This window comes from Microbacterium sp. NRRL B-14842, assembly GCF_050470785.1.
In genome coordinates this window covers 445,818-499,698 of the sequence record NZ_JBFLUM010000001.1, presented here as the reverse complement: position 1 = coordinate 499,698, position 53,881 = coordinate 445,818, and the positions used below count along the sequence as shown (strand labels likewise).

Here is a 53,881-nt window from a genome sequence, read left to right as displayed (position 1 = left end):
CTTCTACCGGGTCCGCCCCGGCATCGAGTCGGTCATCAGCCGCGGCCTCGCCTTCGCCCCGTACGCCGACCTGCTCTGGGTCGAGACCGGAGAGCCGGACATCGAGCTGGCCCGGGAGTTCGCCACAGCAATCCACGCGCAGTTCCCCGGTAAGCTCCTGGCCTACAACTGCTCCCCGAGCTTCAACTGGAAGCGCCACCTGTCGGACGCCGAGATCGCGACGTTCCAGCAGGAGCTGGCAGACCTGGGCTACAAGTTCCAGTTCATCACCCTGGCCGGGTTCCACGCCCTGAACCACTCCATGTTCGACCTCGCCCGCGGTTACGCCGAGCGCGCCATGAGCGCCTACGTCGAGCTGCAGGAGGCGGAGTTCGCCGCCGAAGCCGACGGGTACACCGCCACCAAGCACCAGCGCGAGGCGGGCACCGGCTACTTCGACGTCATCTCCACCGCGCTCAACCCCGACAGCGCCACCCTCGCCCTCGCCGGCTCCACCGAGACCGCCCAGTTCCACTGATCCCCGTTTTCTCCCCCCACTTCCCCCGAGACCCCAGGTTCTCGTCGAGACCCCGCCCCGCACACGCCGGGAGCCCGGGGTCTCGACGACAACCCGGGGGCTCGGCATAAGGCAAAGGACACCATCATGACCACCGCACCGATGCAGACGACCCGACAGGGCCCCGCGATCGAGATCGCCGGGCCCATGCGCGACCGCTACGACGAGATCCTGACCCCGGAGGCGATCGCCTTCCTCACCGAACTCCACCACCGGTTCGCCTCCCGCCGCCACGACCGGCTGGCCGACCGGATGCGTCGCCGCTTCGAGATCGGCAACGGACACGACCCGCAGTTCCGAGAGGACACCGCGCACATCCGCCAGGACACCACCTGGCGGGTCGCCGGCGCCGGACCGGGGCTCGAGGACCGCCGCGTCGAGATCACCGGGCCCACCGATCCGAAGATGACCGTCAACGCCCTGAACTCCGGGGCGCGGGTGTGGCTCGCCGATCAGGAGGACGCCACGAGCCCCACCTGGAAGAACGTCATCGAGGGGCAGCTGTCCCTCCGCGACGCGATCCGCGACGAGCTCTCCTTCACCTCCCCCGAGGGCAAGGAGTACCGGGTCACCGCCGAGCGCACCCCCACGATCGTGATGCGCCCCCGTGGCTGGCATCTGCCGGAGAAACACCTCACCTTCATCGACCGCGCCGGCCGGCCCACGTCGGCATCCGGCTCCCTGGTCGACTTCGGTCTCTACTTCCTGCACAACGCGCAGGCGCTGATCGAGGCCGGCCGCGGACCGTACTTCTACATCGCCAAGCTCGAGTCCAGCGAAGAGGCGAAGCTGTGGGACGACGTCTTCTCCTTCAGCGAGGAGTACATCGGCATCCCGCACGGCACCATCCGCGCGACCGTGCTGATCGAGACCCTGCCGGCCGCGTTCGAGATGGATGAGATCCTGTACGAGCTGCGCGACCACTGCGCGGGCCTCAACGCCGGACGCTGGGACTACATCTTCTCCATCATCAAGAACTACCGCGGCCGCGGCGCCCGCTTCGTGCTCCCCGACCGCAGCGAGGTCACGATGACGGTGCCCTTCATGCGGGCGTACACCGAGCTCCTCGTGCAGACCTGCCACAAGCGCGGAGCCTTCGCGATCGGCGGCATGAGCGCGTTCATCCCGAACCGCCGCGACCCCGAGGTGACGGCGCGCGCGGTCGAGAAGGTGTCGGCTGACAAGAAGCGCGAGGCCGGCGACGGCTTCGACGGCACCTGGGTCGCCCACCCCGACCTGATCCCGACGGCGCAGGCCGAGTTCGACGCCGTGCTCGGCGACCGCCCGAACCAGGTCGACCGTCAGCGCGACGACGTGCACGTGGAGGCGCGCGACCTGCTCGACCTGCACATCGGTCGTCCGATCACCGCGCAGGGCGTGCGGGACAACGTGTCCGTCGCCATCCGCTACCTGGAGGCGTGGCTGCGCGGACTCGGCGCCGTGGCCATCGACAACCTCATGGAGGACGCCGCGACCGCGGAGATCAGCCGCTCGCAGGTGTGGCAGTGGATCCATCAGGACCGCACCACGCAGGACGGCACGGCCATCACGGTCGAGTACGTCGAGGGGCTGATCGCGGACGTGCTCAGCGAGGTCGACAGGCGCGAGGGCGACCGCTTCGACGACGCCGCCGAGATCTTCCGCGAGGTCGCGCTCCGCGAGGAGTTCCCCACCTTCCTCACCCTGGGCGCCTACAGCCGGTTCCTGGTCGACGAGGACTGACGACGCGAGGATGCCGCAGGCCGTGGGGTCTGCGGCATCCCCGCGTCGTGCCCGGCCCGCTCCCTCCCTGCCGGGCGTAGCCTGGAGCCATGAGCGACGTATGGAGCAGCATCGCCGAGGAGTTCCTGCACCTCTATCCGCGCGGACGACGACTGCTCGCGGTCGCTGGCGCGGATGCCGAGCGCTCCCGCGCAGCCGCGGACGACCTCGCGACAGCCTTGACCACGGCGGGCCAGACCGTCGAGCGTGCGCACACCGTTGACGGGGACGAAGCCGCCCTCCGCGCCGACGTGGTGGGCCCCTTCCGGGCCACGGACAGCGGAGCTGTGCTCCTCGTGTCCGGCCCGGGCCCGATCGTGGCTCCGAGTACGCGCGGGATGTGGAACTACGTCCTCTGGCAGCTCGCGGGAGACGAGCCCCCGCACACCGCGGCGAACGCCCTGGTCGACGTGACCGATCCGGCCCATCCCACCCGGCGTTTCGCCGACTACTGCGCAGTCCCCTCCTCGTTCGAGACCTGAGTCGCCGCCCGCCGACTCAGTGGAACGACGCGGCGACCGAGTTGCGGTGGTAATCGAACACGATGCTCGTGCGGGTCGACGCCACGCTGCTCTGCGCGGACAGGTGCTCGAGCACGAACTCGCGCATCTCCGAGGAGTCGGCGACGGCGATGTGCAGGAGGAAGTCGTCGTCACCGCCGAGGAAGAACACCTGGATCACCTGCGGCAGCGCGCGCACCCGATCGGCGAACTCGACGATGCTCTCCCGTCGGGCGGCCGGACGCAGGCTGACGCCGATGATCGCCTGGAGTCCGGCGCCGAGCTCGCGTTCGTCGACGCTCGCATGGAAGCCGGTGATGACCCCGCGCTCGATCAGCCCGCGCAGCCGCGCGTGCGCGGTCGACGGCGCGACTCCCAGTCGCCCGGCGAGCTCCGCGTTCGTCATCCTCCCGTCGGCGGTGAGGAGCTGCACGATCCGCGCGTCGATGGGGTCGAGGGCGGGCGCCCGAACGCTGTTCGGCTCGGACGACGCGGAGGCGGTGGTCATACGAAGCATTATTCAGGATTCGACCCGTCGCCGAAGACTCTTCACTGATTCTGTCCATCTCGCGACGTTTCTGCGATCCTTGTCTGCACCCTGCGCCCCGACACCTGGAGGATCGATGAAGATCGGCGTCCCGACCGAAGTCAAGAACAACGAGAACCGCGTCGCCCTCACCCCGGCCGGCGCCGATCGGCTCGTGCGGGAGGGACACCGCGTGCTCGTGCAGTCGGGTGCCGGCATCGGATCGAGCATCGACGACGACGCGTACCGCGCGGCTGGTGCGGAGATCGTGGACACCGCCGCCGACGCCTGGGGAGAGGCCGACCTGCTCATCAAGGTCAAGGAACCCGTCGCCGAGGAATACGGCTTCCTCCGACCCGACCTCACGCTCTTCACCTACCTCCACCTCGCGGCGGACCGTCCGCTGACCGAGGCCCTCGTCGCAGCCGGCACGACCGCCGTCGCCTACGAGACCGTGCAGCTGCCCGACCGCACGCTGCCCCTGCTCGTGCCGATGAGCGAGATCGCCGGTCGCCTGTCCGTCATCATGGGCTCCCACTCGCTGCTGCGCTCGCAGGGCGGCCGCGGCATGCTGCTGGGCGGCATCGCCGGCACTCCCCGGGCCAAGACCGTGGTCATCGGCGGTGGCGTCGCCGGAGAGCACGCGGCCGCGAACGCGCTCGGACTCGGATCGAAGGTCACCGTCGTCGACGTGGCGCTCCCCCGGCTGCGCGAGCTCGAGCACCGCTACGGCGGCGCTCTGGAGACCCGGGCATCGAGCCGCTACGACATCGCCGAGGAGCTGACGTCGGCGGATCTCGTCATCGGCTCGGTCCTCATCCCCGGTGCCGCGGCCCCCAAGCTGGTGACCGACGACATGGTCGCCGCCATGAAGCCGGGGTCCGTGCTCGTCGACATCGCGATCGACCAGGGCGGCTGCTTCGAGGGCTCCCGTCCGACCACGCACGACGACCCGACCTTCGCGGTGCACGACTCGATCTACTACTGCGTCGCGAACATGCCGGGAGCCGTTCCGACGACCGCGACCCGGGCGCTGACGAACGCCACTCTCCCCTACGTCTCGGCCATCGCCGCCAAGGGCTGGGAGCGGGCGGCCTCCGACGACGCTGCCCTCGCGAAGGGGCTCAACGTGCAGGGCGGGCGCATCACGCTGGACGCCGTCGCGCAGGCCCACGGCCTCTCCACCGACTGACCTGTCGAACCCGAAAGAACCTCGGATCTTGGCGGCATCCCACACCTCACGCGCCGCATCGACCCGAGTACGCTCGTAACCGTGACCGAACGCGCTCCTCTCTCCCGCAAGCTGTCCGCCATCGCCGAGTCCGCGACCCTCAAGGTCGACGCCAAGGCCAAGGCCCTCAAGGCCGAGGGCAAGCCCGTCATCTCGTATGCCGCGGGCGAGCCCGACTTCGCCACCCCCCAGTTCATCGTGGACGCGGCGGCTGAGGCACTGGCCGACCCGGCGAGCTATCGCTACACCCCTGCTCCCGGCCTCCCGGCGCTGCGCGAGGCGATCGCCGCAAAGACGCTCCGCGACTCCGGACTCGAGGTCTCCCCCGCACAGGTCATCGTGACCAACGGCGGCAAGCAGTCGGTCTACCAGGCCTTCCAAGCCGTGGTGAACCCGGGCGACGAGGTGCTGCTGCCCGCGCCGTACTGGACCACGTACCCCGAGGCCATCCGTCTCGCCGACGGCACCCCGGTCGAGGTCTTCGCGGGCGCCGATCAGGAGTACAAGGTCACCGTCGAGCAGCTCGAGGCCGCCCGGACCGACCGCACGACCGTTCTCGTCTTCGTGTCGCCGTCGAACCCCACCGGCTCCGTGTACACGGCCGAGGAGACGAAGGCCATCGGCGAGTGGGCCGTGGAGCACGGCATCTGGATCATCAGCGACGAGATCTACCAGAACCTCACCTACCCTTCGACGGGCTCAGGGACCGCGGTGACGGCGACCTCGATCGTGGATGCCGTGCCGGAGGCCGCGAACCAGACGATCCTCGTCAACGGCGTCGCCAAGACCTACGCCATGACGGGCTGGCGCGTGGGCTGGATGGTGGGTCCCGTCGACGCGATCAAGATCGCCGGCAACCTGCAGTCTCACCTCACGAGCAACGTGAACAACGTCGCACAGAAGGCCGCGATCGCGGCGCTCAACGGTCCGCAGGACGAGGCCGAGAAGATGCGCGAGGCCTTCGACCGCCGTCGCCAGCTCATCGTGTCGGAGCTGTCGAAGATCGACGGGCTCGTGGTGCCGAACCCGCTCGGCGCGTTCTACGTCTACCCCGATGTGCAGGGCCTGCTCGGCCGCACCTGGGGCGGCGTGACCCCGACGACGTCGCTGGAGCTCGCCGACCTCATCCTCGACCAGGCCGAGGTCGCGGTCGTCCCCGGAGAGGCGTTCGGTCCGTCCGGCTACATCCGCATGTCGTACGCGCTCGGCGACGACCAGCTCCTCGAGGGCGTGCAGCGCCTCCAGCGCCTGTTCTCCTCCTCTTCCTCCTGACCCCGAGACCCCGCTTTACCGCCGAGACCCCCTCGTACCTGCGCAGGTAGGAGGGGGTCTCGGCGGTAACCCGGGGTCTCGGGTCAGTGTTCGGGGTGGAAGCCGATCAGCCAGCGGATGCCGTAGCGGTCGACGAGCGTACCGTCGACATCTCCCCACGGGCGCTGCTGCAGCGGATCGATGACGCGGCCGCCGCCGGAAAGCTCGTCGTACCAGCGGGTCAGCGTTCCGGGATCGGCTGTGCCGAGGAGCGAGAGGAACATCCCGCTCATCTGGACGGCGTCGTCATCGGCTCCCGCGTCCGCTCCGGCGAGCTCGACCGGGCCGCCGAGCTGCCCGTGCGCGACCGCGTCGCCCGGGCCGTCGTGGCGGCCGGCGCTCGCGTAGTCCATCAACTGGAGCTCACCGCCGAACACATCGCGGTAATGGCCGAGGGCTTCGGCCGCGTTGCCGGGGAACAGCAGGTACGGGATCAGTCCGCTCATCCCGCGAGCGTAGTCCGCGGCGGCTCCGGTCACCACCTGCCGAGAACGACGGACGGCCGCCACCCGGAGGTGACGGCCGTCCGTGCGAGCGCGGTCAGGAGACCGGGATCACCGCGTACAGCACCCAGGTCAGCACGAATCCGGAGACCCCGAGCACCGTCGTCAGAGGCGTCCACGTGCGCAGGCCGTCCTTGACCGAGAGACCCAGGTACCGCGTGACCACCCAGAAGCCGGAGTCGTTCACGTGGCTGAGGCCGAGGCCGCCGTACCCGATGGCGACCGCGAGCAGCGCGGTGTGCACGGTGTCGAGTCCCATCGCGGAGACCGAGGGCAGGAGGAGGCCCGCGGTCGTCGCGATCGCGACGGTGGCCGACCCCTGAGCCGCACGCATGATGAGCGAGATGAGGAAGGCCGCGAGCAGCAGGGGCATCCCGCTGGAGGCGAGCACCTCGGCGACCGCGCTGCCGATCCCGGTCTCGGTGAGGACGCGGCCGAAGGCGCCACCGGCACCGGTGACGAGGATGATGACCGCAGCGGCCGGCAGCGCCGACTCCATGACCTCGCCGAGGTGCGCAGCCGACCAGCCGCGGCGCACGCCGAGCAGGTACATCGCGGCGGCGATCGCGACCATGAGCGCGAAGATCGGCTGGCCGACCATGCTGAGGAATCCGTTCCAGAACGTGCCCGCCTCGAACAGCGGCGCCACGGCGGTGCCGAGCATGATGAGCACGAGCGGCAGGAGGATGAGGCCGAGGACCGTGCCGGCGCCCGGCGCCTTCTCGCCCTCGCCGAGTCCGCCGGTGAGCGTCGACTTCTCCGTGCCGAAGTTGTCGTACATCTCCTTGGTGGCGGCGAGCATCGCGAACTCACGGGTGTTGATCCACTTCGCCACGAGGTAGGACAGGACCGCGAGCGGCACGGAGATCGCGAGCGCGAAGATCGTCACCCAGCCGATGTCGGCGCCGAGGATCGCGGACCCGCCGACGATGCCCGGGTGCGGGGGCACCGCGACGTGCACGGCGAGCATGATGCCGGCGACCGGGAGACCGAACTTGATCGGGTTGAGACCGGCCACCTTCGAGAAGGCGAACACGATGGGGATGAGGATGATGAAGCCGGCGTCGAAGAACACCGGGATCGCCAGGATGCCGGCGGCGATGACGAGCGCGATGCCGACGCGCTTCGGGCCCAGCCAGCCGGTGAAGCGCCCCGCGAGCGACTCGGCACCGCCGGACAGCTCGATGATCTTGCCGAGCATCGACCCGAGGGCGACGAGTACCGCGACCGAACCGAGGGTGCCGCCGACACCGGCGATGATCGCCTGGATGACGCCGAGCTGCTCGGGGGTGTCGCCGTCGGCGGGGATCGTGGTCAGCGGCAGGCCTGCCGCGATGCCGACGATGATCGATACGAGGATGAGGGCGTAGAACGCCTGCATCTTGAACCGGATGATGAGCAGGAGCAGCAGGCCGAGGCCCGCCAGGCCGATCAGGATGAGGATCGGAAGAGGAAGCATCTCTGGATCTCTTCTTTCAGTGAGGGCGCGACGTCGCGCTCAGGACAGTCGTTCGGGTGCGACGACGCGGATGACGGCGGAGTCGTCCAGGGCGCCGAGGCCCTGCGCTTCGCCGAGGAGGAACAGCTGCTCGGCCGCGGCGGCGACCGGCGTGGACAGGTGCGCACGGCGCGCGGCGTCGCCGACGATGCCGAGGTCCTTGACGAAGATGTCGAGGCGGCTGAGCACCTCCGCGCCGTCCTCGTCGTACGCCTGCAGGGCGCGCGGGCCGCGGTTGCCGAGCATGAAGGAGTTGGCGGCACCGGCGGTCAGCGCGTCGAGTGTGCGGGCGCGGTCCAGGCCGAGGGCGTCCGCGAGGGCGAGCGCCTCCGCGGCCGCGGCGATGTGCACGCCGCAGAGGAGCTGGTTGACGGTCTTCAGCGCCTGGCCGTCGCCGGGCTTGTCGCCGACGATGGACAGCGTGGAGGCGAGCTGGTCGAGCACCGGGCGCGCCGTCTCCAGAGCGCTCGGGGTGGCGCCGACGACGATGAGGAGGTCGCCCTCCCCCGCCCGGACCGGACCGCCGGAGAGCGGGGCGTCCACGAGCTGCGCACCGTGCGCGGCGAGCTGGGTGGCGATCGCGTCGATGCCGTCCGTCCCCACCGTGCTGGTGAGGATCACGACCGCACCCTCGGCGAGGTGCGGGGCGAGCCCGTCCTCACCGAAGAGCAGCGCCTCGAGCTGCGCACCGGTCCGGACGGCGACGAGCACCGCGTCCGCACCGTCCACGGCGTCGGCTGCGGACGATGCCGGCGTCACGCCCGCCTCCGCCGCGAGAGCGATGCGTTCGGCGGCGATGTCGAAGCCGCGCACGGCGAAGCGCTCGGCGAGGCGGGTGGCCATCGGCAGCCCCATGGCGCCGAGTCCGATGACAGCGACGGTGGATGTCATGAGTGTCCTTCCGGGTTGTGTCCATCGTCGCCTGCGAGAGTGGCGACGACGGTGACGAGGGAGTCCGCGTCGCCGACGTTGCCGGCGAACACGACGTACGGGATGCCGACCGCGGGGCCGGTCTCCGGCTGCCACAGCGACACGAGGCCGGGCAGCATGGGGCCGAGCACGGTGGCCCGGCGGATCTCGAGCGCTTCACTGGCGACGTCGCTCGACGTGATGCCGCCCTTCGCGATGACGAAGCGGGGCGGCGCGATGGCGAGCACTCGACGCACGAGGTCGACCACTCCGCTGGAGATGCGGCGGGCGATCGCGAGGCTCTCGTCGCCGTCGGCGCCGGTGACGAGTTCGCGGGTGGTGTGCACGATCACGGTACCCGTGGCGAGGGCGTCGGCGACCGCGTGCGCCTGCGTCTCGAGGTGGGTCTCGCGCTCGGGGCCGATGAGGGCGCGCACGTCGAGCTCGATCGTGCGGGTGTTCGGTCGAGCTGCCGTGAGGGCCTCGAGCTGGGCGGTGGTGAGCGGCACGTGGCTGCCGACGACCACGAGGCCGCCGCGGTCGTGCGCGAAGGGGATGTCCTCCGCGCGTACCGGATCGGCGATCTCCTGCCCGATGTGCGCACGCACGTAGGGCGGGCCGACCCGGAGGAGCACGTCGCGGTCCCGCAGGCGGTGCAGCGCCAGAGCGACGACGCGCATATCGGATTCCTCGACCACGTCGACCGCGACGACCGTGCCGTCGGTCAGGGTTGCGAGGAAGCCGGCCACGGCGTCCACGCCCGCGCGGATGGTGCGGATGTCGAGGCCCGCGACCGCGGACGCCGGGATGCGGCCACCCGTCTTCTCGGCGACCCATTCGCGCAGGTCTGAGGACGCGTAGCCGAAGGTCGCGTCGGCCGCGAAGGGGGTCTCGCCCACCGGGGTCGCCTCGCCGTCGGTCACCCAGTAGTGCACGGAGTCGACCGTGATCCGGCCGGCGTCGGGGAAGGCGGGGACGAGCAGGGTCAGCGCGGGGGCGCGACCGGAGCGGGAGCCGATCTCCGCGGAGAGGACGTCGGTCTCGAGCGGGAAGTGCCCGCGCAGCGTCGAGTCGCCGCGCGAGACGAACGTGACGCGCCGCCCCTGGGCCTCGGCGGCGGCGAGAGCCACGTCGACGATCTCGCGGTTGCGGATGGCCGCGGCGTCTTCGTCGAGCGACCGGGTGTTCGTGAGCACGTATACCGCGGCGGCGCCGGTGGCGAGCGCCTCGTCCAGGTCGGCACGCTCCCACCGGGTGAGGACGGGGAGGTTCGCGACCGACTGCGTGCCGGTGGGGTCGTCGTCCAGGACGACCAGCACATCCGTGGGATCGACCTCTGCACGGACGTCGGCGGCGGTGACGGCGACAGGTGCAGGCAGGGGGGCCAGCAGGGCGTCGATGTGCACACGAACTCCTTCGTTCCGGGAGATGGTCCGTGGTGGGGGCCACAGACCAGGGGAATCTGCATCGTTATCCGATATCAGATAACGACGAGCGTACCTCACGATCATCGCGGCTCCAAACCGACGGGGAGCGCGCGGATCAGCGACCGTGGACGAAGTGCAGCAGGTCGTCGCGGGTCTGGCGCATGTGACTGCGCATGGCCTGACGAGCGGCCGCGCCGGAGCCGGTTCGCATCGCCTCCAGCACCGCCGCATGCTCGGCCAGCGCGTGCTCGCGGATCTCCGGGATGGCGCTCGTCTCACTGCGGGTCGCCTGGAGCATCGTCGTGAGGGGACGCATCGAGGCGACGAGGATGCGGTTCTCCGCCGCGCGGATGATCACGTCGTGGAAGGCGAGGTCCGCCGCGACGAACGCATCCACGTCGGCCCGCTCGTGGGCCGCCTGCATCTCCTCGAGGAGTGCGGCCATCTCGGCGAGGTGCTCCTCGGTGCGCCGACCCGCCGCGAACTCCGCTGCTCCGGTCTCGAACATCATGCGCATCTCGAGCATCTCCAGCGACGAGCGCTCACGAGCGCCCGCGCTCTGGGCGTGCCGGACGACCGCGTCGAGGCCCGTCCACTCGTCGGTCGGCGCGATGCGGTGCCGGGTGCCCGGAACGGCGACGATCACGCCCTGCGCCTGCAGGAGACGGACACCCTCGCGCATCGTGAGACGGGAGACCCCGAACTGCTCCGCCAGCTCCCCCTCGGGAGGCAGCGGCTGCCCGGCCTCGAGCCGGCCCGCGATGATGGCGTCGAGCAGTCCGTCCACGACCGCCTGCGTCCGCGACACCCGCTCGACCTTCGTCACAGGTCGACGCCCACCAGCACGGGCTCCGGCTGCAGCACGAGGCCGAACTCGGCGTGCACGCGGTTCTGGATGAAACGGGCGAGCTCGGCGACCTCGGCCGCCGTGGCACCACCCCGGTTGGTGAGCGCCAGGGCGTGCTTGGTCGAGACGGACGCCCGCGAGCGGGGCAGCTTGAACCCCTTGCGGATGCCCGCCTGCTCGATGAGCCAGGCGGCGCTCACCTTCACGTCGGGGGCCTCGGTCTTCGTCGGCGGCACGTGCCCGTCGTACGAGGCGAGGGGGATGACGGTGACCGCGTCGAGGTCGGGGGCCACCGGCCACCGCGGGCACTCCGGCGGGAGGGACCGGGCCTGAGCGGCCGTGACGATCGCGTTCTGGAAGAAGGAGCCGACGCCATGCGTGTCCGGGTCGTCCGCATCGAGCAGCATGCCCTTCGATGCGCGGGTGGCGAGGATGCGCTCGCGCACCCAGGTCAGCGGCACCGGGGTGTCGTCGGTCAGGCCGAGGGCGCGACGCAGCTGCTCCCCGCGCACCACGCGCTCGCGGGCGACCAGCAGATCGACCGTGACGGACAGGATCACGGCACGACGCTGCGGCTCGCTGCCGTGGTGATGCTTGAGCACCGAGGTGCGGAATCCGAGCCCGAGCTCCGTCGCCGGCACGGTGGAGATCTCGTCGGAGCCCTCATCGATCAGCTCGACCTCGACGAGGGTCTCCTGGATCTCCTGGCCGTAGGCGCCGATGTTCTGCACGGGTGACGCGCCGACCGTGCCGGGGATGCCGCTCATCGCCTCCAGCCCGGCGTACCCGCGCTCGACCGCGTACGACACCAGGTCGTCCCAGCTGTGTCCGGCCTGCACACGCAGACGGACGCGACCGGGATGCGGCGACGGGAGCTCCTCGACGCCCCGGGTCCGGATGCGGATGACGGTGCCCTCGAACGGCTCGTCGCCGACGAAGAGGTTCGAGCCCCCTCCGAGCACCAGCCAGGGGTCGCCCTCCGCCCAGGTCTCGCGGAGGACCGAGACGAGCTCCGCCGTCGTCGTCGCCTCGCGCATGTGCGCAGGCGCAGCGCCGGTGCGGAGCGTGGTGAGCTCGGCCAGGCGGATCGGCTCGACCTCGCTCATCGGACGGCGACGCGCAGCTGCGCCTTGACGAGCACGGTGGTGTCGCCGGTCGTGACCTTGAGGTCGATGCGCGCGGACTCCTCGTCCACGGCGCCGACCGTCGCGACGACGTGCACATCGGCGCCGGTCTCGGGGTCGACCACCACCGGCTTCGTGAAGCGCACGCCGTAATCGAGGATCCGGGTCTGCGGGTCGAGCGCGGCCACGACCACCGACGAGGCGATGCCCATGGTCAGCATGCCGTGCGCGAGCACGCCGGGAAGGCCCACCGCGGCGGCGACGTCGTCGCGGTAGTGGATCGGGTTGAAGTCGCCGGAGGCTCCGGCGTAGCGGACGAGCGACTCCCTCGTCAGGTGCACGGTGCGCTCGGCGAGCACGTCTCCCACGGTGAACGCGCTCATGCGGTCTCCTCCTCGGCGCCGACGAGCAGGACGCTGGTGGCGGTCACCACGTGCGCGCCCGCTTCGTCGGTGATCTCGGCCTCGCTCGTGATCATGGCGTTCCCGCCCATCATGCGGATGCCGGTGACGCGCAGCTGCGCCGTCAGCTCGTCTCCCGCGACGATCGGCCTGGTGTAGCGGAATCGCTGCTCCGCGTGGATCGTGCGCGCCAGCACGATGCCGGAGTCCGGCTCGGCCAGCAGCTGCTGGAGCGTGAGGTCCTGCAGGACCATCGCGAAGGTCGGCGGCGCGACGACGTCGGCGAAGCCGGCTGTACGGGCGGCCTCGACGTCGGTGTGCTGGGGGGCGTCGGCGAAGACGGCGCGCGCGAACTCGCGCACCTTCTCCCGCCCGACGAGGTAGGGGGCGGTCGGCGGGAACTCCCGGCCGACGAGTTCTTGGTTCACTGCCACCCGTCGATCCTACCGAGGCCCGCCGACGGCCCGCCGTGCGCGGGCCGTCCGAAACCCGGATGATATGCCACATCGCGGGGACCGGCGGGCCTCACCCCTGGGAGCGGACCACCATGTTCAACGTCATCCGACTCGGAACGACCTTCACCCGTGAGGTGTGAACGACCTCGCCGGCCCGGTCCAGCGCGCGCTTGCGGACGACGATGAGCGGATCGTGCTCCGGGCGGGCCAGCCACTCCGCGGTCTGGGCGGTGGTGAAGCCGACGTCGATCTCCCGGTACATCTCCGAGAACTCCACGCCGTACACGTCGCGAAGCACCTGATATGTGGAGGTGTCGTGGTCGATGTGCCGGTCGAAATCAGGGAAGCGCGTCAGTGAATACCGGCTGTCGTCGATGGAGAGGGGGATGCCGTCGAGAGCGAAGACGCGTACCAACCGGAAGACCGGGTCGCCGACCGGGACGCCGAGGCGCCGGGCGCGCTTCTCGTCGGCGGGGGTCGTCTCGGCGCGCATGATCCGTCGGGATTTGACCCCGTCCGCCACCACGGTGTCTGCGAAGCCACCCAGGGTCATGGCACCGATCACCTCGCGTCGCGGAGCGACGAAGGTCCCGCGGCCCTGCTGTCGGCGCACGATGCCGAGTCCTTCCAGATCGGCCACCGCCCGCCGCACGGTGATGCGGCTGACGCCGAAGCGCTCACACAACTCGGGTTCGGACGGAAGCCGTTCGCCTTCGGCATAGGTCCCGGCGTCGATCTCCCGCATCAGCAGGCTTCGCACCTGCTCGTGCAGCGGGGTCGAGCCGACGGCGGACGACAGCTGAGTCACGTCGGAGCCCTCCTCTACGTCGCCGGGTATCGCCGCAGCATCTGCGCGCGTGCGTCGTCCCCCGCATGCACAGGGTATCCGAACGCCCCGCGCAACGTGCAGGCGAGCGCTCCGCTGACGGCGGCCACATCGAGGCATCCGGCGAGATCGGCCCCACCCGCCCGTGCCGCGAGGAACCCGGTGAGGAAGGCGTCCCCGGCCCCGAGCGCATCGACGGCGTCGACCTCCCGGATACCGGTGCGCCGCACGGAAGTGGCGTCGAAGCCCACGGAGCCGCGGGCACCCCGCGTCACCACGGCCGATCCCATGCCGCAGGCCACGGCGAAGCGGCCGAGGTCGTCGATCTCGGAATCGCTGCGGTCCCCTCCCGAGAAGAACCCCACGTCGACGTGCGGAGCGGTCGCCCGGATCACGTCCGGCGACGCGTCGTCGGAATAGTCGTACGACACGCGGCTCCCCCGTTCCGCGATGGCCGGGAGCTCCGGCTCCAACGACGAATAGACCGAGGTGTGCACCCGGTCGAAGCCGGAGAGGTATTCATGATCGGCCTCGCTCAGCCGCAGCCTCAGCTCGGCCTGGACTCCCCCGCGATTCGAGGCGACGAAGCGCCGGTCGCCGTCCTCGTCCAGCGCGACGAAAGCCATGCCGTTCGCGCCGCGCACGCGTCTGACGCGGGCGCCGTCCACTCCGATCTCGTCGAGGACGCCCCGCACGTGTTCTGCGAAGCGGTCGTCCCCCATGATCCCGACGAATCCGGCGGTGCCGCCGAAGAAGAGCCTGCTGTACGCGGCGACGTTCAGTGCGTTACCCCCGGGATAGGCCAGGTCCTCATGCAGATAGCAGTCGAGCACGTTGTCCCCGACGCCGACGAGCGAGGGGGGCGGCACCGCGGCGAGTGCGTCCCTGAGCTGACCCGTATCCATCGTCATCCCTTCACACTCCCCGCCGCGACTCCGGCGACGAAGTACCGCTGCAGCGCGAGGAACACGACCACGATGGGCAGGGCCGCGATGGTCAATCCTGCCAGGAGCACACCCCACTCGGTGGAGAGCGAGTCGCGGAACGACATCAGTCCCGCGGGGATGGTGCGCAGCGCATCGGCGTCGATGTAGACGATCGCGAACAGGAACTCGTTCCAGGCGAAGTAACCGGTGAGGACGGCAGCGGTCGTCAGCACGGACGCGCTCAACGGCAGGTAGACGTGCCGGAAGACTCCGAACGAGCGGCAGCCGTCGATGGTCGCCGCGTCCTCGAGCTCACGGGGGATGCCGAGGAACACCGAACGGATCAGCAGGATCGCCATGGGCAGACGGAAGGCCACGTAAGGGAGGATCATCGCCCAGTACGTGTTCAGCAGCCCCATCGTGTCGAGAAGCCGGTAGAGCGGGATGAGGCTCACCTGGGGCGCCACCACCAGCCCGCCCATCGCCACGATCAGCACGATGTTCGCGACCCGGCTCGACAGCCTCACCATGCCGTAGGCGCACAGGGCCGCGATCGCGACGGTCGCGACGGTGGAGATGATCGTGACGATGACGGAGTTGACGAAGTAGTCGGAGATCCCGCGGTCCCAGGCGGCGGCGTAGTTCTGGACGAGCCAGACCGACGGCAGGCCCCACGGATCGGCGAAGATCTCGGACGAGGATTTGAAAGAGGAGATCACCATCCAGAGCAGGGGGTAGGCGATCACGACGGCGTAGACGGCCAGGATCACCTGGACCGGGGCACGGCGGACACGTTCCGCTGGACGAAGCCGGGTACTGCTCATGTCATTGCCTCCCGCTTCGGAACGAGACCATCTGCACGACGGACAGCACGAGGGTGATCACGAAGATCAGGCTCGCGATGGCTGAGGCGTAGCCCATCTCGTTCTGGAAGAAACCCTGGTTGTACATATAGGTCGCGAGGACCTGGGTGGTGTTTCCCGGACCGCCCTTGGTCAGGATGTAAGGCTCGTTGAACACCGTGAAAGCGCCGGAGACGGTGAGGATCATCGCGACGAAGATCATCTCCTTGGCCTGCGGGACGGTGATGCTGAAGAACTGGCGAACCCGTCCGGCGCCGTCCAGCGACGCGGCTTCGTAGTATTCCTCCGGGATCTGCTGCAGTGCGACGACGTAGAGCATGCAGACGTAGCCGATGCTCTGCCACTGGGAGACGCCGATGACCGCTCCCATCGCCGTGTCGACATCAGCCAGCCACGCCGTCTGCAGGCTGCCGAGTCCGATCGCCTCCAGCAGAGCGTTGAGGAGTCCGCCGCGGGCGTTGTACACGAACGTGAACAGCAGCGCGATCACGGTCATCGAGATCACGGCGGGAAGGAAGTACACGCTGCGCAGGAACGCGCCCATGCGCGGTCCGAGCAGCCGGGTCAGCCAGGCGGCGATCACGAGGGAGCCACCCACCTGGCAGACGATCGAGACGACCGCGTACAGGATGTTGTTGCCCAGGGCCGTCGCGATGATCGGATCGCCGAAGAGCCGCGCGAAGTTGTCGAGGCCGACGAAGCGCATCTCCCCGCTGCCGGCGCTGAAGGAGAAGAAGCCGAAGGCCGCATTGGCGACCAGCGGGTAGTACACGAACACCCCGATCAGGATGATCGCGGGAAGCACGTAGAGCAGGTTCGACCAGGCTCGGGAGCGTGTTCTCATCACGGTGTCTCTTCCGAAGGTGGGAGGGGCTGCCGGCCACGGGTGCCGGCAGCCCCGGTGCGGATCAGGAGGCGTCGCGCACGCGCTTCGCCGCTTCCTGCACGGCGGCCATGACCCCCTCGGGGGTCTGCTGGCCGCTGAGCATCAGCTGGGTCTCGGACAGATACGCCTGCACGATCTGCGGATCGTAGGCGTTGTCGAGCCAGGTCGTCATCGCCGAGGCGCCGACGATCCCCTGGGCGAGCTCCCGTGAGATCTCGGGCACATCCGCCTCTTCCACGGCCCCCTTGACCGGGCTCAGCTCGCCCGCTCGTTCCGCGTAGGCGATACCGCTCTGCTTGCTGAGCAGGAACTCGAGGAACCGCTGGGCCTCCTCGGGATGCTCCGTGGTCTTCGAGATCGCGAAGCCCTCCGGCGCTCCGGTCAGTTCCGCCGGATCACCCTTGCCACCCGTGACGGCGGGGAAGTTGAACGTGCCGTACTCGAACTGCGCGTCGCCGAAGTACCCCACCTCGGCGCTCTGCATGTACATGATCGGCGCCTCCCCCGCGATCCAGGCGTTGCGCGCGATCTCATGCCCGACGGCCGTGAGGTCGTCGTTCATGTACTCGGCGAGTTCCTGGAAGCGCTCCAGTGCCCGGACATATCCCTCGTCCGTGAACTCGCCGGTCGCCGGATCCTGATCCGCTGCGAACACCTCCGGATCGACGACACGCTGATTCAGCGTGCCGACGTAGTGCGCGATCGTCCACTGCTCCTGCGCACCGTACTCGATCGGGGTCATACCGGCGTCCTGGATCGTCTCCAGGACGTCGATAAACTCGTCCCACGTCGCCGGCGCCTCGAGTCCCAGCTCCTCGAAGACGTCCCTGTTGTAGAAGAACAGCTTCGACTGCATCCCCACCGGCAGGCCGTAGGAGGTGCCGTCGACCTCGAAGGCCTCCAGCTGACTCGGGTAGAAGCTGTCCCGGAAGTCCGCGTCCTCCTCGAGCCACGGCCCGAGGTCGAGCAGAGCGTCATTGGAGACGAGCTCGTCCACGAACGAACCGCTCCAGGTGAACAGGACGTCAGGAGCATTGGCGGAGCCCGCGACGACCTTCACCTTGTCCTTGTAGGCGTCGTTGAGCACGCTCTCGACGGAGACCTTGATGTCGGGGTTCTCCTTCTCGAACTCCGCCACCATGTCGTTGTAGTACGAGTTCTTCGGCTCGTTGGGCCAGCGGTGGAAGAAGCTGATCTCCACCTGGCCGTCCGACGCCTCGCTCTCGCCTCCGGCGCACGAGGCCAGGGGTAGGACGAGGGCTGCGGCGGCCGCAGCCGCCAGGCCGATCCGGGCTGATGTTCGCATCGTTGCGATCCTTTCGTTCCTAGTACTCCATGCGCCACATGTAGCGGCGCACGCTGAGGGGGTGTCCTCGGTGGTCGGCGAGTGCATCCGCGTACGCGCGGAGCACGACGTTGAAGAGGAGGTGGGCGAAGACGCCGCGCACCTCCGGAGCGACGACGTCCAGGCCGAACTCCTGGGCGTCGAGGACGAGCACCCGATCCGAGTGCTTCGTGACGAAGTCCACCGCTCGCTGCTCGACGGCCCGCGTCTCGTCGAGTCCGAGGAGGGCGATGAACGGCACGTCCTCCTCGGTGATCTCGAAGGGGCCGTGGAAGTACTCGCCGGCATGGATGGCGGCGGAGTGCACCCACTGCATCTCCTGCAGCAGGCAGATGGCGAACGAGTAGGCGGAGCCGTAGTTGGAGCCTGCCGCCATCGTGTAGATCAGGGGCGCGCGACGGTGGCGGTACCCCCAGGCATCGGCGGCAGCGGAGTGCGCTTCGCGCGCTGCCGGCACGAGGGCCGGCAGCTGGGCGACGGCCTCGTCGACTGCGCCGGCGATGCCGGCCTGTTCGCGGTCGTCCAGAATGCCGGCCGCCAGGCGCAGCAGCAGCGCGGGACCGACGTGGGCCTCGCTCTTCCCCTCGCCGTGCTGATACGCCACCACGTGCTCCGATGCCTCGGCGAGCGGCGACGTCGGGTCGAACGTGAAGGCGACCGTGAGCGCACCGCGCTCGCGTGCGTGCTTCGCCGCGGCCACCGTCTCCGGCGTGGTTCCGGAGTGCGAGCAGAGCAGGACGAGGGTGTCGGCGTCGACGCGCGACGAGGCGCGGCTGGTGAACTCGGCCGCATTGAGCGCGGTCGCCTCGAGCGACACCGCCTTGGTGCCGAACAGGTACTCGATGGGCTGCATGACGGCAAAGGAGCCGCCGCAGGCGGTGAGCACGACGCGCGAGATGGTGTCCCGGGTCGCGATCGCCTGGCGGGCCGCAGCGAGCTGGTTCTCGATAGCGGCGGAGTCGACGAACAGAGCGGTGGCAGACAAGATGGTCCCTTCTGATGACCTTCGATCAAACATCATGACTCGTTATATAACGTCATGTGATGACTGACGATAGCGAGCACGAAGACGCCTGTAAAGAGGTACGGCGAAAATCGTTCGCCGGAGTCACCGAAAGAGCGGGCCTCGCGCGCTTCTTCCGGCGGCGCACACCGGGTGTCCGGCGCCGCGGGATCAGCCGCGCCGGCGGCCGCGGATGGCCTTGAGGGCCATCTGCACGGCGATCACCATGAGATACGCGGCGAAGAGGAGGTTCCCGACGGTCGGGTCGACGATGGTCGCCAGCCACGCGCCGAGGGCCGTGGTGGTGCACGCCGAGACGCCGATGAGAAGTGCGGCCAGGAGGTCGACGTTGCGGTTGCGGAGGTTGCCGACTGTGCCGGAGAGAGCCGTCGGGATCATCATGAGCAGCGAGGTGCCCTTCGCGACGAGGTCGCTCGTCCCGAACGCGAGCATGAGCACCGGGACGACGATGACGCCGCCGCCGACGCCGATGAGGCCGGCCAGGACGCCGGTGCCGATTCCGACGACCACCAGGGCGATCCCGGTCAGCCAGGTGAGCTCGAAGACGGCGTCGCGCGACGGGATCACGAGGAAGAGGCTCACGATCACGACGACGAGGAAGCCGACGAAGCCCCAGCGGAGGGCGGTCTGCGAGATCCGCGGGAGCAGGCGGGTGCCGATCTGCGCGCCGACCACGGCCCCGGCGGCGAGGATCAGCGCCGGGATCCAGGCGACGGAGCCCGATGCGGCGTAGGAGATGACGCCGACGGTCGCCGTCGGGACGATCGCCGCCAGCGAGGTTCCGGCTGCCAGCCGCTGGTCGAACGCGAGCAGGAGCACCAGCAGCGGGACGATGACCGTGCCGCCGCCGACGCCGAAGAGACCGGAGAGGAGGCCGGCGAGGAGGCCGATGCCGATGAATGCCGCGTAGGCGCGAGGCCCGCGTTCCAGGACCGTCGCATCGTTCACCGGATCAGCCTACTCCCGGCCTCTCCCCCGCTCGAATCGTGCCGGGTCAGACCTCCGAGTCCGCTGTGACGGGCACCGCGATGGACTCCGTGAGCGCCTGCTCGTAGCGTCGCTGCCGGCGCCGCAGCCACAGCCCGCCGGCGATGAGCAGCGCGAGGATGACGTAGGCGACCGCGGAGAACGGCTGCGCGATGAGCGTCGTCAGGTCGCCCTGGCTGAGCTGCAGCGCACGACGGAGCTGCTCCTCCCCCATCGGCCCCAGGATCATGCCCACCACCAGCGGCGCCACCGGGAATCCGTACCGCCGCAGGAAGTAGCCCAGGACGCCGATGATGAGCAGGATGAGGATGTCGACGACCGCGAAGTTCAGCGCGTACGCCCCGAAGGCGGCGAACAGGAGGATGCCGGCGTACAGGTACGGCCGCGGGATCTGCAGGAGCTTCACCCACATGCCCACCAGGGGCAGATTCAGCACGAGCAGGATCACGTTGCCGATGTAGAGGCTCGCCACCAGCGCCCAGACGAGGTCCGCCTGTCCGGTGAACAGCTGCGGCCCGGGCTGCAGGCCGTAGGTCTGGAACGCGGTGAGGATGATCGCCGCCGTCGCCGTCGTCGGCAGGCCCAGCGTCAGCAGCGGCACGAGCACGCCCGCGGCGGCCGCGTTGTTCGCCGACTCCGGGCCCGCGACACCCTCGATGGCCCCGCGGCCGAACTCGTCCTTACGGCGCGAGAGCTTGCGCTCGGCGGCGTAGGACAGGAAGGTCGCCACGTCGGCCCCGCCGGCCGGGATCGTGCCGATCGGGAAGCCGATGGCGGTGCCGCGGAGCCAGGGCTTCCACGACCGACGCCAGTCGTCCTTCGTCATCCAGCTGCGCCACCCACGGGAGACGGGGATCACGTCGATCGTGCCGTGACGCAGCCGGGCCGCGACGTAGAGCGTCTCGCCGACGGCGAAGAGCCCGACCGCCACGAGCACCACGTCGATGCCGTCGGCCAGCGAAAGCAGGCCGAGGGTGTACCGCTGCTGCCCCGAGAGCCAGTCGGTGCCGACGAGGCCGAGGAACAGGCCGACGCCGAGAGACAGCAGGCCCCGCGAGACGGAGGAGCCCATGAGCGCGCCGACCGTCACGAAGGCCACGACGATGAGAGCCACGTAGTCGGCCGGCCCGAGGTTCACGGCGAACTGCGCGAGTACCGGGGCGAGCAGCGTCAGGCCGACGGTCGCCAGGGTGCCCGCGACGAACGACCCGAGCGCGGCGGTGGCGAGGGCTGCCGCACCGCGACCGAGCTTGGCCATCTTGTTGCCCTCGATCGCCGTCACGATCGACGACGACTCCCCCGGCGTGTTCAGGAGGATGCTCGTGGTCGACCCGCCGTACATTCCGCCGTAGTAGATCCCGGCGAAGGTGATCAGGGCGGCGGCCGGTTCCAGCGTGTAGGTGAGCGGCAGGAGCAGGGCGACGGTCATCGCCGGCCCGATGCCCGGGAGGACGCCCACGGCGGTGCCGATCAGCACGCCGAAGAAGGCGAAGACGAGGTATTGGGGCTGCAGCGCGGTCGCGAACCCCTCGAGGAGCAGACTCCAGCTGTCCATCAGAACATCCTTCCCAGCCAGCCGAGCGCCGGTCCCCACGGGAGCGACAGCCCGAGCAGACCGCCGAACACGACCTGCACGACCAGCGCGATGATCGCGCCGATGAGGAGCGCCATCCACCAGCGCCGCGCGCCGAGCGCCCAGGCGACGCCGCCGAACAGCAGGGCCGCGGCGGGTGCCCAGCCGAGCGGTTCGATGAGGAGCAGGTGCGCGACCACCAGCGCCACGATCTTCACGAGCGTCAGCCAGTCGGTCGGGAGGCTCTGATCGACGTCCTCTCCGTCCTCCGGCACACCGCGGTGTCCGCGGAAGATGCTCACGACGACGGCGAGCGACGAACCGAGCAGCAGCACGGAGACGAACAGCGGGAAGACCGTGGGCCCCACCTGGCCGCCTGCGGGCACATGGATGGTGAAGACCCCGGCGAACGCGAACACGCCGAGGGCCACCATGAGCAGGGCGAAGACGAGCTCCCCCCGCGGGAGGGACGCGACGAGGCGTGCGGACCGACGGGCGTCGGTCCGCACCTCCTCGCCGGGTCCGGAAGACCCGGTCGTCATCTCAGCCGACCAGCCCGATGTTCTGCAGCGTCGTGGTGACCTCGGCGATGTTGCCGTCCAGGAACTCGTCGAACTCCGCGCCCGTGAGGAACGCGTCCGCCCACCCCCGCGTCTCCAGCTCGTCCTTCCACGCGTCGGACGCCTCCAGCTCGGTGACGAGGCGCTCGAGCTCCGCGCGCTCGGCGTCGCTGATCCCGCCCGGGGCGATCACACCGCGCCAGTTGGTGAGCACGACGTCGTATCCGGAGTCGGTGATCGTGTCGACGTCCGGCAGCTGTGTGACCGGCTCCTCCGACGAGACGGCGAGGGCCTTCATGGTCCCGGCCTCGATGTGCTGCAGGAACTCGCCGACACCGGAGATGCCCGCCGAGACCTTGCCGCCGAGGATCAGCGACGTCGCCTCGCCGCCGCCCGAGTTGGGCGTGTAGTTCAGCTTCTCGGCGATCTCCGCGCCGTCGAGCCCTGCCTCCTCGAGCAGCAGCCCGGCGAGGATGTGATCGGCTCCTCCCGCGGAACCGCCGGTGATCGTGACCTCCTGGCCCTTGTCCACGACATCCTCGACGAGGTCTTCCAGAGTGTCGTACTCCGAGTCGGCGGGCACGACCACGACGAGCGGTTCATCCGTGAGCCGGGCGATCGGTGTCATGTCCTCGATGCGCACGGCGGAGGCGTTGGTCTCCACCGCTCCCACCATCACGAGGCCCATGACCATGAGCGTGGCCGGGTCCTTCTCGTTGGCGAGCTGTGCGAGGCCGACCGTGCCGCCCGCGCCGCCGACGTTGGTGACGGGCGCCGAGCCGACGATGTCCTCCTGCGTGAGCAGCTGCGACAGGGCCCGGCCCGTCTGGTCCCACCCTCCGCCCGGGTCGGCGGGGACGACGATGTTCACGTCGGTGATGGCGACCGCCTCATCGCCGCCGTCCGAGCCGGCGGCTCCGCCGTCGGTCGTCGAGCACGAGGTGAGGACGAGGGCGGTCGCGGCGACGGCCGCGGCGAGAGTCCCGGTGCGGGCATGATTCATGGCGCTCCTCCTTGAGCGTTCGGATGCAATCCGTCCACTGTCGAGGCGCAGATGCGCACGCTCAACCTTCGGAAACCATTGGTCGCGTTCCGTAACTATTGGTCGCGAACACCTCTGCCGGCGGCTCGCGGCCCGGGAACCCAGCCGGGAGAATGGACCCGTGGCCTCGAAGATGACGCTCCGCGTGCAGCTGCTCGCGCTGCAGGCGCTGATCGTGTTCCTGGTGACCCTCGGCACCGGCATCGCCGCCGGAGCGTTCCAGGAGAACGCGCTCCGCGAGGCCTACAAGGACCGCATGCAGGCGGTCGCCCAGTCCGTCGCCGCACTCCCCGTCGTCCTCGATGCGTTCGACGACGAGGATCCGGCCGCCGCCATCCAGCCGGTCGCCGAGGTCATCCGCGAGGCCTCCGACCTCGCCTACGTGGTGGTCGCCAACGACGAGGGCATCCGATACTCGCATCCGAACACCGACCGCATCGGGGAGCGGGTGTCCACCGACCCGTCGATCCCGCTGGGCGGGGAGATCTTCGTGGGCACGCAGACCGGCACGCTCGGGACGTCGTGGCGGGTGAAGGTGCCCATCCGCGACGAGGACGGCGCGGTGATCGGCACAGCCTCGGTCGGCATCCTGGAGTCGGAGCTGAACGAGGAGTTCACCAGCAACCTCGTGGGACTCATCTCCGCCATGCTCGCTGCGGCGGTGCTCGGGGTCTTCGGCGCCGCGTGGGTGACGTCGTTCATCCGTCGCCGCATCTACCGTCTCGAGCCGCACCAGATCGCGGCGCTCGTCAAGAACCAGGAGACGACCCTGCACGGGCTGAGCGAAGGCGTCGTGACGGTGGACGGGGCCGGGCGGATCACCCTGGTCAACGACGCGGCCGCACGATTCCTCGGTCGCGATGCCGCCGACCTCGACGGCGCTGCCGCGGACGAGGTCCTCGGCACCGAGCTCGCCACGGTGCTCCGCGAGGGCGAGGCCGCGGGACGCCCCGTGATCGTCGGCTCGCATGTGCTCGTCGCCCGGAGCACGGCGTCCGGGAACGGCTCCGCCGATGTGGGGGCGACGCTCCTGCTCCGCGACCACACCGAGCTGCACGACGTCGTTCGCCGGGTCGAGGCGGCCGACGCCATCATCGCCTTCCGGGAGCGCTACGGCCTCCCGAAGGGTCTGAGCGCGGAGACGCTGGAGCGGGTCTCTGCGGCCCTCGCGGCCCGGCCCGACGCCTCGGCGACCGAGATCGGCGACGACCTGGCCATCTCCCGCGTCAGTGCCCGCCGCTACCTGGAGCACCTCGCGGCGACCGGACAGGCGGTGCGCTCGCTGGACTACTCCACGAAGGGACGGCCGGGGGCACGCTACCGGATCACCGCCCCTCGATGAACGACGAAGCCCGCCACCCCGGAAGGGGCGGCGGGCTTCGTGGGGAGAGAGGTCCTTACTCGGACTTCTTCTCGACAGCGTCCTCGGCGGCGGCCTCAGCGGCCTCGCCCTCGGCCTGCGACTCGGCGCCGGCCTCGGCAGCCGTGTCGTCGGCAGGGGTCTCGTCCGCGGGAGCCTCGACGGTCTCCTCGGCGGGAGCCTCCTCGGCGGCGGGCTTCTCGTCCTTCGGAGCCGCGGCGGCCTTCTTGGTCGACTTCGCCTTCGGGGTGACGGGCTCGAGGACGAGCTCGATCACGGCCATGGGAGCGTTGTCGCCCTTGCGGTTGCCGACCTTGGTGATGCGCGTGTAGCCACCCTCGCGGTCCGCGACGAGCGGAGCGATCTCGTTGAACAGGACGTGCACGACTTCCTTGTCACCGATGACCGACAGCACGCGACGGCGGGCGTGCAGGTCGCCGCGCTTGGCGAAGGTGATGAGGCGCTCGGCGAGCGGACGCAGGCGCTTGGCCTTCGTCTCGGTCGTCTTGATCGACTTGTGGGTGTACAGCGCAGCGGCGAGGTTGGCAAGCAGCAGGCGCTCGTGGGCGGGGCCGCCTCCGAGGCGGGGACCCTTGGTGGGCTTGGGCATAATCGTCTAACTCCTGGTCAGAAAGGGTCGGGTATCAGAAGGACTCGTCTTCGCTGCCGCCGTAGAAGTGGGCGCCGTCGAAACCGGGCACCGAATCCTTGAGCGACAGACCGAGCGAGATGAGCTTGTCGCGCACCTCGTCGACCGACTTCTGGCCGAAATTGCGGATGTTCATGAGCTGCGTCTCCGACAGGGCGACGAGCTCAGAAACGGTGTTGATGCCCTCACGCTTCAGGCAGTTGTACGAGCGGACCGACAGGTCGAGGTCCTCGATCGGCATCGACAGCTCGCTGGAGTTCACAGCCTCCACCGGCGCCGGGCCGATCTCGATGCCCTCGGCCTCGACGTTCAGCTCGCGGGCGAGACCGAACAGCTCGGTGAGCGTCTTGGCAGCCGAGGCGACGGCGTCGCGCGGGCTGATCGCCGACTTGGTCTCGACGTCGAGGATGAGCTTGTCGAAGTCGGTGCGCTCACCGGCACGGGTGGCGTCGACGCGGTAGCTGACCTTGAGCACGGGCGAGTAGATCGAGTCGATCGGGATCTGACCGGCCTCGGCGTACTCGTTGCGGTTCTGCGTTGCGGAGACGTAGCCACGGCCGCGCTCGATGGTGAGCTCGAGCTCGAACTTGGCGGTGTCGTTCAGCGTCGCGATGACGAGCTCGGGGTTGTGCACCTCGACACCGGCCGGAGCCGAGATGTCGGCGGCGGTCACTTCACCGGCACCGGTCTTGCGGAGGTACGCGGTGATGGGCTCGTCGCGCTCGCTGGAGACGACCAGCTGCTTGATGTTGAGGATGATCTCGGTGACATCCTCCTTCACGCCGGGGATCGTGCTGAACTCGTGCAGCACACCGTCGATGCGGACGCTGGTGACAGCGGCACCGGGGATCGACGACAGCAGGCTGCGGCGCAGCGCGTTGCCGATCGTGTAGCCGAAGCCGGGCTCCAGAGGCTCGATGATGAACCGGCTCCGGTTCTCGACGATCTTTTCCTCGGTCAGTGTGGGACGCTGTGCAATAAGCACTCTGTGTTCCTTTCGATCACATGCCCGCTATATGACATGTGGTGGGGTGAGGTCTTGAGTTGTGGAAGTCGATGCCCCACGCGGGGCGCCGAGCCGCTCGACCCGAAGGACGAGCGGCTCGGCACACGCATCAGACGCGGCGGCGCTTCGGCGGGCGGCAGCCGTTGTGCGCCTGCGGGGTGACGTCCTGGATCGAACCCACCTCGAGGCCGGCGGCCTGCAGCGAGCGGATCGCGGTCTCGCGGCCGGAGCCCGGACCCTTCACGAGGACGTCGACCTTCTTCACGCCGTGCTCCGCAGCCTGGCGGGCAGCGGACTCCGCTGCCATGCCGGCGGCGTACGGGGTCGACTTGCGGGAGCCCTTGAAGCCCACGCCACCCGACGAGGCCCAGGCGATGACGGCGCCGGACGGGTCGGTGATCGAAACGATGGTGTTGTTGAACGTCGACTTGATGTGGGCCTGGCCCAGCGCGATGTTCTTCTTTTCCTTGCGGCGCGGCTTGCGCGCGGCGGCCTTGGGTGCAGCCATGAAAGTGTTCTCCTAGTCCCTGGCCGCTGCTTAGCGGGCCTTCTTCTTGCCGGCGACGGTGCGCTTCGGGCCCTTGCGGGTACGGGCGTTGGTCTTGGTGCGCTGACCGCGGACCGGGAGACCACGACGGTGGCGGATGCCCTCGTAGGAGCCGATCTCGACCTTGCGGCGGATGTCTGCGGCGACCTCGCGGCGCAGGTCACCCTCCACCTTGTAGTTGCCTTCGATGTAGTCGCGGAGGGCGACGAGCTGGTCGTCGCTGAGGTCCTTCACGCGGATGCTCTCGTCGATGTCGGTCGCCTTGAGGATCTCAACCGAGCGGGTACGGCCGACGCCGTAGATGTAGGTAAGGGCGATCACCACGCGCTTGTCGCGCGGGATGTCAACGCCGGCAAGACGTGCCATGCGGTTCTCCTGGGTGTTGTGGAGGTGTGGAGCAGGATCGGTGCCCGGGCCTCCGCCCCGAGGTGTCAGCTCCGCGTCGTCCGACAGGCGGGAACCTGGGTTCCTGAGCCTGTCGAAGGATCGAAGCGTCTGATCCTGCCGTTTCGTATTGAGTTATGAGATTGCGAGAGCGGCGCTCACGCAGCGGGGGCGCTCAGCCCTGGCGCTGCTTGTGACGCGGGTTGCTCTTGCAGATCACCATGACGCGGCCGTGGCGGCGGATCACCTTGCAGTGGTCGCAGATCGGCTTGACGCTGGGGTTGACCTTCATGATGTTTCCTGTTCGCTGTCTTCACCGGGCAGGCGCGAAGCCTGGGGTGTTACTTCTCGACCGATCAGCGGTAGCGGTAGACGATGCGGCCGCGTGTCAGGTCGTAGGGGCTGAGCTCCACGACCACACGGTCCTCGGGGATGATGCGGATGTAGTTCTGCCGCATCTTTCCGGAGATCGTTGCCAGGACCTTGTGTCCGTTGCTGAGCTCAACGCGGAACATCGCGTTGGGGAGAGCCTCGGAGATCACTCCCTCGATCTCGATGACACCGTCTTTCTTAGCCATAGCCTCGCTGACGCTTCTGCAGATCGGTCGATCTGCGGTGGGTGGGTGGTGTGCGGTACCGGGCCGGATCGGACACGCCGAACGCATGGCACAAGGCACCAAAGATCTATGTTATCCGACGACGCCCCATCCGGCAACTTGGCCGGACGGGGCGTCGAGCGGATGGGCGGGTGTCAGCCGAGCAGGTCGGTGAACCGCTTCATGTCTTCCTGGTTCTGCAGGTCGAGGCGCTCTCCGTCGATCTCGACGGTCGGCGTGCCCTGGATGTCGTTGCTCTTCGCCTGTGCGGCGCCGAACTTGCGGTACGTCTCGTCCGTGATGCAGGACACGACGTCGTCGCCCGCGCCGACCTGCGTGGCGAACTCGGCGAGCTGTTCGTTCGTCAGGCCGGGGGTGTTCTCCGCCGGCTGGTTCTCGAACAGGACCTTGGCGTAGTCGAAGTACAGGTCGGAGTCCGACTCGGCGACGCAGAACGCCGCGCCGGCCGAACGGGAGGAGAACTCGGTGCCCTGCGAGAAGCGGTCGAGGATCGCGATGGGGTGCTGCTCGAGCGTGATCTCCCCGCTCTGGGCCTTCGCCTCGAGCGCCGCACCGAACTGGTCCTCGAAGGACTTGCAGACCGGGCACTGGAAGTCGAGGAAGACCGACACGGTCGTGTCTCCGTCGCCCATGGAGACGGAGCCGGCCTCGGCGTCGAAGTTGTCGCTGGCGGACGGGGTGGCGCCGGGAGACGTCGCCTGGTTGTTGAGGAACACCACGAGTCCGCCGAGGGCCACCAGGACCACGACGACGGCGATGGAGACGCCGATCGCGAACCAGTTGGTGTTGCTCTTCGCCGCTGCCATTACTTTCCGATCTCTCGAGGCTCGATCCCGAACGGGGCGAGTCCGGCTCTTCCACCATCGGGCGCGGTGAGCACCCAGATGCCCCCATCATGCAGGGCGACGCTATGTTCCCAATGTGAGCCGTCGGTGCCGTCGACCGTGGTGACCGTCCAGTCGTCGTCCTCCACGAACGTCGCCTCACCCCCGGCGGTGACCATCGGCTCGATGGCGAGCACGAGACCGGGCTTCACGTCCGCGCCGCGGTCCGGCGTCCGGTAGTTGAAGACGCTGGGCGCCTCGTGCATCTTCCGACCGATGCCGTGACCGACGTACTCGCGGAGGATGCCGTAGGGCTCGCCGCTCACGGCGGACGGCCCCTGCGCCTCGATGTAGTCCTGGATCGCGGCGCCGATCTCGTCGATCGAGGACGCCGAGGCCATCGCGGCGATCCCCGCCCACATCGACCCCTCCGTCACACGCGAGAGCTCCTCACGGCGGGCCACGAGCTCAGGGTGTTCGGGGTCCGGGACGACGACGGTGATCGCGCTGTCACCGTTCCAGCCCTCGAACTGGGCTCCGCAGTCGACCGAGACGATGTCGCCGGGCTGGAGGACCCGCTCCCCCGGGATGCCGTGCACGACCTGCTCGTTGACCGAGACGCAGATCGTGTGGTGATAGCCCTTGACGAGCTGGAAGTTCGACTCCGCACCCCGCTGCAGGATGGCGCGGTTCGCGGCGGCGTCGAGCTCGATCGTCTTCACCCCCGGCTTGATGAGGGCGCGGACGGCGTCCAGGGCCTCGGCGGTGATGAGGCCGGGTTCGACCATGGCTCGTAGCTGAGCCGGGGTCTTGTAGATCGAGCGGCGGAACATCTCAGGCGGCGGAGGCGGGGGAACGCAGCCCGCGAGCGGCCAGAGCGGCGGCGATGCGCTCCGTGATCTCCTCGAGCGAGCCCACACCGTCGATGCGGTCGACGATGCCCCGGCTGCTGTAGACCTCGATGATCGGCGCCGTCTCCTTCTCGTAGATGTCGAGTCGGTGCGCGATGGCCTCGTCGGTGTCGTCGGAACGCCCCTGCTCCGCGGCGCGAAGGGCGAGGCGGGCGATGCTCTCCTCCCGCGGGACGTCGAGGAGGATCACCGCGTCCAGCGCCTCGCCGCGTCCTTCGAGGAACGCATCGAGGTGCGCCACCTGCGCGGTGTTGCGGGGGTAGCCGTCGAGGAGGAAGCCGTTCTCCGCGTCCTCCTGGCTCAGCCGGTCGCGCACGATCTCGCTGGTCAGCTCGTCCGGCACCAGGTCGCCCTTGTCGAGGATCGCGGTGACCTGCTGGCCGAGCGGCGTCCCCTCCTTGATGTTCGCGCGGAAGATGTCGCCGGTCGAGACGACGGGGATGCCGTAGGACTCGGCGATGCGCACACCCTGGGTGCCCTTGCCGGAACCCTGGGGGCCGACGATGAGCAAACGGGCAGTGGGTCGGTGCCCTTCGACGGGCTCAGGGACCAGGTGGGGCACTGTCATCGGAGAAGTCCTTCGTAGTGTCGCTGCTGCAGCTGGGCGTCGATCTGCTTGACCGTCTCGAGACCCACGCCGACGATGATGAGGATCGACGCGCCACCGAACGGGAAGTTCTGGTTGGCACCGACCGTCGCGAGCGCGATGAGCGGGATCAGGGCGATCAGGCCCAGGTAGAGGGAACCGGGGAGCGTGATGCGGGTGAGCACGTAATCCAGGTACTCCGCGGTCGGACGGCCGGCCCGGATCCCGGGGATGAAGCCGCCGTACTTCTTCATGTTGTCGGCGACCTCGACCGGGTTGAACGTGATCGCGACGTAGAAGTAGGTGAACCCGATGATCAGCAGGAAGTATGCCGCCATGTAGATCGGGCTGTTGCCGGTGGTGAAGTTCGCGCTGACCCAGCTGACCCACGCGGGCGGGGTGGAGCCGTCCTGCGGGGTGTTGAACTGGGCGATGAGCGCGGGGATGTACAGCAGCGACGAGGCGAAGATGACGGGGATCACACCGGCCATGTTCACCTTGATCGGGATGTACGTGTTCGTGCCGCCGTAGGTGCGACGGCCCACCATGCGCTTCGCGTACTGCACGGGGATGCGCCGCTGCGACTGCTCGACGAACACCACGAGTCCCATCACGATGATGCCGACGAGCAGCACGAGGAGGAAGACCTCGAAGCCCCGGGTCTGCCAGATGATCGACATCGCGCCGGGGAACGTCGCGGCGATCGAGGTGAAGATCAGCAGCGACATGCCGTTGCCGATGCCGCGCTCGGTGACGAGTTCGGCGAACCACATGATCAGACCGGTACCGGCCGTCATCGCCATGATGATGAGCACCTGCGCCCACCAGACGTCGTTCGTGAGGAGCTGGGTGCACGCGCCGATGTCGGTCGTACCGAAGAGCTGGCCGGTGCGGGCCACGGTGACGAGCGTCGTGGACTGCAGGAGCGCGAGGGCAATCGTGAGGTACCGCGTGTACTGGGTCAGCTTGGCCTGCCCGGCCTGGCCTTCCTTGTGCAGCGCCTCGAAGTGCGGGATGACGACGCGCAGGAGCTGGGTGATGATCGTCGCGGTGATGTACGGCATGACGCCGAGCGCGAAGATCGACAGCTGCAGCAGCGCGCCTCCGGAGAAGAGGTTGACGAGTCCGAGCAGACCCTCGGTGCCGGCGTTGGCCGCGAGACACTGCTCGACGTTCGGGAAGTTGACGAACGGCGCGGGGACGTTCGAGCCGAGGCGGTAGATCGCGATGATCGCGAGAGTGAAACCGATCTTCCGACGCAGGTCGGGCGTGCGGAAGATCCGCGCGATGGCGCTAAACAAGAACGTTCCTCCTGAAAAGGTGGCCGAACCCCCGAGGGGCGGCTGAAACACCAGGGTAACCCACTCCGAGGCCGGGGGAATGCGTGCGGTCGGCTTCTCCCCCGCCGAACCAGAAGAGGGGCCGGAGAATCTCCGACCCCTCTTCCGCAGTGGTTACTTGACGGATCCGCCTGCAGCCACGATCTTCTGCTCGGCAGAACCCGAGACCTTGTCGACCGCGACGGTGAGCTTCACGGCGATGTCGCCGTTGCCGAGAACCTTGACCTTCTCGTTCTTGCGAACCGCACCCTTGGCGACCAGGTCGCTGACGGTGACGTCGCCACCCTGGGGGTAGAGCTCCGCGAGCTTCTCCAGGTTCACGACCTGGTACTCGACGCGGAACGGGTTCTTGAAGCCACGCAGCTTCGGCGTGCGCATGTGCAGCGGCATCTGGCCACCCTCGAAGCCGACGCGCACGGTGTTGCGGGCCTTGGTGCCCTTCGTGCCGCGACCGGCCGTCTTGCCCTTCGAGCCCTCACCGCGACCGACACGGGTCTTCGCGGTGTTGGACCCGGGGACGGGACGCAGGTGGTGGACCTTCAGCACACCGGGGCGGGACGCCGGGGCGTCCTTCTTCGGCGCAGCCTTCGCGGAGCCGTCAGCCTTGGCGTCGGCGGCACTGGTCTTGGCCGGTGCCTTCTTCGCGGCGGGCTTCTTGGCAGCGTCGGCCTTGGGAGCCGCCGCCTTCTTGGTGGCCTTCTCGGCCTCGACGGCCTCGTTCTTCTCAGCCATTAGTCGATCTCCTCAACCTTGACGAGGTGGGCGACGGTCTTGACGTAGCCGCGCGTCTGCGCGTCGTCGGGGCGGACGGTGGTGTCACCGATCCGCTTGAGACCGAGGCTGCGCAGCGTGTCGCGCTGGTTCTGCTTCTCGCTCACCTTGGACTTGATCTGCGTGACCTTGAGTCGCGCGGCCATCAGGCACCTACCTTCTGTGCGGCGATGGCCTCGGCCTCGGCGCGGACGAGCCGGGCCGGGGCGACCTGGTCGAACTCGAGACCACGGCGTGCGGCGACGGCGCGGGGCTCCTCGAGCTCCTTCAGGGCGGTGACCGTCGCGTGCACGATGTTGATCGTGTTCGACGAGCCGAGCGACTTGGACAGCACGTCGTGGATGCCGGCGCACTCGAGCACGGCGCGGACCGGACCACCGGCGATGACACCGGTACCGGCAGCGGCGGGGCGCAGGAGCACCACACCGGCGGCCGACTCACCCTGCACGGGGTGCGGGATGGTGCTGCCTACGCGCGGGACGCGGAAGAAGTTGCGCTTGGCCTCTTCGACACCCTTCGAGATCGCCAGGGGGACCTCACGGGCCTTGCCGTAGCCGACGCCCACCAGACCGTTGCCGTCACCGACGACCACGAGAGCGGTGAAGCTGAAGCGACGACCACCCTTCACGACCTTCGAGACGCGGTTGATGGTGACGACGCGCTCCAGGAACTGGTTGTCGCCGCGGTCGCGCGAGTTGCGGTCGCGGCCGCCCTGGTTGCGGTCACGTCCGCCGCGGCGGCCGTCCCGCTGGTCGCGAGAGGGCTCAGCCTGCGTGGTGCCGGCGGCCGTCTCGGAAGTGGCAGCAGCCGCTTCGGTCACTTCGTTCTCCTTGTTGTCACTCACAGTGCCAGACCCCCTTCACGGGCGCCGTCGGCGATGGCGGCGACACGACCCGCGTAGCGGTTGCCGCCACGGTCGAACACTGCCTCGGAAACGCCTGCGGCCTTCGCGCGCTCGGCGAGGAGCTCGCCGACCTTGCGAGCCTTGGCGGTCTTGTCGCCATCCAGCGAACGCAGGTCGGTCTCGAGCGTCGAGGCCGAGGCGACCGTGTGGCCCTTGCTGTCGTCGACGAGCTGCACGAAGACGTGACGCGCCGAACGGTTGACGACGAGGCGCGGACGCACCTCGGTGCCCACGATCTTCTTGCGAAGACGGGCGTGACGACGCGCGCGGGCGTCAGACTTTGACTTGAGAGCCATGGTTACTTACCACTCTTTCCGGCCTTGCGACGCACGTTCTCGCCGGCGTAGCGCACACCCTTGCCCTTGTACGGTTCGGGCTTGCGGATCTTGCGGATGTTCGCAGCCGCCTCACCGACGGCCTGCTTGTCGATCCCGCTGACGGTGAGCTTGTTCGTGCCCTCGACCGTGAGCGTGATGCCGGCGGGCGGGTCGATCAGGACCGGGTGCGAGAAGCCGAGGGCGAACTCGACCGAGTTCCCCTTCTGCTGCACGCGGTAACCGGTGCCGACGACCTCGAGACCCTTGGTGTAGCCCTGGGTCACGCCGATGATGTTGTTGTTGATGAGCGTGCGGGTCAGGCCGTGGAGAGACCGGGACTCGCGCTCGTCGTCGGGGCGGGTGACGAGAACCTGGTTCTCCTCGACCGACACCTCGATGGGGCTGGCCACCGTGAGGGTGAGCTCACCCTTGGGGCCCTTCACCGCGACCTCACGGCCGTCGACCGAAACGGTCACGCCCGCGGGAACGTCGATGGGAAGTCGTCCAATACGCGACATTTCGGATTACCACACGTAGGCGAGAACTTCTCCGCCCACGCCCTTCTGCTCAGCCTGGCGGTCCGTGAGGAGACCGGAGGAGGTGGACAGGATGGCCACGCCGAGGCCGCCGAGGACCGTGGGGATCTCGGTCGACTTCGCGTACACGCGCAGGCCGGGCTTCGACACGCGCTTGATGCCCGCGATCGAGCGCTCGCGGTTCGGACCGTACTTCAGCGTCAGCGTGAGGTTCTTGCCCACGCGAGCGTCGGAGGTCTCCCAACCGGCGATGTAGCCCTCCTGCTGGAGGATCTCTGCGATGTGCGTCTTGAGCTTGCTCGACGGCAGCGTCACGGTGTCGTGGTGCGCCGAGTTCGCGTTGCGCAGACGGGTCAGCATGTCTGCGACCGGGTCTGTCATTGTCATTGTTGTCTACTTTCGATCATGAGGTTCCGGCTGCCGTTACACGACAGACGGCCTGCGATGAGCACGCAATCTTCAATTGTACGTGCACATCGACGGGCTCAGTGACACGGAGACCACTGAGCCCGTCGAAGGGTCACGCCTGGGCGTCGTCCGCGCGGAACGGGAAGCCGAGGTGACGCAGCAGCGCGCGTCCCTCGTCGTCCGTCTTCGCCGAGGTCACGACGGTGATGTCGAAACCACGGACGCGGTCGATCTTGTCCTGATCGATCTCGTGGAACACGCTCTGCTCCTGGAGACCGAAGGTGTAGTTGCCGTTGCCGTCGAACTGCTTGCCCGACAGACCGCGGAAGTCGCGGATGCGGGGCAGCGCGAGCGACACCAGGCGGTCCACGAACTCCCACGCACGGTCGCCACGGAGGGTGACGTGCGCGCCGATGGCCTGGCCCTCACGCAGCTTGAACTGCGCGATGGACTTGCGGGCCTTGGTGACGATCGGCTTCTGGCCGGTGATCTTGGTGAGGTCGTCGACCGCCCCATCGATCACCTTGCTGTCGCGAGCAGCCTCGCCGACACCGGTGTTCACGACGACCTTGACCAGGCCGGGGATCTGCATGACGTTCTCGTAGCCGAACTCGTCCTGCAGAGCCTTCTTGATCTCGGCGTTGTACTTCGCCTTCAGGCGGGGCTGGATCTTGCCAGCCACCGCAGCGTCGGTCGTTGCCATCAGAGGTCCTTACCGCTCTTCTTCGCGAAGCGCACGCGGACGGTGCGCTTCACGCCGTCCTTGGTCTGCTCCTCGACCCGGTGGCCGACCTTGGTCGGCTTCTTGGTCGAGGGGTCGACGAGTGCGACGTTCGAGATGTGGATGGGCGCCTCGACGGTCTCGAGGCCACCCGTCTTGGTGCCACGCTGCGTCTGACCGACGCGCGTGTGCTTGGTGACGTAGTTGACGCCTTCGACGACGACACGGTTCTGCCCGACGAGGACGTCGAGGACCTTGCCCTGCTTGCCGCGGTCGCCACCACGCTCGGGCTTGGCGCCCGAGATGACCTGAACCAGGTCGCCCTTCTTGATCTTCGCCATGATCAGATGACCTCCGGTGCCAGCGAGACGATCTTCATGAACTTCTTGTCGCGAAGCTCACGGCCGACCGGCCCGAAGATACGGGTGCCGCGGGGCTCCCCGTCGTTCTTCAGGATGACGGCGGCGTTCTCGTCGAACTTGATGTAGGAGCCGTCGGGACGACGGGTCTCCTTCTTGGTGCGGACGATGACCGCCTTGACGACGTCGCCCTTCTTGACGTTGCCACCGGGGATCGCGTCCTTGACGGTCGCGACGATGGTGTCGCCCAGACCGGCGTAGCGGCGGCGCGAGCCACCGAGGACGCGGATCGTGAGCAGCTCCTTGGCGCCGGTGTTGTCGGCGACCTTGAGGCGGGACTCCTGCTGAATCACTTGGCCTTCTCCAGAATCTCCACCAGACGCCAGCGCTTGGTGGCGCTCAGCGGGCGGGTCTCGTTGATCAGGACCAGGTCGCCGATGCCGGCGGAGTTCGCCTCATCGTGCGCCTTGACCTTCGACGTCCGGCGGATGACCTTGCCGTAAAGCGGGTGCTTCACGCGGTCCTCGACCTCGACGACGATCGTCTTGTCCATCTTGTCGCTGACGACATAGCCACGGCGGGCCTTGCGGTAGCCGCGGGCAGCGGAGTCGCGGACGTCGTGCTCGGACGACTCGTGTCCTGCGGCCTGCGTCTCCACAGTCGCTTCCTTCTTGGTGGCCATCACTCAGCCTCTTCCTTCGGGGCGTCCTCGGCGGCGTCCGCCTTCTTCGCCTTCGACTTGGTCGCCTTCTTCGCGGGAGCCTCGACCGGAGCGGGCGTCGCACGGATGCCCAGCTCGCGCTCGCGGATCACCGTGTAGAGGCGCGCGATGTCGCGCTTGACGGCGCGGATGCGGCCGTGGCTCTCCAGCTGGCCGGTGGCCGACTGGAAACGGAGGTTGAACAGCTCCTCCTTGGCCTTGCGCAGCTCCTCAACGAGGCGCTGGTCTTCGAACGTGTCGAGCTCTGCCGGAGCGAGCTCCTTGGTGCCGATCGCCATTACGCGTCGCCCTCCTCGCGCTTGATGATGCGTGCCTTGAGCGGCAGCTTGTGGATTGCACGGGTCAGTGCCTCGCGAGCGAGCTGCTCGTCGACACCCGCGACCTCGAAGAGGACGCGGCCCGGCTTGACGTTGGCGACCCACCACTCGGGGGAACCCTTACCGGAACCCATGCGGGTCTCGGCCGGCTTCTTCGTGAGCGGACGGTCCGGGTAGATGTTGATCCACACCTTGCCGCCACGCTTGATGTGACGGGTCATCGCGATACGAGCGGACTCGATCTGACGGTTCGTCACGTACGCGGGGGTGAGGGCCTGGATACCGTACTCGCCGAAGGAGACCTTCGTGCCGCCGGTGGCCTGACCCGAGCGCCCCGGGTGGTGCTGCTTGCGGTACTTGACCTTACGGGGGATGAGCATTATGCCGACGCTCCTTCTGCAACAGGTGCCTCGTTGCGCGGGGCACGGCGGCGGTCACCACGGTCGTCACGGCGCGACTTCGGCGCGTTGGCCTGCTCGCGCGCGAGCTCCTTGGCGGTGAGGTCGCCCTTGTAGATCCACACCTTCACGCCGATGCGGCCGAAGGTGGTCTTGGCCTCGTAGAAGCCGTAGTCGATGTTCGCGCGCAGCGTGTGCAGCGGCACACGACCCTCGCGGTAGAACTCCGACCGGCTCATCTCCGCGCCGCCGAGACGGCCCGAGACCTGGATGCGGATGCCCTTGGCGCCGGCGCGCTGCGCGCCCTGCAGACCCTTGCGCATCGCGCGGCGGAACGCCACACGAGCCGAGAGCTGCTCGGCGATGCCCTGGGCGACCAGCTGAGCGTCGGCCTCGGGGTTCTTGACCTCGAGGATGTTCAGCTGGATCTGCTTGCCCGTGAGCTTCTCGAGGTCGCCGCGGATGCGCTCGGCCTCTGCACCACGACGACCGATCACGATGCCCGGACGGGCGGTGTGGATGTCGACGCGGACGCGGTCACGGGTGCGCTCGATCTCGATGTTCGAGACGCCGGCACGGTCGAGCTGCGTCTGCAGCAGGCGACGGATCTTGATGTCCTCGGCCACGTAGTCGGCGTAACGCTGACCCGGCTTCGTCGAGTCGGAGAACCAGCGCGACACGTGGTCCGTGGTGATGCCGAGGCGGAAGCCGTACGGGTTGACCTTCTGTCCCATTACTTGCTCGCCTTCTTGTTGCTGTCGCCGGCCGCGGCAGGAGCCGCCTCCGGCGTCGAGAGCACGACCGTGATGTGGCTCGTGCGCTTCTTGATCTGGAAAGCGCGACCCTGTGCACGGGGCTGGAAACGCTTGAGCGTCGTGCCCTCGTCGACGTAGGCGTTAGCCACGTACAGGTCCTGCTCGTCGAGGTACTCGCCGTCACGATCCGCCTTGACCTGCGCGTTGGCCATGGCCGACGCGACAAGCTTGTAGATCGGCTCACTGGCGGACTGCTGAGCGAACTTCAGGATCGCCAGAGCCTCCTGGGCCTGCTTGCCCTTGATGAGCGCGACGACACGACGAGCCTTCTGAGGGGTCACGCGGATGTGTCGCACGCGTGCGATGGACTCCACCATTTCTCTCTCCTCTATCGCCACCGCGTCAGCGGCGGCGGCCCTTCTTGTCGTCCTTCTCGTGGCCGCGGAAGGTGCGGGTGGGCGCGAACTCGCCCAGCTTGTGACCGACCATGGTCTCGGAGACAAACACGGGGATGTGCTTGCGACCGTCGTGGACCGCGATCGTGTGACCCAGCATGGCCGGGATGATCATGGACCGGCGGGACCAGGTCTTGATGACGTTCTTCGTGCCGGCTTCGTTCTGCACGACCACCTTGCGAAGCAGGTGCTCGTCGACGAAGGGGCCCTTCTTGAGACTGCGAGGCATCTTCTCTTACTCCTACTTGCGCTTCTTGCCGGCGTTGCGACGACGCACGATGTACTTGTCGCTTTCCTTGTTGGCGTGGCGGGTGCGGCCCTCGGCCTGACCCCACGGGGAGACGGGGTGACGTCCACCGGACGTCTTGCCCTCACCACCACCGTGCGGGTGGTCGACCGGGTTCATCGCGACACCGCGGACGGTCGGGCGGACGCCCTTCCAGCGCATGCGGCCGGCCTTGCCCCAGTTGATGTTCGACTGCTCGGCGTTGCCGACCTCGCCGATGGTCGCGCGGCAGCGCGCATCGACGTTGCGGATCTCACCGGAGGGCAGACGCAGCTGGGCGTAGGGGCCGTCCTTGGCGACGAGGCGGACCGATGCACCCGCCGAGCGCGCCATCTTCGCGCCGCCGCCGGGGCGGAGCTCGATGGCGTGGATGACGGTACCCGTGGGGATGTTCTTCAGCGGGAGGTTGTTTCCCGGCTTGATGTCCGCCGCGGGGCCCGACTCGACGATGTCGCCCTGCTTCAGCTTCGCCGGCGCGAGGATGTAGCGCTTCTCGCCGTCGAAGTAGTGCAGCAGCGCGATGCGCGCGGTGCGGTTGGGGTCGTACTCGATGTGAGCGACCTTGGCGTTCACGCCGTCCTTGTCATTGCGACGGAAGTCGATGACGCGGTACTGGCGCTTGTGGCCACCACCGATGTGACGGGTCGTGATGCGGCCCTGGTTGTTGCGACCACCGGTCTTCGAGATCGGGCGCAGCAGCGACTTCTCCGGCGTCGATCGGGTGATCTCGGCGAAGTCAGCCACCGACGAGCCGCGACGGCCCGGGGTCGTGGGCTTGTACTTGCGAATAGCCATGATTGTCCTTTATCCCCCGGATCAGCCGATTGCCGTGAAGATGTCGATGGTGCCCGACTTCAGGCTCACGATGGCGCGCTTGGTGTCCTTGCGCTTACCGGTGCCGAAGCGGGTGCGACGGGCCTTGCCGACGCGGTTGATCGTGTTGACGGACGCGACCTTGACGCCGAAGATCTTCTCGATGGCGAGCTTGATCTCGGTCTTCGAAGCGCGCGGGTCGACGAGGAAGGTGTACTTGCCCTCGTCGATCAGGCCGTAGCTCTTCTCGGACACGACCGGCTTCAGGATGATGTCGCGCGGGTCCTTGTTCAGGGCCGTCTGGAGAACAGATGCCTGCTCGCTCATGCGGAGACCTCCTGGTTGGCGCCGGACTTGGAGGCGATGAAGCCCTCGAGCGCGGCCTGGGTGAAGACGATGTCGTCGGAGACGAGCACGTCGTAGGCGTTGAGCTGGTCGTACGACAGCAGGTGCACGTTGCCGAGGTTGCGCAGGCTCTTGAGCGCGAGCTCGTCGCCGCGCTCGATGACCACGAGGACGTTCTTCGACGTGGCGACCTGGGCGAGGAAGCCCGCAGCAGCCTTGGTCGACGGCGCGCCGTCGGTGCCGAACGTGTCGATCGCGTGCAGGCGGTCGCCGCGGAAGCGGTCGCTGAGCGCGCCCAGCAGGGCGGCCGCGATCATCTTCTTGGGGGTGCGCTGCGAGTAGTCGCGCGGCTTCGGGCCGTGCACGATGCCACCGCCGGTCATGTGCGGCGCGCGGATCGAGCCCTGACGGGCGTTACCCGTGCCCTTCTGCTTGAAGGGCTTGCGGCCGGCACCGGAGACCTCACCACGACGCTTGGTCGAGTGCGTGCCCTGGCGAGCCGCCGCGAGCTGCGCGACGACGACCTGGTGGATGAGCGGGATGTTCGTCTTGACGTCGAACAGAGCGGCGGGAAGCTCGACGGAGCCTGCCTTCTTGCCGTCTGCCTTGAGGACGTCGAGCGCGAGAGTGGAGTCAGCCATGATCAGGCACCCTTCACTGCGTTGCGGACGTAGACGATGCGGCCGCGAGCACCGGGGACGGCGCCCTTGACGAGCATGAGTCCCTTCTCGATGTCGATGGCGTGCACCGTGAGGTTGAGGACGGTCACGCGCTCGCCACCCATACGGCCGGCCATGCGCATGCCCTTGAAGACGCGGCTCGGGGTCGACGATGCGCCGATGGAGCCGGGCTTGCGGTGGTTGCGGTGTGCACCGTGCGATGCCGAGACGCCCTTGAAGTTGTGGCGCTTCATGACACCGGCGGTGCCCTTGCCCTTGCTCGTGCCGACGACGTCGACGAGCTGGCCGGCCTCGAACGTGCCGTCCACCGTGAGCTCCTGGCCCAGGGTGTAGTCGGCGGCGTCGGCCGTGCGGACCTCGGTCACGTGGCGACGCGGCGTGACGCCGGCAGCCTCGAAGTGAGCCGAGAGGGGCTTGTTCACCTTGCGGGGGTCGATCTGGCCGTACGCGATCTGCACGGCGTTGTAGCCGTCCTTCTCGGGGGTACGGATCTGGGTGACCACGTTCGGGGCGAGCTCGATGACGGTGACGGGAACGAGCTTGCCGTTCTCGTTCCAGACCTGGGTCATGCCGAGCTTGGTGCCGAGCATGCCCTTGGAAACCTTGGAGTTGATGTCAACCATGGCGGACCTCAGAGCTTGATCTCGATGTTGACGTCAGCCGGCAGGTCGAGACGCATCAGCGAGTCGACGGCCTTGGGCGTCGGGTCGACGATGTCGATCAGACGCTTGTGGGTGCGCATCTCGAAGTGCTCGCGGCTGTCCTTGTACTTGTGGGGCGACCGGATGACGCACACGACGTTCTTCTCGGTCGGAAGGGGCACGGGGCCGACGACGGTCGCGCCCGCACGGGTCACGGTGTCGACGATCTTGCGTGCGGACGTGTCGATGACCTCGTGGTCATACGACTTCAGGCGAATGCGGATCTTCTGTCCCGCCATTGTCTGCTCTCTCTCTTTCAGCGTCTTACCGTCCTGGACCGGGTGGCCCTGGGGCATTGGACGCACGTCGGCGCTGTTCGCGCCTCGGCACTCGTCTTCTCGGACTCCTCGACCTCGCGGCCCGGGAGCCTGTCGAAGAGGCTGCACCACTGTTCTGCTGTCAGCCGCCCACCCGAAGGTGAACGGATGTCCGACCCCCGCCGCGCACGGCAGTGCCCTCGATGATGAAGGTGTCGGGATTGTGTTCTGCTACCCGCGGCCTAGAACCCTGCAGCCTCCCGGAGGAGGCGCCGTCTATGCACTGCCCTGGCAGTGATCCGGCGCACGCACAGCGGCGACGGAATATCGAACCTGTCTATTCTGCCACGGCGGATTTCACTTCTGCAAACCCGGGCGTGTCGCGCTCACCGGACTCCCAGCGAACCTCGTCGCCGCGGGAGCTCAGCGCGCAGAGGAGCGCGGGGCGAGGCATCCCCATGCCTCGCCCCGCTTGGGGAGGGCGTCCGGTGCGAGGGGGCACACCGAACGCGAGGAATCCGGCGTGAAGGGACGCCGGACGCCTCGACCGAGGGCACGGCGGAAGACCCGCCGCGCAGGCGGGGAGACGCTCAGGCGCACGGAGTGCGCGCGTCGCACGATGATCCCCAAGATCGCTTTCCCCAGTGTGAACGCGGATGACCCGCGTGATTCGGGAGCCGAACCCCTTCGGCGCCCCGACCGCAAGATCCCCAGGCGGTCGAGACGATCCTACTCGATCCCTCGGAGAATCCGCCACGTCCGAGGGCGCCGCGCTTATCCCCGACGCGGAAGAGCGGCGGTCCCGGGTGCGGGGACCGCCGCTCTTCGCGGAGACGTCCGGCTCTACTCGTTGCCGATGCTCTTGTCAGCGCTCTCGCGGATCTCGTCGATCTTGTCGGCGGCGCCGGGTGCGATCTTCTTCGCGAAGTCGGCGACGCCGTCGAGGACCTTGTCGCTGATGTCCTCGGCCTGCTCGCTCTTGACCGCTTCGGCGAGCTTGTCCTTGTTCTGCTCGTACAGGTCCTTGCCCTTGTTGACGGCGTCCTCGATACCCATGTGAATCCCCTTCGAAGGTGTGTGCGTCCGGCGATCCCGCCGGACCACCTCATTGTGCAGGGCAGAGCCGAGCGACGGAACCCTCGATGCGGAAAACGACAGAGGGGCCGAGCCCGAAGGCTCGACCCCTCTGCGAGGAAGCGGATGCTTACTTGATGATCTTCGTCACCGTACCGGCGCCGACCGTACGACCACCCTCACGGATGGCGAAGCCGAGGCCCTCCTCCATGGCGATCGGCTGGATCAGCTCGACCGTCATGTCGGTGGTGTCGCCGGGCATGACCATCTCGGTGCCCTCGGGCAGCGAGATGACGCCGGTGACGTCCGTGGTGCGGAAGTAGAACTGCGGACGGTAGTTCGTGTAGAAGGGGTTGTGGCGGCCACCCTCGTCCTTGGACAGGATGTAGGCCGTGCCCTCGAAGTTGGTGTGCGGCGTGACCGAACCCGGCTTCACGATGACCTGACCGCGCTCCACGTCCTCGCGCTTGGTGCCGCGGAGGAGCAGACCACAGTTCTCGCCGGCCCATGCCTCGTCGAGCTGCTTGTGGAACATCTCGATACCGGTGACGGTCGTCTTCTGCGTCGGGCGCAGACCCACGATCTCGACCTCGGAGTTGATGGCCAGGGTGCCACGCTCGGCGCGACCCGTGACGACGGTGCCACGACCGGTGATCGTGAAGACGTCCTCGACGGGCATGAGGAACGGCTTGTCGCGGTCACGCTCCGGGTCCGGAACGCTGTCGTCGACAGCCTGCATGAGCTCGAGGATCGCGTCGACCCACTTCTCGTCGCCCTCGAGGGCCTTGAGAGCGGAGACACGGACGACGGGAGCGTTGTCGCCGTCGAAGCCCTGGCTCGAGAGCAGCTCGCGGACCTCGAGCTCGACGAGCTCCAGGATCTCCTCGTCGTCGACCGCGTCGGACTTGTTCAGCGCGACGAGCAGGTAGGGGACGCCGACCTGCTTGGCGAGCAGAACGTGCTCGCGCGTCTGCGCCATCGGGCCGTCGGTGGCCGCGACGACGAGGATCGCGCCGTCCATCTGCGCCGCACCCGTGATCATGTTCTTGACGTAGTCGGCGTGGCCGGGGGCGTCAACGTGTGCGTAGTGGCGCTTCGGGGTCTCGTACTCGATGTGCGAGATGTTGATCGTGATACCGCGCTGGCGCTCTTCCGGCGCCGAGTCGATGGAAGCGAAGTCGCGCTGCACGTTCGTGTCGGACGGGTACTTGTCGGCAAGCACCTTCGAGATCGCTGCGGAGAGCGTGGTCTTGCCGTGGTCGACGTGACCGATCGTTCCGATGTTGACGTGCGGCTTGGTCCGCTCGAACTTGGCCTTAGCCACTGGGTCCTCCTCAGGACGTCGTTGTAGAGGTGCCGGGCACTGGTTTGCGACCGGTTCTCTACGGGTTAGGTTCTCAGTTTAGTAGAGAGGGAATGTGAAGTTGTAGGTGACCTGGGAACCCCGGGTGCGTCGACAGGCTCAGCGACCCAGGGCTCCCAGAAGAATTACTCGCCCTTGGCCTTCTGGACGATCTCGTCGGCCACCGCGCGCGGGACCTCGGCGTAGCTGTCGAACTCCATGGAGTAGACGGCACGGCCCGAGGTCTTCGAGCGCAGGTCGCCGATGTAGCCGAACATCTCGGACAGCGGCACCGCGGCGCGCACGACCTTGACGCCGGCGGCGTCCTCCATCGACTGGATCTGGCCACGACGCGAGTTCAGGTCGCCGATGACGTCGCCCATGTACTCCTCCGGAGTACGGACCTCGACGGCCATCAGCGGCTCGAGCAGCACGGGGTTGGCACGGCGAGCGGCCTCCTTGAAGCCCATGGAGCCCGCGATCTTGAACGCCATCTCCGAGGAGTCGACGTCGTGCGCCGCACCGTCGACGATGGTCGCCTTGACGCCCACCATCGGGTAGCCCGCGAGGACACCGACGTTCATGGCGTCCTGGAAACCGGCGTCGATCGAGCCGATGTACTCGCGCGGGATACGGCCACCGGTGACCGCGTTCACGAACTCGTACGTCTTCTCGCCGTCGAGCTCGAGCGGCTCGATGTTGAACTGGATCTTGGCGAACTGGCCCGATCCACCGGTCTGCTTCTTGTGCGTGTAGTCGTGCTTCTCGACGGCCTTGCGGATCGTCTCGCGGTACGCGACCTGCGGCTTGCCGACGTTCGCCTCGACGCGGAACTCGCGCTTCATGCGGTCCACGAGGATGTCGAGGTGCAGCTCGCCCATGCCCTTGATGGTCGTCTGACCGGTCTCGGGGTTGAGCTCCGTGCGGAAGGTCGGGTCCTCCTCAGCGAGCTTCTGGATCGCGAGACCCAGCTTCTCCTGGTCGGCCTTGGTCTTCGGCTCGATGGCGACCTCGATCACCGGCTCCGGGAACGTCATCGACTCGAGGACGACCGGCTGCGCGATGTCGGCGAGGGTGTCACCGGTGGTGGTGTCCTTCAGGCCGATGACGGCGTAGATGTTGCCGGCGGTCAGCTTGTCGACCGGGTTCTCCTTGTTGGCGTGCATCTGGAAGATCTTCCCGATGCGCTCCTTCTTGCCCTTGGTCGAGTTGATGACCTGGGCACCCGACTCGAGCTCGCCCGAGTAGACGCGCACGTACGTCAGACGACCGAAGAACGGGTGCACGGCGACCTTGAAGGCCAGGGCCGCGAACGGGTCCTTCGCGTCGGGGTGACGCTCGATGATCTTCTCCTCGTCCTTCGGGTCGTGCGCCTCGATGGCGGGCACGTCCAGCGGGGACGGGAGGTAGTCGACGACGGCGTCCAGCATCGGCTGCACACCGCGGTTCTTGAAGGCGGAGCCGCAGAGGACCGGGTAGATCTCGCTGGCGACGACCATCTTGCGGATGGCGCCCTTGATCTCCGCGACGGTGAGCTCCTCGCCGCCGAAGAACTTCTCGAGAAGCTCCTCGTCGGTCTCGGCGACCGTCTCCAGCAGCTGCTGGCGGTAGTCCTCGGCCTTGTCCTTGAGGTCGGCCGGGATCTCCTGCACCTCGTAGGAGGCGCCCATGGTCACGTCACCCTTGGCGTCGCCGGGCCAGACCAGAGCACGCATCTCGACGAGGTCGATGACGCCGACGAAGTCGTTCTCGGCACCGATCGGGAGCTGCAGCACCAGCGGCTTCGCGCCGAGGCGGTTGATGATCGTGTCGACCGTGAAGTAGAAGTCCGCGCCGAGCTTGTCCATCTTGTTGACGAAGCAGATGCGGGGGACGTTGTACTTGTCGGCCTGACGCCACACGGTCTCGGACTGGGGCTCGACGCCCTCCTTGCCGTCGAACACGGCGACCGCGCCGTCGAGGACGCGGAGCGAGCGCTCCACCTCGACCGTGAAGTCCACGTGACCGGGGGTGTCGATGATGTTGATCTGGTTCTTGTTCCAGAAGCAGGTCACGGCGGCAGACGTGATCGTGATGCCGCGCTCCTTCTCCTGCTCCATCCAGTCGGTGGTCGACGCGCCGTCGTGCGTCTCGCCGAGCTTGTGGTTGACGCCCGTGTAGAACAGGATGCGCTCGGTCGTCGTGGTCTTGCCGGCATCGATGTGCGCCATGATGCCGATGTTGCGGACCTTGCTCAGGTCCGTGAGCACGTCTTGTGCCACAGGAGTGTCCTTATCTATTGGAGCAGCAGGTGTACTGCGAAGAGGGGGTGCGACGGGCCCAGGAACGCGGAAGGGTCCCTGAGCCCGTCGAAGGGGTTACCAGCGGTAGTGAGCGAACGCGCGGTTCGACTCGGCCATCTTGTGGGTGTCCTCACGGCGCTTGACCGCGGCACCCAGGCCGTTCGACGCGTCCAGGATCTCGTTCTGGAGACGCTCGGTCATCGTCTTCTCACGACGACCCTTGGCGTAGCTCACGAGCCAGCGCAGCGCGAGGGTGTTCGCACGGTGCGGCTTGACCTCGACCGGAACCTGGTAGGTCGAGCCACCGACACGGCGGCTGCGGACCTCGAGCGTGGGGCGCACGTTGTCGAGCGCCTTCTTCAGGGTGGCGACGGCGTCCTGGCCGTTCTTCGCCTCGACGCCGCGGAGGGCGCCGTAGACGATCGACTCGGCCAGCGACTTCTTGCCGTCGACGAGGATCTTGTTCACCAGCGAGGTGACGATCGGTGCGCCGTAGACCGGGTCGTTGACGACGGGGCGCTTGGGGGCGGGACCCTTACGAGGCATCTAACTCAACCCTTCTTCGCGCCGTAGCGGGAACGAGCCTGCTTACGGTTCTTGACGGCCTGGGTGTCCAGGGCACCACGGACGATCTTGTAACGCACACCGGGGAGGTCCTTCACACGACCGCCGCGGACGAGCACCAGGGAGTGCTCCTGCAGGTTGTGGCCCTCACCGGGGATGTACGCGGTGACCTCGGTCCCGTTGCGGAGCTTCACACGAGCGACCTTGCGCATCGCCGAGTTCGGCTTCTTCGGGGTGGTGGTGTAGACGCGGGTGCAGACCCCGGCCTGCTGCGGGTTCGCCTTGAGCGCGGGTGCCTTGGTCTTCGTGACCTTGGGCGAGCGACCCTTGCGAACCAACTGCTGAATGGTTGGCACGTTCTCTCCTCATAGTGCTGCACGGTGACAGCGTGATGGGTTTCACATCATGACCCACCGGCACGCCGGAACCGACGAGCTTTTGGTGTGGTGGGTATGCCGTGGGGGCGGACCGGCGAGGTGCCGACGCCCAGCGCGCACGTCAGGACGTGCACACACCTGATCAAGTGTAATGCCGCGTAACCTGACGGTCAAATGACGGTCGCGCTCCGCGGCGCCGCCTGAAGTCAGGGGATGTCGGGGTCGAACGGCGAGTCCAGCGACTCCGTGAGCTCGGCCAGGAGCGCTTCGATCTGCGGCTCGACGTGCCGCGACACCGCCGCCTGGATCGTGATCCGGTGTCGGAGCAGGATCCCGCAGATCTCGCGCCCGACGAGGTTCGCGTATTCGTCCGCCAAGGCGACTTCCTGTCGCAGAGCGGTCTTCGCCTCGTCCGACAGCGGGGGCAGGGGCGGCAACTCGGCGGCCGAATCGTCGGCGAGACCGGCGATCGTGAAGAGGAAGGGGGCGCCCGGCACCGGCTCCGGATCCAGCGGCATGCCCTCGAATTCGGGATCGAGGTCCTCCGTCGGCCGGTAGCTGCGAGCCCGGTTGCGCGCGGCCTGCTGATCGAGTTCGCGCTGCAGGGTCGGCAGGTTGCGCGCGGTGTACTCCGCGACCGCGTGGTCGACGATCGTCTTGATGCGCGTCGACAGGCCGTGCTGGACGCCATGCGGCGTGGTGCCCGCGATGCCTGCGGCGGCGAGGATGGGCGAGCCGAGGCAGCGCCGGCACGGCGCGGTGCGGCCGCGGTGCGTCGCCGGCTCCCAGCGCGGCACCCAGCGCAACCAGGCCTCGACGGTCTGGTCGACCTGCGTCTCCAATGAGCGCTCCACCCCACCAGCGTACGGCGCGTCGCCGCTCACCGTGCGGATTTGCGGGGTGTCACCCCTCCTCGTCGCGCTCCCACGGCCATCGCGGCTGCGCCGACCTCGTCCGGCGGAGGGCGATGCCGCCCCACGCCGCCACCGCCGCCGCGGCGAGGAGCACGATGCTCGCGCCACCGCGGACGAGGTCGCCGGCGACGGCCGTGGCCACGACCACATCGCTCGTCGCGACGAGCACGGCGATCCAGACGGTGATCAGGTGCACCAGCGCCGTGAGCAGGGCGATCACCGGAGCAGAGCCGAAGGAGGCATGCCCTCGTCGCACCGTCGCCCAGAGGACGAGCGCGAAGACCACCACGGCCGCGACCATGCCCGACACTCCGGGCACCTGGCCAAGACCCGGAACGCCGATGATGTCCCGGTCGGTGGCGACGCTCAGCGCACCGAGACCGAAGACGGCGAGGGCGAAGAAGGCGATGGTGGCCATCACCGCCGCGAGGACAGCCGAAACCCCCGCGGACTCGGGCCCGCGGGGGTTCGGTGTGGTGGTGTTCGTGATTACCTCGACAGGGTGGGACCGGCCTCGAGGGTGCGCTCGTACTCCCGCTGCGCCTCCTCGTTCAGCTCGGTCTTGCGGGCACCGCTGCGGGCTACCCAGGCGCCGAACCAGATGGTGAGCTCGCGGGCGAAGACGAAGGCCGCGATGGCGAGCGGGGCCAACAGCTGCTCCCCCGCGACTTCGAGACCCTGCGATGCGGTGAGCTTCCAGAAGGGCGCCTCGAAGAGCTGACCCAGGATGTGCCCGGCGTAGGCGATGAGCCCGACAACGATGCCGAACACCACCCACAGGCCCCAGCGGCCGCGGTTGATGATGGCTCCGAGGAGCCAGAAGCCGAGGAAGAACACGACCACCGGGGTCCAGAACCCCCAGGTGAGCAGCGGGGCGACGAGCGCCTCGCCGATGTTCTCCCCGTTCACGTCGCCGGCGAGGGCGCCGAGGCCGAGCGTGGTGGCGAGGTAGAGCAGCGCGAAGGCGACGGTGGCGAGCAGGCCGATCGCGCCGGCGGTGCCCCGGTTGCCGCGCTCGCGCGGCGGCTCCGGTGCCTGCACGAAGATCGGCTGCGGCTGCTGCGGTGCGGCGGCCGCGCCGTTCGTGAGCGGCTCGGACGGCACGATCCTGGTGTCGGTGTCGTCGGCGTGCGACGCGTAGGCTGCGCCGGCCATGGCCGACTCCTCGTGCGCGGGAGTGCTCGGCGTGGAGTACAGCGAGGTCTCCGGCGTCGCGTACAGCGAGGTCTCCGGGGTCGCATCGCGGCGGTCGGCGTCGCGGAGGCCCGCCTCACGGCCATCGGCGTCGAAGCGGTCGCCGTCGGTGCGCGAGGGCGCCGGGGCAGCGGAGCTGAAAGTACCGGGGTGGTCCCGCTCGGCGGCCTCGAACGCGGCGAGATCGGGGTCGACGGCGGGCTCCTGACGCGTCGCGTCCTGGTCGGCCGCAGGCTCGGAGGAGGCCGCGGTGGTGTCTGCGGCGCGGGAGTCATCCGCACGTGCGTCGTCGGCGTGGCCGGGGACATCTCCGCGGGCCGCCGCCGCGGCGTCGAGACCGGCGTTCGCGCTGCCGACGACGTCGTCGACGTCGTTCGACTTCTCGGGCTGACGAGCCTCGGGATCACTCATGGGGTGCGCCTCTCATCGGGGATGTGCAGTGCGAGATTACCGCCGCGGCTCCCGACGCTTCCTTAGGCGTGCCGACGTGTCGCCATACGCGTGCTTCCGCGGGTCTGCGCGATTCACGGGAAGGTGTTGCGGAGGGCGTCTCCGGCGAACTGCGCGAGGATCGGCACCATCGGCAGTGAGAGCCAGACGAGTCCGGCGACGATCCCTGCGCACACGATGCCGGCGAACCAGCTCATCCCGAGGTTTCGTCCCCCCACTCGCGCCATGGTCCCACCGTAGGCCCCAGCTCCCGCGCGGGTGCGGAGCAACGCCGCGTCGAGGTGGTGTCGCTCAGCGGGTGCCGCGGCCGCGCATCCGCCACAGCAGCCAGAGTCCCGAGATCGGTACCAACAGTCCGCCCAGCAGGAGGAGGAGGTGCCATTCGCCGAAAGCGGGGACGAGCGGGTTCACCACCTCCGACATCACGTCGCCGTCGCTCGAGCTGCCGGACGCCGATCCGGTGGAGAATCCGGTCATCGTCGAGGCGATCACGAAGGACAGCCCGGTGGCGACGAAGGGCACCAGGATCGCGACGGCCTTCTCCCACGTGCGCCACAGCGGACTGAGGCTCACGAGCACCGCGCCCACGAACCAGCCGATGACCGGCACCACGATTCCGCCGAAGCTCAGGGTGAGCGCGGCCGCGATCGCGAAACCCCGCGTCGCGGTCGTCGGCGTGCGCGGAGCCGAGGGCGCGGGGGCGGGCGCGGGGAGCACGGGGGGCGGCGCCGTCGGCACCTCGTCCTCCGCCTCGCGGGCGATCCCCCTCGGATCTCCCAGGCGGTCGATCCGCTCCGCGGTCGCTGCCGCGTCGAGCCCGTCGAGCTCCTCCGCGATCCCGCCACGGATGTCGGAGGCGACACCGTGCGGAAGTCCGCGCATCGCCTCGTCGAGCCGGGCCAGGTAGTCGTCACGCAGCTCGGCTGCGGTCTTCTCGGTCATGGTCATCCTTCCCCCACCATGCCCGTGACGGCACGGGCGAACGGCGCCCACTGCGCCCGGAAGCGCGCGAGCTGATCGATACCGGCATCCGTGAGCCGGTAGTACTTGCGCGCCGGACCGCTCTCGGACGGCCGGTCGAACGTCGTCACCCAGCCGTTGTCCCGCAAGCGCCCGAGCAGCGGGTAGAGCGTGCCGATGCTGGCGATCAGCCCGGCTCCGGTGAGTGCCTCCGACAGCTGCCAGCCGTACATGGGCTCACGCGAGAGCAAGCCGAGCACGCAGTACTCTACCACTCCTTTGCGCATCTGCGCCCCGACGTCAGCTGTCATGCCTCACAAGGTAGCATGTGACGCACGCTAGCATCGAACGGTGCGAGATCAGCCCTTGGTCGCCCCCGCGGTCAGACCGCCCACGATGTACTTCTGCAGGAAGAGGAACAGCACCATCACCGGTATCGCCGCCATGACCGCACCGGCGGAGAAGGCCGACCAGTCGGCGTAGCGGGGGTTGGCCACCAGCTTGGTCAGACCGACGACGAGGGTCTGCTGATCCACGTCGACCAGCATGACGCTGGCGATCACGTACTCGTTCACCGTGCCGATGAAGGAGAGCAGACCGACGACCGCGAGGATCGGGGCGACCAGGCGCAGGATGATCGTGAAGAAGATCCGCGCGTGCCCCGCGCCGTCGATGCGGGCGGCCTCGTCGATCTCCTTCGGGATCGTGTTGAAGAACCCGTACATGAGGTACGTGTTCACGCCCAGCGCGCCGCCGAGGTACACCAGGATCAGCCCCGTATGCGTGTTCAGGCCGATCGCCGGGAACCAGTCCCCCAGCGTCGACATCAGCAGGAAGATCGCGACGACCGCGAGCAGCTGCGGGAACATCTGCACCACGACGATGGTGACCAGTCCCACGCGGCGCCCGGCGAAGCGCATGCGGGAGAACGCATATGCCGCACAGGCTCCGATGAAGACCGTCACCGCTCCGGTCACGACCGCGATGAGCAGGGTGTTCAGGAACCACGTTCCATACGGGTTCTGCGGGTCGCTGAGGATGCGCACGTAGCTGTCGATCCCGATGGCCGAGAAGAGCTGGTTCGACCCCGTGAGCGTGCCCTGCGGGTTGAGCGACGCCGACACGACGTACAGGAGCGGGAAGAGGGCGAAGGCGCTCACCACGATGGCGACGAGGTGGCGCCATCCGGTGTCGGCGAACCAGGCGCCGAACGAGCGACGCGGCGGGGCGGTGCGGCGGGCTGTGGCGGTGCTGCGGACGGTGCTCATGTCAGTTCAGCTCCTCGAGGGCCTTGGTCTTGCGGAAGCTGATGATCGAGATCGTCGCGACCACGACGAAGATCAGGATCGTGAAGGCGGAGGCAAGCCCGTAATCGCGGGTCTGTCCGGTGAAGGCCACCTTGTAGACCATCGAGATCAGGATGTCGGTGTGGCCCACGGGGATCGACACATCGCTGAAGCGCGGGCCTCCCTTGGTGAGCATGTAGATCAGGTTGAAATTGTTGAAGTTGAACGCGAACGACGAGATCAGCAGCGGCGCGACGGTCACCAGCAGCAGCGGCAGCTTGATCCGGCGGAAGACCTGCCACGGGTTCGCGCCGTCCATCACGGCGGCCTCGTTGACGTCCTCCGGGATGCCCTGCAGCGCCCCCATGCAGACGAGGAACATGTAGGGGAAGCCGAGCCAGAGGTTCACCAGCAGCACGGACACCTTCGCCAGCACCGGGTCGGTGAGCCACGGGATGGCCGCGCCGCCGAACAGCACCTGGTTGATGAACCCGAAGCTCTCGTTCATCATCCCGGCCCAGACGAGCGCGGAGAGGAACGCGGGGAAGGCGTACGGGAGGATGAGGATGATGCGGTAGCCGTTGCGGAAGCGCATCCGGGTGTTGTTGAAGACCAGCGCGAGCAGCAGGCCGAGGAAGAAGGTCGTCGCGACGGACACCAGCGCGAAGACGAAGGTCCAGACGGTGACGGAGATGAGCGGGCCGCGGATGGACTCGTCGGTCACCGCGCGGACGAAGTTGTCGACGCCGACCGTCGTCTGCCAGCCGGGCAGCAGCTGCTCGCCGTCCTCGGCGGTGAACGCGCCGTCGCCGGTGTCGCTGTAGACGGTGCCGGTCGCGGTGTCCGTGATCGTGTCGGCATCGGCGTCGTACGCCAGCGTCGAGACGTAGAGGTAGCCGTTCTGCCCGTCAGGGGCGCGGAGGCTGCCCTCATTGGGATCGTCGCTGAACGGGACGGAGAGCTGCTCCAGCTCCTCCGACAGCGTGAAGACGGTGGCGAGCGGAAGCGTGGTCCACCCGTCGACGGCGACGGCCTTGCCACCTTCGAACTGCGCGTCGACCTCGGCGAGGGGCTGCTCCGCGGTGCCGAGGAGGGCGTCGCCGTCCTCGGGATCCGTGACGAGGAGGCCGTAGGTTCCGAACTGCTCCACCACGGTGACGGGATACGTCGGAGAGTCCTCGACGCGCTCCTGCGCGGAGGCGAGCAGCGACGAGATCGCCTGCTCCTTGCTCCCGTTGTGGCCGGTGCCGTAGTTCGTGAAGCCGATGTAGCCCGTGTAGAGGAGCGTGAAGACCTGGAACAGGACCAGGAAGATGATGCCGGGGGTGAGGTACTTCGCCGCGATGCGCTTGCGGGAGAAGTAGATGTAGTTGACGACGACCGTCACCGCGACGACGAGGCCGAGCACGAGCCACTCCCGCTGCACGAGCAGCACGAACACGGCGTAGACGGCGATCGCGTCCACGATGGCCAGCAACAGGATCTTGAGCAGCATCCACCCGATCGGTCGGGAGGCCGCCTCGGCGATCTTCGCCGCCTGGCGCTGCCGAGGCGTGGGGGGCGCGGTGCGCTCTTCGGTGTCTGTCATGTCGTCCTCGTCATGGTCCTGCCGGGGCGGGCTGGGCGGCCCGCCCCGGCAGGGTCGTCATCTGGTCGGCCGTTACTCGATCGCGGCGGTCACGTCGTCGACGAGCTTCTGCCACGTCGCCTGCGGGTCCTCGCCGTTGATGATGGCGGCCTCGGCCACACCCCAGAACTGCCAGACCGCACCCATGGCGGGGATCGCCGGCATGGGGACCGCGTCGGCACCGACGGCCTGGAAGCCGGCGATGATCGGGTCGGACGCCGCGGTGTCCGCGGCCGCTGTCAGGGCCGGGAGGACGTTGCCGGCCGTGAACAGCTCCAGCTGCACGTCCTCCGTGCCGAGGTAGTTGACGAGGAAGTCGTTCGCGGCGACCTTGTTCTTCGACTCGGCGCTCACGAAGAAGCCCTTGACGCCGGCGAACGGCGAGGCCGTCTCGCCCGTCGGGCTCGGGATCGGGTCGATCTCGACGTTGATGCCCGCATCGGTGGCCGCGCCCACGTTCCACGGACCGGTCAGCCAGAAGGCGGCGGTGCCGTCGAGGAACTGCTGCTTGGCGATCTCGCCGTCGATGTCGGTGTTCAGCGTGCCTGCGGCGCCCTGCGCACCCAGCCAGTCGGCGAAGGCGAAGCCGCCCTCGCTGCCGAGCTGCAGGTCGGTGGGGTCGTAGCTGCCGCTGTCGTCGGTGCCGAAGACCGGTGCATCGAAGGCGGTCTGGAACGGGTACAGGTGGTACGGGTTGCCCTCGGCGCCCTGCTCCACGACGAACGTGCCCTTCGAGACCATGTCGTCGAAGCTCGTCGCGGG

69 protein-coding genes (2 of these 69 only partly in view) are annotated in these 53,881 nt (G+C 68.3%); 6 read left to right on the top strand and 63 right to left on the bottom strand.

Annotation, left to right across the window (positions count from 1 at the left end; translation table 11 throughout):
* The 3 genes from aceA to AB1285_RS02530 all read left to right on the top strand — a co-directional run.
* Positions 1–517 carry the 3' end of an isocitrate lyase gene (aceA, locus tag AB1285_RS02540; protein WP_268776671.1) on the top strand. It extends 809 nt beyond the left edge of the window, so 517 of the gene's 1,326 nt are visible here — the last part of the coding sequence; the start codon falls outside the window, past its left edge; it ends in the stop codon at positions 515–517.
* A 126-nt stretch (positions 518–643) separates the two neighbouring features.
* Positions 644–2,278, top strand: a complete 1,635-nt coding sequence (aceB, locus tag AB1285_RS02535) for a malate synthase A (protein WP_280564643.1) — start codon at positions 644–646, stop codon at positions 2,276–2,278.
* Positions 2,279–2,367: 89 nt separating this feature from the next.
* The gene (locus tag AB1285_RS02530) at positions 2,368–2,799 is read left to right on the top strand and encodes a hypothetical protein (RefSeq protein WP_259954419.1); all 432 of its coding nucleotides are present in this window, start codon (positions 2,368–2,370) and stop codon (positions 2,797–2,799) included.
* A gap of 16 nt (positions 2,800–2,815) precedes the next feature.
* Here AB1285_RS02530 and AB1285_RS02525 read toward each other — a convergent pair whose 3' ends face one another.
* Positions 2,816–3,334, bottom strand: a complete 519-nt coding sequence (locus tag AB1285_RS02525; protein WP_187662221.1) for an Lrp/AsnC family transcriptional regulator — start codon at positions 3,332–3,334, stop codon at positions 2,816–2,818.
* 106 nt (positions 3,335–3,440) lie between these two features.
* Here AB1285_RS02525 and ald point away from each other — a divergent pair, with 106 nt between their 5' ends.
* Positions 3,441–4,535 carry an alanine dehydrogenase gene (gene ald / locus AB1285_RS02520; RefSeq protein WP_268776668.1) on the top strand — a complete coding sequence of 365 codons (1,095 nt, stop codon included), beginning with the start codon at positions 3,441–3,443 and terminating at the stop codon, positions 4,533–4,535.
* Positions 4,536–4,616: 81 nt separating this feature from the next.
* A complete protein-coding gene (locus AB1285_RS02515; protein WP_370429049.1) occupies positions 4,617–5,846 on the top strand; it encodes a pyridoxal phosphate-dependent aminotransferase in 1,230 nt (409 codons plus the stop codon).
* 83 nt (positions 5,847–5,929) lie between these two features.
* Here the strand turns inward: AB1285_RS02515 and AB1285_RS02510 are convergent, their stop codons facing one another.
* The 18 genes from AB1285_RS02510 to AB1285_RS02425 all read right to left on the bottom strand — a co-directional run bounded on the left by AB1285_RS02510 (position 5,930) and on the right by AB1285_RS02425 (position 23,042).
* Positions 5,930–6,331, bottom strand: coding sequence for a VOC family protein (locus tag AB1285_RS02510; protein ID WP_370429050.1), 402 nt, complete (start codon positions 6,329–6,331; stop codon positions 5,930–5,932).
* 94 nt (positions 6,332–6,425) lie between these two features.
* Positions 6,426–7,847 carry a GntP family transporter gene (locus AB1285_RS02505; protein WP_187662225.1) on the bottom strand — a complete coding sequence of 474 codons (1,422 nt, stop codon included), beginning with the start codon at positions 7,845–7,847 and terminating at the stop codon, positions 6,426–6,428.
* Between the two features lie 39 nt (positions 7,848–7,886).
* Positions 7,887–8,777, bottom strand: a complete 891-nt coding sequence (locus AB1285_RS02500) for an NAD(P)-dependent oxidoreductase (RefSeq protein WP_268776667.1) — start codon at positions 8,775–8,777, stop codon at positions 7,887–7,889.
* On the bottom strand, positions 8,774–10,201 hold the full coding sequence (locus tag AB1285_RS02495) for a four-carbon acid sugar kinase family protein (RefSeq protein ID WP_370429051.1): 1,428 nt from the start codon (positions 10,199–10,201) through the stop codon (positions 8,774–8,776). Before AB1285_RS02495 ends, AB1285_RS02500 begins: the two co-directional genes overlap by 4 nt.
* Before the next feature lie 136 nt (positions 10,202–10,337).
* Positions 10,338–11,030 (bottom strand): FadR/GntR family transcriptional regulator, encoded by a 693-nt coding sequence (locus tag AB1285_RS02490; protein WP_429977419.1) that lies wholly within the window; start codon positions 11,028–11,030, stop codon positions 10,338–10,340.
* A gap of 14 nt (positions 11,031–11,044) precedes the next feature.
* Positions 11,045–12,175 carry a UDP-N-acetylmuramate dehydrogenase gene (locus AB1285_RS02485; RefSeq protein ID WP_187662229.1) on the bottom strand — a complete coding sequence of 377 codons (1,131 nt, stop codon included), beginning with the start codon at positions 12,173–12,175 and terminating at the stop codon, positions 11,045–11,047.
* Positions 12,172–12,576: a MaoC/PaaZ C-terminal domain-containing protein gene (locus tag AB1285_RS02480; RefSeq protein WP_062632840.1), complete on the bottom strand. Its 405-nt coding sequence runs from the start codon at positions 12,574–12,576 to the stop codon at positions 12,172–12,174. Before AB1285_RS02480 ends, AB1285_RS02485 begins: the two co-directional genes overlap by 4 nt.
* Complete coding sequence (locus tag AB1285_RS02475) at positions 12,573–13,028, bottom strand: MaoC family dehydratase N-terminal domain-containing protein (protein WP_259954427.1); 456 nt, start codon at positions 13,026–13,028, stop codon at positions 12,573–12,575. Before AB1285_RS02475 ends, AB1285_RS02480 begins: the two co-directional genes overlap by 4 nt.
* A gap of 91 nt (positions 13,029–13,119) precedes the next feature.
* Complete coding sequence (locus AB1285_RS02470; RefSeq protein ID WP_025102374.1) at positions 13,120–13,857, bottom strand: GntR family transcriptional regulator; 738 nt, start codon at positions 13,855–13,857, stop codon at positions 13,120–13,122.
* A 14-nt stretch (positions 13,858–13,871) separates the two neighbouring features.
* Complete coding sequence (locus tag AB1285_RS02465; protein ID WP_363446736.1) at positions 13,872–14,786, bottom strand: PfkB family carbohydrate kinase; 915 nt, start codon at positions 14,784–14,786, stop codon at positions 13,872–13,874.
* Positions 14,783–15,625 (bottom strand): carbohydrate ABC transporter permease, encoded by an 843-nt coding sequence (locus AB1285_RS02460; protein ID WP_187662232.1) that lies wholly within the window; start codon positions 15,623–15,625, stop codon positions 14,783–14,785. Before AB1285_RS02460 ends, AB1285_RS02465 begins: the two co-directional genes overlap by 4 nt.
* Position 15,626: 1 nt before the next feature.
* Positions 15,627–16,508 (bottom strand): carbohydrate ABC transporter permease, encoded by an 882-nt coding sequence (locus AB1285_RS02455; protein ID WP_187662233.1) that lies wholly within the window; start codon positions 16,506–16,508, stop codon positions 15,627–15,629.
* Positions 16,509–16,572: 64 nt separating this feature from the next.
* Positions 16,573–17,856: an ABC transporter substrate-binding protein gene (locus AB1285_RS02450; RefSeq protein ID WP_370429052.1), complete on the bottom strand. Its 1,284-nt coding sequence runs from the start codon at positions 17,854–17,856 to the stop codon at positions 16,573–16,575.
* Between the two features lie 19 nt (positions 17,857–17,875).
* Positions 17,876–18,880 (bottom strand): SIS domain-containing protein, encoded by a 1,005-nt coding sequence (locus AB1285_RS02445; protein ID WP_280564626.1) that lies wholly within the window; start codon positions 18,878–18,880, stop codon positions 17,876–17,878.
* A 189-nt stretch (positions 18,881–19,069) separates the two neighbouring features.
* Entirely contained in the window at positions 19,070–19,867 is a 798-nt protein-coding gene (locus tag AB1285_RS02440; RefSeq protein WP_370429053.1) for a sulfite exporter TauE/SafE family protein, read from the bottom strand.
* A 46-nt stretch (positions 19,868–19,913) separates the two neighbouring features.
* Positions 19,914–21,461 (bottom strand): tripartite tricarboxylate transporter permease, encoded by a 1,548-nt coding sequence (locus AB1285_RS02435; protein WP_370429054.1) that lies wholly within the window; start codon positions 21,459–21,461, stop codon positions 19,914–19,916.
* Positions 21,461–22,021: a tripartite tricarboxylate transporter TctB family protein gene (locus AB1285_RS02430; protein WP_280564622.1), complete on the bottom strand. Its 561-nt coding sequence runs from the start codon at positions 22,019–22,021 to the stop codon at positions 21,461–21,463. Before AB1285_RS02430 ends, AB1285_RS02435 begins: the two co-directional genes overlap by 1 nt.
* A 1-nt stretch (position 22,022) precedes the next feature.
* Positions 22,023–23,042: a Bug family tripartite tricarboxylate transporter substrate binding protein gene (locus AB1285_RS02425; RefSeq protein WP_370429055.1), complete on the bottom strand. Its 1,020-nt coding sequence runs from the start codon at positions 23,040–23,042 to the stop codon at positions 22,023–22,025.
* A 160-nt stretch (positions 23,043–23,202) separates the two neighbouring features.
* On the opposite strand from AB1285_RS02425, the gene AB1285_RS02420 reads away from it, so the two are divergent.
* Positions 23,203–24,423, top strand: coding sequence for a PAS domain-containing protein (locus tag AB1285_RS02420; protein WP_187662240.1), 1,221 nt, complete (start codon positions 23,203–23,205; stop codon positions 24,421–24,423).
* Positions 24,424–24,478: 55 nt separating this feature from the next.
* Here the strand turns inward: AB1285_RS02420 and rplQ are convergent, their stop codons facing one another.
* From rplQ to AB1285_RS02200, 44 genes are all read right to left on the bottom strand, one after another.
* Positions 24,479–25,051 carry a 50S ribosomal protein L17 gene (gene rplQ, locus AB1285_RS02415; RefSeq protein WP_187662241.1) on the bottom strand — a complete coding sequence of 191 codons (573 nt, stop codon included), beginning with the start codon at positions 25,049–25,051 and terminating at the stop codon, positions 24,479–24,481.
* Positions 25,052–25,085: 34 nt separating this feature from the next.
* A complete protein-coding gene (locus tag AB1285_RS02410; RefSeq protein ID WP_025102386.1) occupies positions 25,086–26,075 on the bottom strand; it encodes a DNA-directed RNA polymerase subunit alpha in 990 nt (329 codons plus the stop codon).
* A gap of 130 nt (positions 26,076–26,205) precedes the next feature.
* Complete coding sequence (gene rpsK / locus AB1285_RS02405; RefSeq protein WP_017829189.1) at positions 26,206–26,604, bottom strand: 30S ribosomal protein S11; 399 nt, start codon at positions 26,602–26,604, stop codon at positions 26,206–26,208.
* A gap of 30 nt (positions 26,605–26,634) precedes the next feature.
* The gene (gene rpsM, locus AB1285_RS02400; RefSeq protein ID WP_187662242.1) at positions 26,635–27,009 is read right to left on the bottom strand and encodes a 30S ribosomal protein S13; all 375 of its coding nucleotides are present in this window, start codon (positions 27,007–27,009) and stop codon (positions 26,635–26,637) included.
* A gap of 193 nt (positions 27,010–27,202) precedes the next feature.
* Positions 27,203–27,319, bottom strand: a complete 117-nt coding sequence (rpmJ, locus tag AB1285_RS02395; RefSeq protein ID WP_005050492.1) for a 50S ribosomal protein L36 — start codon at positions 27,317–27,319, stop codon at positions 27,203–27,205.
* Between the two features lie 64 nt (positions 27,320–27,383).
* The gene (gene infA / locus AB1285_RS02390) at positions 27,384–27,605 is read right to left on the bottom strand and encodes a translation initiation factor IF-1 (RefSeq protein WP_017201569.1); all 222 of its coding nucleotides are present in this window, start codon (positions 27,603–27,605) and stop codon (positions 27,384–27,386) included.
* Between the two features lie 173 nt (positions 27,606–27,778).
* Complete coding sequence (locus tag AB1285_RS02385; protein WP_187662243.1) at positions 27,779–28,450, bottom strand: DsbA family protein; 672 nt, start codon at positions 28,448–28,450, stop codon at positions 27,779–27,781.
* Complete coding sequence (gene map / locus AB1285_RS02380; protein WP_370429056.1) at positions 28,450–29,301, bottom strand: type I methionyl aminopeptidase; 852 nt, start codon at positions 29,299–29,301, stop codon at positions 28,450–28,452. Before map ends, AB1285_RS02385 begins: the two co-directional genes overlap by 1 nt.
* 1 nt (position 29,302) lies before the next feature.
* Entirely contained in the window at positions 29,303–29,947 is a 645-nt protein-coding gene (locus AB1285_RS02375; RefSeq protein WP_187662245.1) for an adenylate kinase, read from the bottom strand.
* Positions 29,944–31,266, bottom strand: a complete 1,323-nt coding sequence (gene secY, locus AB1285_RS02370) for a preprotein translocase subunit SecY (protein WP_187662246.1) — start codon at positions 31,264–31,266, stop codon at positions 29,944–29,946. Before secY ends, AB1285_RS02375 begins: the two co-directional genes overlap by 4 nt.
* Before the next feature lie 153 nt (positions 31,267–31,419).
* Positions 31,420–32,037 carry a 50S ribosomal protein L15 gene (rplO, locus tag AB1285_RS02365; protein WP_259954467.1) on the bottom strand — a complete coding sequence of 206 codons (618 nt, stop codon included), beginning with the start codon at positions 32,035–32,037 and terminating at the stop codon, positions 31,420–31,422.
* On the bottom strand, positions 32,037–32,222 hold the full coding sequence (gene rpmD / locus AB1285_RS02360) for a 50S ribosomal protein L30 (protein WP_017201575.1): 186 nt from the start codon (positions 32,220–32,222) through the stop codon (positions 32,037–32,039). The genes rplO and rpmD overlap by 1 nt, the downstream gene beginning before the upstream one ends.
* Entirely contained in the window at positions 32,222–32,896 is a 675-nt protein-coding gene (gene rpsE / locus AB1285_RS02355) for a 30S ribosomal protein S5 (protein ID WP_269474805.1), read from the bottom strand. Before rpsE ends, rpmD begins: the two co-directional genes overlap by 1 nt.
* A 20-nt stretch (positions 32,897–32,916) precedes the next feature.
* Positions 32,917–33,276 (bottom strand): 50S ribosomal protein L18, encoded by a 360-nt coding sequence (gene rplR / locus AB1285_RS02350; protein ID WP_187662248.1) that lies wholly within the window; start codon positions 33,274–33,276, stop codon positions 32,917–32,919.
* Between the two features lie 2 nt (positions 33,277–33,278).
* A complete protein-coding gene (rplF, locus tag AB1285_RS02345) occupies positions 33,279–33,815 on the bottom strand; it encodes a 50S ribosomal protein L6 (RefSeq protein ID WP_187662249.1) in 537 nt (178 codons plus the stop codon).
* 6 nt (positions 33,816–33,821) lie between these two features.
* A complete protein-coding gene (gene rpsH, locus AB1285_RS02340; RefSeq protein ID WP_025102396.1) occupies positions 33,822–34,220 on the bottom strand; it encodes a 30S ribosomal protein S8 in 399 nt (132 codons plus the stop codon).
* 133 nt (positions 34,221–34,353) lie between these two features.
* Entirely contained in the window at positions 34,354–34,944 is a 591-nt protein-coding gene (gene rplE, locus AB1285_RS02335) for a 50S ribosomal protein L5 (RefSeq protein ID WP_187662250.1), read from the bottom strand.
* Entirely contained in the window at positions 34,944–35,303 is a 360-nt protein-coding gene (gene rplX, locus AB1285_RS02330; protein ID WP_187662251.1) for a 50S ribosomal protein L24, read from the bottom strand. Before rplX ends, rplE begins: the two co-directional genes overlap by 1 nt.
* Before the next feature lie 2 nt (positions 35,304–35,305).
* Positions 35,306–35,674 carry a 50S ribosomal protein L14 gene (rplN, locus tag AB1285_RS02325; protein WP_025102399.1) on the bottom strand — a complete coding sequence of 123 codons (369 nt, stop codon included), beginning with the start codon at positions 35,672–35,674 and terminating at the stop codon, positions 35,306–35,308.
* Positions 35,671–36,003, bottom strand: coding sequence for a 30S ribosomal protein S17 (rpsQ, locus tag AB1285_RS02320; protein ID WP_021201120.1), 333 nt, complete (start codon positions 36,001–36,003; stop codon positions 35,671–35,673). Before rpsQ ends, rplN begins: the two co-directional genes overlap by 4 nt.
* Positions 36,003–36,320: a 50S ribosomal protein L29 gene (gene rpmC, locus AB1285_RS02315; RefSeq protein ID WP_025102401.1), complete on the bottom strand. Its 318-nt coding sequence runs from the start codon at positions 36,318–36,320 to the stop codon at positions 36,003–36,005. The genes rpsQ and rpmC overlap by 1 nt, the downstream gene beginning before the upstream one ends.
* Positions 36,320–36,739, bottom strand: a complete 420-nt coding sequence (gene rplP / locus AB1285_RS02310) for a 50S ribosomal protein L16 (RefSeq protein ID WP_187662252.1) — start codon at positions 36,737–36,739, stop codon at positions 36,320–36,322. Before rplP ends, rpmC begins: the two co-directional genes overlap by 1 nt.
* Positions 36,739–37,491, bottom strand: coding sequence for a 30S ribosomal protein S3 (rpsC, locus tag AB1285_RS02305; RefSeq protein WP_025102403.1), 753 nt, complete (start codon positions 37,489–37,491; stop codon positions 36,739–36,741). The genes rplP and rpsC overlap by 1 nt, the downstream gene beginning before the upstream one ends.
* The gene (gene rplV, locus AB1285_RS02300; RefSeq protein ID WP_060927232.1) at positions 37,491–37,889 is read right to left on the bottom strand and encodes a 50S ribosomal protein L22; all 399 of its coding nucleotides are present in this window, start codon (positions 37,887–37,889) and stop codon (positions 37,491–37,493) included. Before rplV ends, rpsC begins: the two co-directional genes overlap by 1 nt.
* Before the next feature lie 25 nt (positions 37,890–37,914).
* Positions 37,915–38,196: a 30S ribosomal protein S19 gene (gene rpsS / locus AB1285_RS02295; RefSeq protein WP_017201589.1), complete on the bottom strand. Its 282-nt coding sequence runs from the start codon at positions 38,194–38,196 to the stop codon at positions 37,915–37,917.
* Between the two features lie 12 nt (positions 38,197–38,208).
* The gene (rplB, locus tag AB1285_RS02290; RefSeq protein WP_025102405.1) at positions 38,209–39,048 is read right to left on the bottom strand and encodes a 50S ribosomal protein L2; all 840 of its coding nucleotides are present in this window, start codon (positions 39,046–39,048) and stop codon (positions 38,209–38,211) included.
* A 21-nt stretch (positions 39,049–39,069) separates the two neighbouring features.
* Entirely contained in the window at positions 39,070–39,393 is a 324-nt protein-coding gene (gene rplW / locus AB1285_RS02285) for a 50S ribosomal protein L23 (RefSeq protein WP_025102406.1), read from the bottom strand.
* Positions 39,390–40,052 (bottom strand): 50S ribosomal protein L4, encoded by a 663-nt coding sequence (rplD, locus tag AB1285_RS02280; protein ID WP_187662253.1) that lies wholly within the window; start codon positions 40,050–40,052, stop codon positions 39,390–39,392. The genes rplW and rplD overlap by 4 nt, the downstream gene beginning before the upstream one ends.
* A gap of 2 nt (positions 40,053–40,054) precedes the next feature.
* Entirely contained in the window at positions 40,055–40,714 is a 660-nt protein-coding gene (rplC, locus tag AB1285_RS02275; protein WP_025102408.1) for a 50S ribosomal protein L3, read from the bottom strand.
* Positions 40,715–40,722: 8 nt separating this feature from the next.
* Positions 40,723–41,031 carry a 30S ribosomal protein S10 gene (rpsJ, locus tag AB1285_RS02270; protein ID WP_017201594.1) on the bottom strand — a complete coding sequence of 103 codons (309 nt, stop codon included), beginning with the start codon at positions 41,029–41,031 and terminating at the stop codon, positions 40,723–40,725.
* 861 nt (positions 41,032–41,892) lie between these two features.
* On the bottom strand, positions 41,893–42,105 hold the full coding sequence (locus tag AB1285_RS02265) for a hypothetical protein (RefSeq protein WP_062632875.1): 213 nt from the start codon (positions 42,103–42,105) through the stop codon (positions 41,893–41,895).
* 148 nt (positions 42,106–42,253) lie between these two features.
* Positions 42,254–43,447, bottom strand: coding sequence for an elongation factor Tu (tuf, locus tag AB1285_RS02260; RefSeq protein ID WP_025102410.1), 1,194 nt, complete (start codon positions 43,445–43,447; stop codon positions 42,254–42,256).
* Between the two features lie 164 nt (positions 43,448–43,611).
* Positions 43,612–45,726 carry an elongation factor G gene (fusA, locus tag AB1285_RS02255; RefSeq protein ID WP_025102411.1) on the bottom strand — a complete coding sequence of 705 codons (2,115 nt, stop codon included), beginning with the start codon at positions 45,724–45,726 and terminating at the stop codon, positions 43,612–43,614.
* A 96-nt stretch (positions 45,727–45,822) separates the two neighbouring features.
* Positions 45,823–46,293: a 30S ribosomal protein S7 gene (rpsG, locus tag AB1285_RS02250; RefSeq protein WP_017201608.1), complete on the bottom strand. Its 471-nt coding sequence runs from the start codon at positions 46,291–46,293 to the stop codon at positions 45,823–45,825.
* 5 nt (positions 46,294–46,298) lie between these two features.
* Positions 46,299–46,667, bottom strand: coding sequence for a 30S ribosomal protein S12 (gene rpsL / locus AB1285_RS02245; protein WP_018187369.1), 369 nt, complete (start codon positions 46,665–46,667; stop codon positions 46,299–46,301).
* Between the two features lie 227 nt (positions 46,668–46,894).
* The gene (locus tag AB1285_RS02240; protein WP_370429057.1) at positions 46,895–47,542 is read right to left on the bottom strand and encodes a spermidine/putrescine ABC transporter substrate-binding protein; all 648 of its coding nucleotides are present in this window, start codon (positions 47,540–47,542) and stop codon (positions 46,895–46,897) included.
* A gap of 49 nt (positions 47,543–47,591) precedes the next feature.
* On the bottom strand, positions 47,592–48,020 hold the full coding sequence (locus tag AB1285_RS02235) for a hypothetical protein (protein ID WP_232089088.1): 429 nt from the start codon (positions 48,018–48,020) through the stop codon (positions 47,592–47,594).
* Positions 48,021–48,091: 71 nt separating this feature from the next.
* On the bottom strand, positions 48,092–49,207 hold the full coding sequence (locus tag AB1285_RS02230) for an ABC transporter (protein ID WP_370429058.1): 1,116 nt from the start codon (positions 49,205–49,207) through the stop codon (positions 48,092–48,094).
* A gap of 113 nt (positions 49,208–49,320) precedes the next feature.
* The gene (locus AB1285_RS02225) at positions 49,321–49,473 is read right to left on the bottom strand and encodes a hypothetical protein (protein WP_177173821.1); all 153 of its coding nucleotides are present in this window, start codon (positions 49,471–49,473) and stop codon (positions 49,321–49,323) included.
* A 64-nt stretch (positions 49,474–49,537) separates the two neighbouring features.
* Complete coding sequence (locus AB1285_RS02220) at positions 49,538–50,188, bottom strand: HAAS signaling domain-containing protein (RefSeq protein ID WP_429977418.1); 651 nt, start codon at positions 50,186–50,188, stop codon at positions 49,538–49,540.
* A gap of 2 nt (positions 50,189–50,190) precedes the next feature.
* Positions 50,191–50,517, bottom strand: a complete 327-nt coding sequence (locus AB1285_RS02215; RefSeq protein WP_168429038.1) for a PadR family transcriptional regulator — start codon at positions 50,515–50,517, stop codon at positions 50,191–50,193.
* Positions 50,518–50,565: 48 nt separating this feature from the next.
* On the bottom strand, positions 50,566–51,474 hold the full coding sequence (locus AB1285_RS02210; protein ID WP_187662258.1) for a sugar ABC transporter permease: 909 nt from the start codon (positions 51,472–51,474) through the stop codon (positions 50,566–50,568).
* 1 nt (position 51,475) lies between these two features.
* Complete coding sequence (gene malF, locus AB1285_RS02205) at positions 51,476–53,080, bottom strand: maltose ABC transporter permease MalF (RefSeq protein ID WP_187662259.1); 1,605 nt, start codon at positions 53,078–53,080, stop codon at positions 51,476–51,478.
* A 72-nt stretch (positions 53,081–53,152) separates the two neighbouring features.
* A protein-coding gene (locus tag AB1285_RS02200; RefSeq protein WP_187662260.1) for a sugar ABC transporter substrate-binding protein crosses the window boundary here: on the bottom strand, positions 53,153–53,881 show its 3' portion. Its footprint extends 483 nt past the window's final position; the window shows 729 of its 1,212 coding nt (coding positions 484–1,212); its start codon lies beyond the right edge, outside the window; the stop codon is at positions 53,153–53,155.

Bases quoted from the DNA above. Each gene is read 5' to 3' on its own strand.
- rplE (WP_187662250.1), bottom strand. From the start codon at position 34,944: ATGGCAACGACCGACGCTGCGGTGGCTGGCAAGATCCAGCCCCGCCTG.
- rplC (WP_025102408.1), bottom strand. From the start codon at position 40,714: ATGGTTGACATCAACTCCAAGGTTTCCAAGGGCATGCTCGGCACCAAG.
- map (WP_370429056.1), bottom strand. From the start codon at position 29,301: ATGTTCCGCCGCTCGATCTACAAGACCCCGGCTCAGCTACGAGCCATG.
- rpsC (WP_025102403.1), bottom strand. From the start codon at position 37,491: ATGGGACAGAAGGTCAACCCGTACGGCTTCCGCCTCGGCATCACCACG.
- rplW (WP_025102406.1), bottom strand. From the start codon at position 39,393: ATGAGCGAGCAGGCATCTGTTCTCCAGACGGCCCTGAACAAGGACCCG.
- AB1285_RS02225 (WP_177173821.1), bottom strand. From the start codon at position 49,473: ATGGCGCGAGTGGGGGGACGAAACCTCGGGATGAGCTGGTTCGCCGGC.
- rplP (WP_187662252.1), bottom strand. From the start codon at position 36,739: ATGCTCATCCCCCGTAAGGTCAAGTACCGCAAGCAGCACCACCCGGGG.
- AB1285_RS02510 (WP_370429050.1), bottom strand. From the start codon at position 6,331: ATGAGCGGACTGATCCCGTACCTGCTGTTCCCCGGCAACGCGGCCGAA.
- AB1285_RS02525 (WP_187662221.1), bottom strand. From the start codon at position 3,334: ATGCTTCGTATGACCACCGCCTCCGCGTCGTCCGAGCCGAACAGCGTT.
- malF (WP_187662259.1), bottom strand. From the start codon at position 53,080: ATGACAGACACCGAAGAGCGCACCGCGCCCCCCACGCCTCGGCAGCGC.
- rplV (WP_060927232.1), bottom strand. From the start codon at position 37,889: ATGGTGGAGTCCATCGCACGCGTGCGACACATCCGCGTGACCCCTCAG.
- rpsM (WP_187662242.1), bottom strand. From the start codon at position 27,009: ATGGCACGTCTTGCCGGCGTTGACATCCCGCGCGACAAGCGCGTGGTG.
- AB1285_RS02220 (WP_429977418.1), bottom strand. From the start codon at position 50,188: ATGACCGAGAAGACCGCAGCCGAGCTGCGTGACGACTACCTGGCCCGG.
- rpsK (WP_017829189.1), bottom strand. From the start codon at position 26,604: ATGGCTGCACCCAAGGCCGCCGCGCGCAAGCCGCGCCGCAAGGAAAAG.
- AB1285_RS02210 (WP_187662258.1), bottom strand. From the start codon at position 51,474: ATGAGCACCGTCCGCAGCACCGCCACAGCCCGCCGCACCGCCCCGCCG.
- AB1285_RS02485 (WP_187662229.1), bottom strand. From the start codon at position 12,175: ATGAGCGAGGTCGAGCCGATCCGCCTGGCCGAGCTCACCACGCTCCGC.
- rplR (WP_187662248.1), bottom strand. From the start codon at position 33,276: ATGGCTCTCAAGTCAAAGTCTGACGCCCGCGCGCGTCGTCACGCCCGT.
- AB1285_RS02465 (WP_363446736.1), bottom strand. From the start codon at position 14,786: ATGACGATGGATACGGGTCAGCTCAGGGACGCACTCGCCGCGGTGCCG.
- AB1285_RS02235 (WP_232089088.1), bottom strand. From the start codon at position 48,020: ATGGCCACCATCGCCTTCTTCGCCCTCGCCGTCTTCGGTCTCGGTGCG.
- rpmD (WP_017201575.1), bottom strand. From the start codon at position 32,222: ATGGCCGCGCGACTCAAGGTCACGCAGATCAAGTCCAAGGTGAGCGAG.
- AB1285_RS02505 (WP_187662225.1), bottom strand. From the start codon at position 7,847: ATGCTTCCTCTTCCGATCCTCATCCTGATCGGCCTGGCGGGCCTCGGC.
- rpsJ (WP_017201594.1), bottom strand. From the start codon at position 41,031: ATGGCGGGACAGAAGATCCGCATTCGCCTGAAGTCGTATGACCACGAG.
- AB1285_RS02455 (WP_187662233.1), bottom strand. From the start codon at position 16,508: ATGAGAACACGCTCCCGAGCCTGGTCGAACCTGCTCTACGTGCTTCCC.
- rplF (WP_187662249.1), bottom strand. From the start codon at position 33,815: ATGTCGCGTATTGGACGACTTCCCATCGACGTTCCCGCGGGCGTGACC.
- AB1285_RS02215 (WP_168429038.1), bottom strand. From the start codon at position 50,517: ATGACAGCTGACGTCGGGGCGCAGATGCGCAAAGGAGTGGTAGAGTAC.
- rpmC (WP_025102401.1), bottom strand. From the start codon at position 36,320: ATGGCGATCGGCACCAAGGAGCTCGCTCCGGCAGAGCTCGACACGTTC.
- rplD (WP_187662253.1), bottom strand. From the start codon at position 40,052: ATGGCTGACTCCACTCTCGCGCTCGACGTCCTCAAGGCAGACGGCAAG.
- AB1285_RS02460 (WP_187662232.1), bottom strand. From the start codon at position 15,625: ATGAGCAGTACCCGGCTTCGTCCAGCGGAACGTGTCCGCCGTGCCCCG.
- AB1285_RS02435 (WP_370429054.1), bottom strand. From the start codon at position 21,461: ATGGACAGCTGGAGTCTGCTCCTCGAGGGGTTCGCGACCGCGCTGCAG.
- AB1285_RS02385 (WP_187662243.1), bottom strand. From the start codon at position 28,450: ATGGCAGCGGCGAAGAGCAACACCAACTGGTTCGCGATCGGCGTCTCC.
- rpsQ (WP_021201120.1), bottom strand. From the start codon at position 36,003: ATGGCCACCAAGAAGGAAGCGACTGTGGAGACGCAGGCCGCAGGACAC.
- AB1285_RS02530 (WP_259954419.1), top strand. From the start codon at position 2,368: ATGAGCGACGTATGGAGCAGCATCGCCGAGGAGTTCCTGCACCTCTAT.
- AB1285_RS02430 (WP_280564622.1), bottom strand. From the start codon at position 22,021: ATGACGACCGGGTCTTCCGGACCCGGCGAGGAGGTGCGGACCGACGCC.
- infA (WP_017201569.1), bottom strand. From the start codon at position 27,605: ATGGCTAAGAAAGACGGTGTCATCGAGATCGAGGGAGTGATCTCCGAG.
- AB1285_RS02425 (WP_370429055.1), bottom strand. From the start codon at position 23,042: ATGAATCATGCCCGCACCGGGACTCTCGCCGCGGCCGTCGCCGCGACC.
- AB1285_RS02265 (WP_062632875.1), bottom strand. From the start codon at position 42,105: ATGGGTATCGAGGACGCCGTCAACAAGGGCAAGGACCTGTACGAGCAG.
- AB1285_RS02450 (WP_370429052.1), bottom strand. From the start codon at position 17,856: ATGCGAACATCAGCCCGGATCGGCCTGGCGGCTGCGGCCGCCGCAGCC.
- AB1285_RS02375 (WP_187662245.1), bottom strand. From the start codon at position 29,947: ATGACAGTGCCCCACCTGGTCCCTGAGCCCGTCGAAGGGCACCGACCC.
- rplX (WP_187662251.1), bottom strand. From the start codon at position 35,303: ATGGCGAAGATCAAGAAGGGCGACCTGGTTCAGGTCATCTCGGGCGCC.
- ald (WP_268776668.1), top strand. From the start codon at position 3,441: ATGAAGATCGGCGTCCCGACCGAAGTCAAGAACAACGAGAACCGCGTC.
- rplO (WP_259954467.1), bottom strand. From the start codon at position 32,037: ATGGCTGAGAAGAACGAGGCCGTCGAGGCCGAGAAGGCCACCAAGAAG.
- AB1285_RS02230 (WP_370429058.1), bottom strand. From the start codon at position 49,207: ATGAGTGATCCCGAGGCTCGTCAGCCCGAGAAGTCGAACGACGTCGAC.
- aceB (WP_280564643.1), top strand. From the start codon at position 644: ATGACCACCGCACCGATGCAGACGACCCGACAGGGCCCCGCGATCGAG.
- rpsG (WP_017201608.1), bottom strand. From the start codon at position 46,293: ATGCCTCGTAAGGGTCCCGCCCCCAAGCGCCCCGTCGTCAACGACCCG.
- AB1285_RS02480 (WP_062632840.1), bottom strand. From the start codon at position 12,576: ATGAGCGCGTTCACCGTGGGAGACGTGCTCGCCGAGCGCACCGTGCAC.
- rplB (WP_025102405.1), bottom strand. From the start codon at position 39,048: ATGGCTATTCGCAAGTACAAGCCCACGACCCCGGGCCGTCGCGGCTCG.
- rpsH (WP_025102396.1), bottom strand. From the start codon at position 34,220: ATGACAATGACAGACCCGGTCGCAGACATGCTGACCCGTCTGCGCAAC.
- AB1285_RS02500 (WP_268776667.1), bottom strand. From the start codon at position 8,777: ATGACATCCACCGTCGCTGTCATCGGACTCGGCGCCATGGGGCTGCCG.
- rpmJ (WP_005050492.1), bottom strand. From the start codon at position 27,319: ATGAAGGTCAACCCCAGCGTCAAGCCGATCTGCGACCACTGCAAGGTG.
- rpsS (WP_017201589.1), bottom strand. From the start codon at position 38,196: ATGCCTCGCAGTCTCAAGAAGGGCCCCTTCGTCGACGAGCACCTGCTT.
- rplQ (WP_187662241.1), bottom strand. From the start codon at position 25,051: ATGCCCAAGCCCACCAAGGGTCCCCGCCTCGGAGGCGGCCCCGCCCAC.